General features: G+C 66.4%; 54 protein-coding genes, 1 tRNA gene and 1 pseudogene (1 of these 56 cut by a window edge). 23 read left to right on the top strand and 33 right to left on the bottom strand.

The window, feature by feature from the left end; genetic code table 11:
* Positions 1–45 precede the first annotated feature (45 nt).
* A complete protein-coding gene (locus P8X75_01205) occupies positions 46–1,044 on the bottom strand; it encodes a DctP family TRAP transporter solute-binding subunit (protein ID MEJ1993816.1) in 999 nt (332 codons plus the stop codon).
* A gap of 382 nt (positions 1,045–1,426) precedes the next feature.
* On the opposite strand from P8X75_01205, the gene P8X75_01210 reads away from it, so the two are divergent.
* Together P8X75_01210 and P8X75_01215 are read left to right on the top strand one after the other, a co-directional pair.
* The gene (locus P8X75_01210; protein MEJ1993817.1) at positions 1,427–2,215 is read left to right on the top strand and encodes an SPOR domain-containing protein; all 789 of its coding nucleotides are present in this window, start codon (positions 1,427–1,429) and stop codon (positions 2,213–2,215) included.
* Between the two features lie 104 nt (positions 2,216–2,319).
* On the top strand, positions 2,320–3,165 hold the full coding sequence (locus P8X75_01215; GenBank protein ID MEJ1993818.1) for a fumarylacetoacetate hydrolase family protein: 846 nt from the start codon (positions 2,320–2,322) through the stop codon (positions 3,163–3,165).
* On the opposite strand, the gene P8X75_01220 is transcribed toward P8X75_01215, so the two are convergent.
* From P8X75_01220 to P8X75_01275, 12 genes are all read right to left on the bottom strand, one after another.
* The gene (locus P8X75_01220; GenBank protein MEJ1993819.1) at positions 3,162–4,061 is read right to left on the bottom strand and encodes a DMT family transporter; all 900 of its coding nucleotides are present in this window, start codon (positions 4,059–4,061) and stop codon (positions 3,162–3,164) included. The genes P8X75_01215 and P8X75_01220 overlap by 4 nt on opposite strands.
* On the bottom strand, positions 4,058–4,834 hold the full coding sequence (locus P8X75_01225; protein ID MEJ1993820.1) for a TIM barrel protein: 777 nt from the start codon (positions 4,832–4,834) through the stop codon (positions 4,058–4,060). The genes P8X75_01220 and P8X75_01225 overlap by 4 nt, the downstream gene beginning before the upstream one ends.
* Before the next feature lie 103 nt (positions 4,835–4,937).
* On the bottom strand, positions 4,938–5,924 hold the full coding sequence (locus P8X75_01230; protein ID MEJ1993821.1) for a C45 family autoproteolytic acyltransferase/hydrolase: 987 nt from the start codon (positions 5,922–5,924) through the stop codon (positions 4,938–4,940).
* A gap of 16 nt (positions 5,925–5,940) precedes the next feature.
* Positions 5,941–7,470 (bottom strand): biotin carboxylase, encoded by a 1,530-nt coding sequence (locus tag P8X75_01235; protein MEJ1993822.1) that lies wholly within the window; start codon positions 7,468–7,470, stop codon positions 5,941–5,943.
* Positions 7,471–7,517: 47 nt separating this feature from the next.
* Positions 7,518–10,310, bottom strand: coding sequence for an aminotransferase class I/II-fold pyridoxal phosphate-dependent enzyme (locus P8X75_01240; protein ID MEJ1993823.1), 2,793 nt, complete (start codon positions 10,308–10,310; stop codon positions 7,518–7,520).
* A gap of 48 nt (positions 10,311–10,358) precedes the next feature.
* Positions 10,359–11,333 (bottom strand): carbon-nitrogen hydrolase family protein, encoded by a 975-nt coding sequence (locus P8X75_01245; protein MEJ1993824.1) that lies wholly within the window; start codon positions 11,331–11,333, stop codon positions 10,359–10,361.
* A gap of 113 nt (positions 11,334–11,446) precedes the next feature.
* Positions 11,447–11,914, bottom strand: a complete 468-nt coding sequence (locus P8X75_01250) for a flavodoxin family protein (GenBank protein ID MEJ1993825.1) — start codon at positions 11,912–11,914, stop codon at positions 11,447–11,449.
* Positions 11,915–12,097: 183 nt separating this feature from the next.
* Positions 12,098–13,402 (bottom strand): type III glutamate--ammonia ligase, encoded by a 1,305-nt coding sequence (gene glnT, locus P8X75_01255; GenBank protein MEJ1993826.1) that lies wholly within the window; start codon positions 13,400–13,402, stop codon positions 12,098–12,100.
* 80 nt (positions 13,403–13,482) lie between these two features.
* Positions 13,483–14,802 carry an FMN-binding glutamate synthase family protein gene (locus P8X75_01260; protein ID MEJ1993827.1) on the bottom strand — a complete coding sequence of 440 codons (1,320 nt, stop codon included), beginning with the start codon at positions 14,800–14,802 and terminating at the stop codon, positions 13,483–13,485.
* 14 nt (positions 14,803–14,816) lie between these two features.
* Positions 14,817–15,497 (bottom strand): protein glxC, encoded by a 681-nt coding sequence (locus tag P8X75_01265; protein MEJ1993828.1) that lies wholly within the window; start codon positions 15,495–15,497, stop codon positions 14,817–14,819.
* A gap of 5 nt (positions 15,498–15,502) precedes the next feature.
* The gene (locus tag P8X75_01270) at positions 15,503–16,402 is read right to left on the bottom strand and encodes a glutamine amidotransferase family protein (GenBank protein ID MEJ1993829.1); all 900 of its coding nucleotides are present in this window, start codon (positions 16,400–16,402) and stop codon (positions 15,503–15,505) included.
* Between the two features lie 79 nt (positions 16,403–16,481).
* Positions 16,482–17,126 carry an XRE family transcriptional regulator gene (locus tag P8X75_01275; protein MEJ1993830.1) on the bottom strand — a complete coding sequence of 215 codons (645 nt, stop codon included), beginning with the start codon at positions 17,124–17,126 and terminating at the stop codon, positions 16,482–16,484.
* A 197-nt stretch (positions 17,127–17,323) separates the two neighbouring features.
* Between P8X75_01275 and P8X75_01280 the strand changes: the two genes are divergently transcribed.
* Positions 17,324–18,079: a hypothetical protein gene (locus P8X75_01280; GenBank protein ID MEJ1993831.1), complete on the top strand. Its 756-nt coding sequence runs from the start codon at positions 17,324–17,326 to the stop codon at positions 18,077–18,079.
* Here P8X75_01280 and P8X75_01285 read toward each other — a convergent pair.
* Both P8X75_01285 and P8X75_01290 read right to left on the bottom strand, forming a co-directional pair.
* Complete coding sequence (locus P8X75_01285) at positions 18,076–18,447, bottom strand: nuclear transport factor 2 family protein (protein ID MEJ1993832.1); 372 nt, start codon at positions 18,445–18,447, stop codon at positions 18,076–18,078. The two genes, P8X75_01280 and P8X75_01285, sit on opposite strands and share 4 nt — an antisense overlap.
* Before the next feature lie 78 nt (positions 18,448–18,525).
* Positions 18,526–19,020, bottom strand: coding sequence for a response regulator (locus P8X75_01290; GenBank protein ID MEJ1993833.1), 495 nt, complete (start codon positions 19,018–19,020; stop codon positions 18,526–18,528).
* Positions 19,021–19,238: 218 nt separating this feature from the next.
* Between P8X75_01290 and P8X75_01295 the strand changes: the two genes are divergently transcribed.
* Positions 19,239–19,976, top strand: coding sequence for a transporter substrate-binding domain-containing protein (locus P8X75_01295; protein ID MEJ1993834.1), 738 nt, complete (start codon positions 19,239–19,241; stop codon positions 19,974–19,976).
* Here P8X75_01295 and eda read toward each other — a convergent pair.
* The 4 genes and pseudogenes from eda to P8X75_01315 all read right to left on the bottom strand — a co-directional run bounded on the left by eda (position 19,973) and on the right by P8X75_01315 (position 24,868).
* Positions 19,973–20,596: a bifunctional 4-hydroxy-2-oxoglutarate aldolase/2-dehydro-3-deoxy-phosphogluconate aldolase gene (eda, locus tag P8X75_01300; protein ID MEJ1993835.1), complete on the bottom strand. Its 624-nt coding sequence runs from the start codon at positions 20,594–20,596 to the stop codon at positions 19,973–19,975. The two genes, P8X75_01295 and eda, sit on opposite strands and share 4 nt — an antisense overlap.
* Positions 20,596–22,224, bottom strand: coding sequence for a glucose-6-phosphate isomerase (pgi, locus tag P8X75_01305; protein MEJ1993836.1), 1,629 nt, complete (start codon positions 22,222–22,224; stop codon positions 20,596–20,598). The genes eda and pgi overlap by 1 nt, the downstream gene beginning before the upstream one ends.
* A 14-nt stretch (positions 22,225–22,238) precedes the next feature.
* A pseudogene (gene edd, locus P8X75_01310) lies at positions 22,239–24,073 on the bottom strand (phosphogluconate dehydratase).
* A gap of 42 nt (positions 24,074–24,115) precedes the next feature.
* Entirely contained in the window at positions 24,116–24,868 is a 753-nt protein-coding gene (locus P8X75_01315; protein ID MEJ1993837.1) for a glucose 1-dehydrogenase, read from the bottom strand.
* Positions 24,869–24,935: 67 nt separating this feature from the next.
* Between P8X75_01315 and P8X75_01320 the strand changes: the two genes are divergently transcribed.
* Positions 24,936–26,111, top strand: coding sequence for a CaiB/BaiF CoA-transferase family protein (locus P8X75_01320; GenBank protein ID MEJ1993838.1), 1,176 nt, complete (start codon positions 24,936–24,938; stop codon positions 26,109–26,111).
* The gene (locus P8X75_01325) at positions 26,108–26,527 is read left to right on the top strand and encodes a thioesterase family protein (protein MEJ1993839.1); all 420 of its coding nucleotides are present in this window, start codon (positions 26,108–26,110) and stop codon (positions 26,525–26,527) included. Before P8X75_01320 ends, P8X75_01325 begins: the two co-directional genes overlap by 4 nt.
* Here P8X75_01325 and P8X75_01330 read toward each other — a convergent pair.
* From P8X75_01330 to P8X75_01355, 6 genes are all read right to left on the bottom strand, one after another.
* Positions 26,524–27,093 carry a biotin transporter BioY gene (locus P8X75_01330; GenBank protein ID MEJ1993840.1) on the bottom strand — a complete coding sequence of 190 codons (570 nt, stop codon included), beginning with the start codon at positions 27,091–27,093 and terminating at the stop codon, positions 26,524–26,526. The two genes, P8X75_01325 and P8X75_01330, sit on opposite strands and share 4 nt — an antisense overlap.
* The gene (locus P8X75_01335) at positions 27,090–27,725 is read right to left on the bottom strand and encodes an energy-coupling factor transporter transmembrane component T (protein ID MEJ1993841.1); all 636 of its coding nucleotides are present in this window, start codon (positions 27,723–27,725) and stop codon (positions 27,090–27,092) included. The genes P8X75_01330 and P8X75_01335 overlap by 4 nt, the downstream gene beginning before the upstream one ends.
* A complete protein-coding gene (locus tag P8X75_01340) occupies positions 27,722–28,450 on the bottom strand; it encodes an ABC transporter ATP-binding protein (protein MEJ1993842.1) in 729 nt (242 codons plus the stop codon). Before P8X75_01340 ends, P8X75_01335 begins: the two co-directional genes overlap by 4 nt.
* Positions 28,451–28,581: 131 nt before the next feature.
* Positions 28,582–29,190, bottom strand: coding sequence for an isoprenylcysteine carboxylmethyltransferase family protein (locus P8X75_01345; GenBank protein ID MEJ1993843.1), 609 nt, complete (start codon positions 29,188–29,190; stop codon positions 28,582–28,584).
* Positions 29,191–29,387: 197 nt separating this feature from the next.
* On the bottom strand, positions 29,388–29,588 hold the full coding sequence (locus tag P8X75_01350; GenBank protein MEJ1993844.1) for a hypothetical protein: 201 nt from the start codon (positions 29,586–29,588) through the stop codon (positions 29,388–29,390).
* A 64-nt stretch (positions 29,589–29,652) separates the two neighbouring features.
* Complete coding sequence (locus P8X75_01355) at positions 29,653–29,886, bottom strand: hypothetical protein (protein ID MEJ1993845.1); 234 nt, start codon at positions 29,884–29,886, stop codon at positions 29,653–29,655.
* Positions 29,887–30,161: 275 nt separating this feature from the next.
* Here P8X75_01355 and P8X75_01360 point away from each other — a divergent pair, with 275 nt between their 5' ends.
* Positions 30,162–31,304, top strand: coding sequence for a DUF3095 domain-containing protein (locus tag P8X75_01360; protein MEJ1993846.1), 1,143 nt, complete (start codon positions 30,162–30,164; stop codon positions 31,302–31,304).
* On the opposite strand, the gene P8X75_01365 is transcribed toward P8X75_01360, so the two are convergent.
* The 3 genes from P8X75_01365 to P8X75_01375 all read right to left on the bottom strand — a co-directional run bounded on the left by P8X75_01365 (position 31,301) and on the right by P8X75_01375 (position 33,325).
* A complete protein-coding gene (locus P8X75_01365; GenBank protein MEJ1993847.1) occupies positions 31,301–32,557 on the bottom strand; it encodes a Xaa-Pro peptidase family protein in 1,257 nt (418 codons plus the stop codon). The genes P8X75_01360 and P8X75_01365 overlap by 4 nt on opposite strands.
* Before the next feature lie 205 nt (positions 32,558–32,762).
* On the bottom strand, positions 32,763–33,029 hold the full coding sequence (locus tag P8X75_01370) for a hypothetical protein (protein ID MEJ1993848.1): 267 nt from the start codon (positions 33,027–33,029) through the stop codon (positions 32,763–32,765).
* Positions 33,030–33,250: 221 nt separating this feature from the next.
* Positions 33,251–33,325 (bottom strand) — tRNA-Gly (locus P8X75_01375).
* A gap of 185 nt (positions 33,326–33,510) precedes the next feature.
* Between P8X75_01375 and P8X75_01380 the strand changes: the two genes are divergently transcribed.
* The 5 genes from P8X75_01380 (at position 33,511) to P8X75_01400 (ending at position 36,542) form a co-directional block, all read left to right on the top strand.
* On the top strand, positions 33,511–34,059 hold the full coding sequence (locus P8X75_01380) for a prolyl-tRNA synthetase associated domain-containing protein (protein MEJ1993849.1): 549 nt from the start codon (positions 33,511–33,513) through the stop codon (positions 34,057–34,059).
* 166 nt (positions 34,060–34,225) lie between these two features.
* Positions 34,226–35,161 carry a thioredoxin gene (gene trxA / locus P8X75_01385; GenBank protein ID MEJ1993850.1) on the top strand — a complete coding sequence of 312 codons (936 nt, stop codon included), beginning with the start codon at positions 34,226–34,228 and terminating at the stop codon, positions 35,159–35,161.
* An 80-nt stretch (positions 35,162–35,241) separates the two neighbouring features.
* Positions 35,242–35,925, top strand: a complete 684-nt coding sequence (locus P8X75_01390; GenBank protein ID MEJ1993851.1) for an LON peptidase substrate-binding domain-containing protein — start codon at positions 35,242–35,244, stop codon at positions 35,923–35,925.
* A gap of 48 nt (positions 35,926–35,973) precedes the next feature.
* Positions 35,974–36,165, top strand: coding sequence for a Trm112 family protein (locus tag P8X75_01395; protein ID MEJ1993852.1), 192 nt, complete (start codon positions 35,974–35,976; stop codon positions 36,163–36,165).
* Positions 36,162–36,542 carry a DUF971 domain-containing protein gene (locus P8X75_01400; GenBank protein ID MEJ1993853.1) on the top strand — a complete coding sequence of 127 codons (381 nt, stop codon included), beginning with the start codon at positions 36,162–36,164 and terminating at the stop codon, positions 36,540–36,542. Before P8X75_01395 ends, P8X75_01400 begins: the two co-directional genes overlap by 4 nt.
* Before the next feature lie 9 nt (positions 36,543–36,551).
* On the opposite strand, the gene P8X75_01405 is transcribed toward P8X75_01400, so the two are convergent.
* Positions 36,552–37,805, bottom strand: a complete 1,254-nt coding sequence (locus tag P8X75_01405) for an FAD-dependent oxidoreductase (protein MEJ1993854.1) — start codon at positions 37,803–37,805, stop codon at positions 36,552–36,554.
* A gap of 298 nt (positions 37,806–38,103) precedes the next feature.
* Here P8X75_01405 and P8X75_01410 point away from each other — a divergent pair, with 298 nt between their 5' ends.
* The 5 genes from P8X75_01410 to P8X75_01430 all read left to right on the top strand — a co-directional run bounded on the left by P8X75_01410 (position 38,104) and on the right by P8X75_01430 (position 45,197).
* Complete coding sequence (locus P8X75_01410; GenBank protein ID MEJ1993855.1) at positions 38,104–38,442, top strand: P-II family nitrogen regulator; 339 nt, start codon at positions 38,104–38,106, stop codon at positions 38,440–38,442.
* Between the two features lie 14 nt (positions 38,443–38,456).
* On the top strand, positions 38,457–39,797 hold the full coding sequence (locus tag P8X75_01415) for an ammonium transporter (GenBank protein MEJ1993856.1): 1,341 nt from the start codon (positions 38,457–38,459) through the stop codon (positions 39,795–39,797).
* A 534-nt stretch (positions 39,798–40,331) separates the two neighbouring features.
* Positions 40,332–41,597, top strand: a complete 1,266-nt coding sequence (locus P8X75_01420) for an aminotransferase class I/II-fold pyridoxal phosphate-dependent enzyme (GenBank protein ID MEJ1993857.1) — start codon at positions 40,332–40,334, stop codon at positions 41,595–41,597.
* Positions 41,598–41,669: 72 nt separating this feature from the next.
* Positions 41,670–44,204 carry a DNA translocase FtsK 4TM domain-containing protein gene (locus P8X75_01425; protein MEJ1993858.1) on the top strand — a complete coding sequence of 845 codons (2,535 nt, stop codon included), beginning with the start codon at positions 41,670–41,672 and terminating at the stop codon, positions 44,202–44,204.
* 138 nt (positions 44,205–44,342) lie between these two features.
* A complete protein-coding gene (locus P8X75_01430) occupies positions 44,343–45,197 on the top strand; it encodes an outer membrane lipoprotein carrier protein LolA (protein MEJ1993859.1) in 855 nt (284 codons plus the stop codon).
* Between the two features lie 13 nt (positions 45,198–45,210).
* Here P8X75_01430 and P8X75_01435 read toward each other — a convergent pair whose 3' ends face one another.
* The gene (locus P8X75_01435) at positions 45,211–46,017 is read right to left on the bottom strand and encodes a sterol desaturase family protein (GenBank protein MEJ1993860.1); all 807 of its coding nucleotides are present in this window, start codon (positions 46,015–46,017) and stop codon (positions 45,211–45,213) included.
* A 133-nt stretch (positions 46,018–46,150) separates the two neighbouring features.
* Between P8X75_01435 and P8X75_01440 the strand changes: the two genes are divergently transcribed.
* Positions 46,151–46,936 carry a gamma-glutamyl-gamma-aminobutyrate hydrolase family protein gene (locus P8X75_01440; GenBank protein MEJ1993861.1) on the top strand — a complete coding sequence of 262 codons (786 nt, stop codon included), beginning with the start codon at positions 46,151–46,153 and terminating at the stop codon, positions 46,934–46,936.
* Positions 46,937–47,257: 321 nt separating this feature from the next.
* The gene (xth, locus tag P8X75_01445) at positions 47,258–48,049 is read left to right on the top strand and encodes an exodeoxyribonuclease III (protein ID MEJ1993862.1); all 792 of its coding nucleotides are present in this window, start codon (positions 47,258–47,260) and stop codon (positions 48,047–48,049) included.
* Here the strand turns inward: xth and P8X75_01450 are convergent, their stop codons facing one another.
* Positions 48,050–48,667: an alpha-ketoglutarate-dependent dioxygenase AlkB gene (locus P8X75_01450; GenBank protein MEJ1993863.1), complete on the bottom strand. Its 618-nt coding sequence runs from the start codon at positions 48,665–48,667 to the stop codon at positions 48,050–48,052.
* 20 nt (positions 48,668–48,687) lie between these two features.
* Positions 48,688–48,891: a hypothetical protein gene (locus P8X75_01455; GenBank protein MEJ1993864.1), complete on the bottom strand. Its 204-nt coding sequence runs from the start codon at positions 48,889–48,891 to the stop codon at positions 48,688–48,690.
* A 254-nt stretch (positions 48,892–49,145) separates the two neighbouring features.
* Between P8X75_01455 and dnaK the strand changes: the two genes are divergently transcribed.
* From dnaK to P8X75_01470, 3 genes are all read left to right on the top strand, one after another.
* Positions 49,146–51,080 carry a molecular chaperone DnaK gene (gene dnaK, locus P8X75_01460; GenBank protein MEJ1993865.1) on the top strand — a complete coding sequence of 645 codons (1,935 nt, stop codon included), beginning with the start codon at positions 49,146–49,148 and terminating at the stop codon, positions 51,078–51,080.
* A 136-nt stretch (positions 51,081–51,216) separates the two neighbouring features.
* Positions 51,217–52,380, top strand: a complete 1,164-nt coding sequence (dnaJ, locus tag P8X75_01465; protein MEJ1993866.1) for a molecular chaperone DnaJ — start codon at positions 51,217–51,219, stop codon at positions 52,378–52,380.
* 94 nt (positions 52,381–52,474) lie between these two features.
* Positions 52,475–53,602, top strand: a complete 1,128-nt coding sequence (locus P8X75_01470; GenBank protein MEJ1993867.1) for a hypothetical protein — start codon at positions 52,475–52,477, stop codon at positions 53,600–53,602.
* 119 nt (positions 53,603–53,721) lie between these two features.
* Here the strand turns inward: P8X75_01470 and P8X75_01475 are convergent, their stop codons facing one another.
* Positions 53,722–53,922 (bottom strand): hypothetical protein, encoded by a 201-nt coding sequence (locus P8X75_01475; protein ID MEJ1993868.1) that lies wholly within the window; start codon positions 53,920–53,922, stop codon positions 53,722–53,724.
* 279 nt (positions 53,923–54,201) lie between these two features.
* On the opposite strand from P8X75_01475, the gene dapB reads away from it, so the two are divergent.
* Positions 54,202–54,557 carry the beginning of a 4-hydroxy-tetrahydrodipicolinate reductase gene (gene dapB / locus P8X75_01480; GenBank protein MEJ1993869.1) on the top strand. The gene runs 460 nt beyond the window's last position, so 356 of the gene's 816 nt are visible here — the first part of the coding sequence; it begins with the start codon at positions 54,202–54,204; its stop codon lies beyond the right edge, outside the window.

The following is a 54,557-nucleotide window of genomic DNA, read 5'->3' on the forward strand; positions in this document are numbered from 1 at the left end:
CGCCCCCATTCCATTGGATCCCAAAGGTCCGGGATCCCGGTCTTCTTAGTTGGTCATGGCGTTCGCGGCCTGTGCGGCTTCGATCAGATCGGCGCCGACATCGCCTTCGAACTGGGCCCAAACGGGCTTCATGGCCTCGACCCACATGGCGCGCTGCTCAGGCGTCAGCTCACGGATGGTGGAGCCGGCCTCGATGATCAGCTTGCGGTTGGCCTGGTTGACGGCATAGGACTCGCTGTTCCGCTCCTCGGTGACCTCCTCAAGGATGGTCGCGAGCTGGTCGCGGACGTCCGCGTCAAGACCCTCCCACCAGTCGGTGGAGGTGACCACGAGATAGTCGATGATGCCGTGGTTGGTCTCGGTGATGCCGTCCTGAACCTCGAAGAACTTCTGGCCGTAGATGTTGGACCAGGTGTTCTCCTGACCGTCGACGACGCCGGTCTGCAAGGCGCCGTAGACCTCGGAGAAAGCCATCTTCTGCGGATTGGCGCCCAGCGCCTCGAACTGCGCGACCAGCACGTCGGAGGCCTGCACGCGGAACTTGAGGCCCTCAGCGTCGGAAGGCTCAACCAGCGGCACGTTCGCCGACAGCTGCTTCATGCCGTTGTGCCAGAAGGCCAGGCCCAGCAGGCCCTTGCGCTTCATGGACTCCTTCAGCTTCTGACCGTCTTCGGAGTTCTGGAAGCGGTCGACCGCGTTGATGTCCTGGAACATGAAGGGCAGGTCGAAGAGACGGAATTTCTTGGTGTACTTCTCGAACTTCGACAGGGAAGGCGCCGCCATCTGGACGTCGCCCAGCAGCATGGCCTCCAGCACCTTGTCGTCGTTGTAGAGCATGGAGTTCGGGAAGACCTCCATGCAGGCCTTGCCGTTCATTTCCTCGTTCACGCGATCGGCGAGCAAGGAAGCGGCGATGCCCTTGGGGTGCTTGTCGGTGTTCGTGACGTGGCTGAACTTGATGACGATCTCGCCGTCGTCGCAAGCAGCGGCGGCGACACCAGTGGACATGACGACCGCAGCGGCCGCCATAAGAAAGCGCTTCATTCTGTACCTCCCAAATGAAACTTCAGTTTCGTTCTTTTGTGACCACGAAGGGATCACCCCTCGCGTCGTGCTGCGAATATAAGCACGGAACGCCCAAAGCAAGCAAATGTCTCGCTATTCCGAGGGGATAGCCCTTTCCGCAGGCGCGTAGAATCTCGCCCTAGACGCCGAATATCTTGGCAATTTTCGCGTTTTCTTATATCTATTCTTTTAATTAATAACCGCTTAACGGGCTTTCTGGGGGATTTCATCGTGCTGGAGTACTGCAACAGACCGCTTCGCGGCCAGCTACGAAGCGCAGTCGCTGGACCGGCTTTGCGCCCAGGAGCTGGAGGAGGGCTCTCCCCGCCTGGCCTTGATCCTCTGCGAGCGCCGGGCGCACATGGCCGACGCCGACGCCCTGGTGTTCCGCCGCCTGGGCGAAGCCTACGCCGCCAACGGCCTTCTGATGGAGGCCAAGGCGGCCTTCCGGCGCGCGATCCAGTTGGGCGGCGATCCCGAAGACCTGCGGCGCATGATCGCCACCACCGCTGAGATGGCGCGCGCCACAGCCGAGCCGCATCCGGCCTGGGCCAGTCCGCCGGTCGAAGCCGACGCCACCCCGCCGCCGCCCCTCGTGATCAGCGGGGCGGACGGCCTCCCGCAGGATGAGACGGAACCGGCGAGCGCGCCCGCCCCGATCCGAGCCGCGCCTGCGCCCCCTTCCGGCAGCGGGTCCGCTGAGGGGTCGGCGCTGCCCGCGGACGGCCCAGCCGAAGGCGAGGAGCGGATCGCCGTCGCGGCCCTGCCCGAACCGCAGGCGCCCGCCTACTTGCCCGAAGCCCCGGTTGTGCCCGAAGCCCCGGTTGTGATGGAGGAAGAAGCCCCGGCAAGCGCGCCGCAACCCGCAGAGGCGGCGGCTGAACCCGCCAGTTCCGGCGCCTACAAGGTTCAGCTCGCCTCGGTCGGCGACCCGGCGGTGGCCCGGCGGGAGGCGGAGTCCCTGAAGCGGCGCTTTCCCGGCCTGCTCAATGGCTTGCGCTTCACCAGCGAGACCATCGCCCTGGAGGGGCGGGGGCTGTTCCACCGTGTGCAGTTCGAAGGCCTCGGCAGCCTGGCGGGCGCCCGGGCCCTCTGCTCGCGCTTCAGGTCGCTGGGCCAGGACTGCTTCGTGCCGCTATCCCAAGGCTGATCACTCCGGCTTATCCTTGGGCTATTCCTCCCTGCCCTCTTGACCCCGGCCCGGCGGGGCGGAAGATAGTCGCGGCATTTCGCGTGACGCTGGAGGAGGACACCATGAAGCTGCTGCGCTGGGGACCACAGGGCGACGAGCGGCCCGGCCTTTTGGACAGCCAGGGACAGATCCGTGATCTGACGCACCTGCTGGGCGACCTGGAGCCGGCGGACATGGTCGATGAGGTTCTCGACTCCCTGCGCGCGCTCGATGCGGACCGTCTGCCGCTGGTCCAGGGTGAGCAGCGGCGCGGCGCCTGTCTGGCCCAGGTCACCAACTTCTTCTGCGTGGGCCTCAACTACGCCAAGCACGCCGCCGAGGCGGGCATCGAAGCGCCCAAGGAGCCGGTGCTCTTCTCCAAGGCGACCTCGGCGCTCTCCGGCCCGGACGATTCCATCCTGCTGCCGCGCGGCTCGGTCAAGTCGGACTGGGAGGCGGAACTGGGCGTGGTGATCGGGCGTGAAGCCTCCTATGTCTCCGAGGCCGAGGCGCTCGACTGCGTCGCGGGCTATTGCGTCATCAACGACGTCTCGGAGCGTGCCTTCCAACTTGAGTCCACCGGCCAGTGGATCAAGGGCAAGTCCGCGCCCACCTTCGGTCCGGCCGGCCCCTTGCTGGTCACGGCGGACGAGGTGCCCGACCCTCAGAACCTCAAGATCTGGCTGGAGTTGAACGGGGAGCGGGTGCAGGACGGCAACACCTCCGACATGATCTTCTCGGTCGCGGAGATCATCTCCTACATGAGCCGCTACATGACCCTGCAACCCGGCGACCTGATCGCCACCGGCACGCCCGAGGGCGTCGGCATGGGCATGAAGCCGCAGCGTTTCCTGAAGGCGGGCGACGAAATGCGCCTCGGCGTCGAGGGTCTGGGAGAGCAGCGCCAGAGCGTGGTCGCCAGCGCCTAGAGGATGCCCCGCGCGGCGAGCTGGCGCTCGCGGTACCAGACGTAGAGGCCGCTCGCCACCACGATCCCGGCGCCGACGAAGACCCAGATGTCCGGGCGGTCGTGGAAGATCAGATAGCCCGCCAGCGTCATGGGGATCAGCTCTAGATAGAAATAGGGCGCCAGCAGCGAGGCATCCGCGTAGCGGTGCGCGATGGTGATCACCTGATGCCCCAGCCAGCCCCAGAAACCGATCATCACGAAGGCGAACCAGTCGAGCGATGTCGCCGGCCAGTGCCAGTCCAGCAGGGCCAGCGGCGCGATCACCAGAGCGGCGATCCCGGCGGCGTAGAGCTGCTGCGTGGCGGTGGCGTCGACCCCGGCGAGCTGGCGCGTGGAGATCATGTAGAGGGCGGCGCAGAGCGCGGTGCCGAGGGCCAGCAGCGTCGCCCAGTGAAAGCCGGCCAGGCCCGGCTGCACCACAACCAGCACCCCCAGGAAGCCGACCCCGACGGCGGCCCAGCGGCGCAGGCCGACCTTCTCGCCGAGCAAGGGACCGGAAAGGGCGGCGATCCAGAGCGGCGCGGTAAAGGCGATGGTGGCCGTGGTGGCGAGCGGCAGATACTTGACGGCTGTGAAATTGAAGAGCGTTGCGCCCAGGAGCGTCAGGCCCCGCCAGATCTCCTGCCTGGGCGCGTTGGTGCGGAACAGCGACAAACCGTGGACCGGCAGGGTGATCAGCAAAACGATCGCCAGGTGCCCCAGGTAGCGCACGAAGACCACCTCCATGGGCGGCATGGACTGCACCAGCCACTTGGCGGCGCTGTCGACCAGGGTGAGGCAGACCACGCCCGCCAGGATCAGCAGGATGCCGAGCAGCTTGCGCTCCTCGCGGGGGGCTGCGGTCAGAACTCTCAAGTCAGCGTCTCGCGCCAGACGAGCCCGGCCTCGGTGCCCGCGCGCGGCCGGTACTCGCAGCCGACCCAGCCGCCGTATCCCGCCCGGTCCAGGGCCTCGAAGACGGCCCGGTAGGCGACCTCGCCCTCGTCCGGCTCGTGGCGCTCGGGCACGCCCGCGATCTGGACGTGGGCGACCCGGTCCGCCAGCGCCTCGAAGCGGCGGATCAAATCACCCTCCATGATCTGCACGTGATAGAAGTCGAACTGAAGCCCGAGGTTCTCCGCGCCCGCGGCCGCCATGGCCTTCAGCGCCTCCCCGGTCGTCGGGATCAGATAGCCCGGAACGTCCCGGCTGTTGAGCGGCTCCACCACCAGCGTGATGCCGAGCGGCGCGGCGGCGGCAGCCGCCTTCGCCAGGTTCTCGACGTAGCAATCGAAGTACTTCTGGCGCTCCTCCCCCTCCGGCGCCAGCCCGGACATGAGGTGCAGGGTCTTGCAGTTCAACGCCTCGGCGTAGCTGAGCGCGGTCTCGATGGAGCGCTCGAACGCCTCTCGGCGCGCCGGCAGGGCGGCGAGGCCGCGCTCGCCCGCGGCCCAGTCGCCGGGCGGGAAGTTGAAGAGAGCCTGGGTCAGCCCCGCCTCGCCCAGCGCCGCTGCGACCTCGGTGGCCGGATGATCATAGGGGAACAGGAACTCCACCGCGTCGAACCCGCTGGCGCGGGCGCGCGCGAAGCGCTCCAGAAAGGGCGCCTCGGTGAAAAGCATCGAGAGGTTGGCGGCGAACCGTGGCATGGCGGCCATTGTTCCGCCCGCGGGCCACGAGGTCCAGAGTCTTGCTCGTCAAAGCTGCTGCGCGTCAGCCGAATGCCTCGGCGGCCCCCTTGCGCCCCTAGTCTCAGCTGGCGGAGGAGAGGGGTTGGAAGATCACCGGGTGCTGCTGCTCGCGGAACTTGTTGATGCCGCAGACCAGCTTGCCGTCCGGCCAGATGTATTCCGCCGTCTCGCGTCTTGGAAAATACGCCGCCGTATAGATTGTCCCGAAGCCGTGTTCGTAGGCCCGTGTGTAGAGCGGCGGCTGAAGGAAGGCGGCGGCCAGACGTTCAGCCGTCATCTCTGAATCGGAGAGTCGGAAGGAGAGGAAGTTCTCCCGCTCCAGCGTCGCGGTGGCGCGGGCGTGGTTGTGCCACTCGATGTTGCCCTGGTGGTTGGTGGCGATGGGCACCTGGCGGATCACCGCGCGGCGGTCGGGCGACATGAAGGCGGTCAGGAAGTTGCCCTTGCGGTCGACCAGCGTCACGTTGTGCGCCATGAAGGACGGCGTGCGGCGCAGGACTTCGCCTGCTTCGCGCGCAGTCTCGCAGAACTCCAGCAGGTAGCGCACGATGATCGGCATGCCGAAGCCCTCGCCCACCACCCGGCGGCCGCCGAAGGTGAGGCTGACGGCCAGCCCCGCCTCGTTGATGCCGTCCAGGGCGCCCGACATGGAGTCGATCATCGCGACCACCTTCATGCCGTTCCAGGCCGACCGCAGGATCACCCCGTCGGTCGCGCCGGGCGCGTAGTCGTAGTTGCGGATCAGCACCGGCTCCTCGCCCGGCCAGACGACCTGGGAGCATCCGGCGATATAGGCCGGCGGCTTCCAGAGGGAGAGGAAGCGGGCGGCGAGATCGCTGCCGCCGCCCAACTCCACAAGCTCGTCGTAAGTGCGCAGGAAACGCGGCAGGTACTGCTGGATCGCCTCGCGGCATTCCAGATAGGTCGCGCGGTCCTCCAGCCCCTGGGACAGGAACCAGCTCTTGTAGGCCGGCCAGGAACGCTCGAAGAGCGCCTGCCACTTCGGGCCCGGAGTGGCCTCGTCGATGGTCTGGAAGTCGAAGCGCATGAGACCCCTTCGGGTGTTAGAGAATCTTGAAGGAGCTTGATCCCACGTGCGGCGAGAGCGACCGGCCGATGAACTTGCTGCGGAAGCCGTCGATCCACTTCTTGGCGCGCGCGTTCAGCTGGAAGTTCTTGGTCATGAGCCGCCCGCGCGTGATCAGAATGCCCAGGTCCGCGCCCTCGTAGCGGTAGTCGCCCTTGTCTGAGATGCGCAGGAAGAAGGCCTCGTTCTCGCTCGCCACCGCCCGGCGGTGATAGTCGAAGCGGGAGTACTCCAGGGAGCCGTCCTCGTTCATGTGATAGATGCCCGATTCCGGCGCATCGACCAGGATGTCCACCGAGTCGTCGGTGTGCTTGATCACCGCCTGGCTCCAGCTGTCGATGTTCTCGCTATCGGCCCAGCGGTTGTTGATCTCCGAGACGTCCAGGTCGAAGTCGACGCCCGAGAATTCCAGCAGGTGGAACAGGAAGAGCGGCGCGTCCGCGTGGGCGAAGGCGGCGTGGTTGGTCATGGAACTGGCGCCGGTGACGCGCGGATTGCACTCGCCCAGCCAGATGTCGCCGGACTGGGTGTCGATCAGGAAGTCGAGCTCGAAGTAGCCGCGGTAGCCGGTCTTGCGCAGCTCCTCACCGAACTTGAAGGTCAGGTCGCGAGCCTTCTCGCGGATCTCCGGGGTGAAGGAGTCGTCGAAGATCTCGTTGCCGCACCAGCCGCCCTTGTAGGGGGTCAGCTCCTTGAAGCCGACCAGCTCGGTCATCAGCGGGCCGACGATGGTGCCCTGCTTGGTGGTGCAGGCCTCGATCGCCGAACCGCGGCAGTTGATCCGCTTCATGATCTTGACCTCGCCGCCCTCGATGATCTCGTCGGCGTGCTGCTTCCAGTCCTTCTCGTTCGAGATGAAGAAGGTGGTGTGGCCGGAATCGCCAAAGGCGGTCTGGATCACCAGGTCCTGGCCCAGCGCCTTGGTCTTGGCGCGCATATCCTCGTAGGAGGAGACCTTGGTCAGGACGTTGGGGACAGACGGCACGCCCGCGCGGTCGCCGATGCGCACGGTTTCGATCTTGTGGTCGATCCTCTCGCGCAGCTTGGCCTTGGGGAACCAGACGTCCATGCCGGCCTTCTTGGCCAGCGCTTCGGTCTTCTCGTCGAACATCAGGAAACAGGCCTTGGGCTTGCCGCCGTGGGACTTGATGTAGTCCAGCACTTCCTTGTGCTGAAGCAGGTAGTTGTTGATGTCCTCGATCGACTCGAACTCGGGGTGCGGAATCTCGGTCGGCACGAAGGTGTTGGGGTGGCGCCCGTCGTAGCAGTCCAGATAGTTGATGAACTTGAAGCCTCGGCACCACTCGTCCATGCCCAGAAGGTTGAAGTTGGTGGCGCTGATGAAAAAGATCGGCTGTTCGTTGCGGTGGAAGTAACGGCGGATATCCGAGATGCCGTTCAGCTTCTTGCCCTTGCCGCGGGCCGACGTCTTCTTGGCCGTCTTGGCCGGGGCTTTTTTCGCCGGGGCCTTTTTCGCCGTTTTCTTGCTCACCTTCTTCTGCGCCACTTTTGCCTCCTTGTTCGCTTATCTGAACCGTTCTACGGGTTGTTGGGTCACTCGGCGGCCTGAGCGTCCTCTTCCAAGGCGCCCAGGGACTCCTTGGTGAAGACGCGCAAGCCCAATTCGGGCCTGTAGCCATGGATTTCCTTGACGTCGAGCTTGCGCATGAAGCTCAGGATCTCCTGGCTCACCACCTGCCCGGGCACCAGAATGGGAAAGCCCGGCGGATAGGGGATCACGAACATGGCCGAGACCACGTCCTCCCCCGCCTCGATCAGCTTGTCGATGGCATCGTCCTCGATCGGCAGGTAATCGCACTTGGTGTCGTCGTAGGCCATGAAGTAGGCCGTGCGTATGTCGCCCTCGGCGGTCCCGGCGTCCCGACCTGACCTGAAGGCGTCATGGAAACGGCTGAAGTCCGGCAGCGGCGGCAGGTCCTCGGTCAGGGAGTGGACCTTGCGCTCCTGCACCCGCCGCTCGGCGGTATTGGCATCCCCCAGCTGCTCTTCGATATCATGGGCGATGGAGACCAGCACCTCGATCAGATAGGCGACCGAGGAACGCGTGGTTCCGATGTTGGTCATGAACAGGACCGTGTTGCGCGAGGTCTTGTTGATCTGGATGCCGTACTTTTCCATTAAGTAGCGGTTCTTGAAGGTGTCGCCATCCACGCCCACGTCGCCGACGAACAGCGTCAGACGGGTCGCGTCCAGCACGAACTCATCCCCGGACCAGGCTTCCCAGACCCGCGTCCAGCCGTCCTCCGGATCGTAGTACTTCTGGATGCCGGACTCGCGGTACTCCTCCGGGATCATGTCCTTGACGGTCAGAAAGCGGAAATACTTGCGCAGCAGCGGATGGCTGGCGACCTGCTGGCGCAGGACCATGGCCATCTCGACCTGCTTTTGCACCAGTTCGAAGCCCTCCAGCTCGACCTGCCGCCGCCCCACGTCCAGGGACGCCAGGATCTGGTAGTTCGGCGAAGTCGAGGTGTGGGTCATGTAGGCCTCGTGGAAGGCGTCTTCCACCTTGGCCCTGAAGAGCTGGTCGTAGACATGGATCATGGAGCCCTGACGCAGCGAGGTCAGGGTCTTGTGGGTCGATTGGCAGGCGTAGGCCCGCAAGACCGCCTGATCCGGGTCGGGCATGAGCCGCCGGTCGAGCCAGGTCGCCTCGTCGTCCGGGTCCAGCTTGTCGAACTCGGCCTTCCACTCGGCATAAGCGGCCCGGTAACGCTCGCTGGCGAAGCGCTCACGCAGCTGCGCTGCGGTGTACATGGCGGTGCGCTGGCGGTAGGTCGGCCCGAAGCGCGCGAAGGCGAACCAGGCCTCGTCCCACAGGAAAACGAGGTCCGGCTTGATCGCCAGGCACTCCTGCATCACCCGCTCGACGTTGTAGACGATGCCGTCGAAGGTGCAGTTGGTGAGCAGCAGCATCTTCACGCGATCCAGCTTGCCAGCCTTTTTCAGCTTCAAGAGCTGATGCTTGATCTCGCGCAGGGGAACCGCGCCGTACATGGAGAACTTATCCAGCGGATAGGAGTCCAGATAGACCACCTGCGCGCCCGACAGCACCATGCCGTAGTGGTGCGACTTGTGGCAGTCGCGGTCGACCAGCACGATGTCGCCCGGCTGAATCAGCGACTGCACCACGATCTTGTTGGCTGTCGAGGTGCCGTTGGTGACGAAGTAGGTGTGCTTGGAGCCGAAGGCCCGCGCCGCTAGCTCCTGGGCCGCCTTGATCGGCCCGTGCGGGTCCAGCAGGGAGTCCAGGCCGCCCGAGGTGGCGGAGGTCTCGGCCAGGAAGATGTTGAGGCCGTAGAAGTCGCCCATGTCGCGGATCCAGTGCGACTTGGTGATCGACTTTCCGCGTGAGATCGGCATGGCGTGGAACACGCCGGTCGGCTGGCGGCTGTATTCGCGAAGCGCCGAGAAGAAGGGCGACTGATAGCGCTTGTTGACGCCGCGCAGGATGTTCAGGTGCAGCTCGAAATAGTCTTCCTGATTGTAGAAGACCCGGCGGCAGTTCTCCGGCACGCGGCCCGCCACGTCCTCGACCGACTGGTCGGTCACCAGATAGTAGTCCAGCTCCGGACGGACCTTGCCGATGCAGGACGCGAGAGCGACGCCGTAGTCCTCCTGACGCAGATCGTCCAGGTCCAGATCTTCGACGCGGGTCAGGTAGCGGTGGAGCAGCGCCATCTGCTGGTTGGAGCGGAAGCGGAAACCATAGCGGGCCACCACCGCCTGGATGTTGTGATTGTGCAGCACGGCGATGATGGCGTCCTCGAAAGACGGCACGATCACCGCTTCGTAGATGAACTTATCCTCCTCGCGGCGCATGCGGCGCAGGCTGCTGCGCAGCGCGGTCTCCTGGCTGGGGGAGATGTCATCGACGACAAGCACTTCGAAATAGGGGCGCTGGTGGGCCACCTCCTCGGCGTGCTCAATTGCGTCCTCCGCCTCTTCCCGGTCCTCGTTGTCGGCGTTCAGCCCGAGCGGGATCACTTTGTGGCGGTAGGCGTTGCTCATCAGGCCGCGCACGATCCGCGCCGAGGAGCGCGACAGCGTCACGTAGTCGCCGTCTTCGAAGTGTTTGCGCAGGCGTTGGAAGTTGTGCCGCCCGGGAAAGGCCCAAAAGCCTTCGATGGGCTCCAGCAAGGCCAGCGCCTCGGCGACGGAGCGTTGCAGCTTCGCGGCGTCGGGGCGGTCTGGTCTTTCGGCAAGGCGTGCGGCGTCCGACTTCAGGCGGCTCCAGGAATCCGCGCGCAGTTGGGAGGCATTGTAGTAGTCACTGAGGGCGGGTCCTTTCGGCCCCTCGACGGGCGTCTCGCTATCACCGCTCATGTGAGGCCTCCCCTTGCCGGGAAGCCCCTCAATCGGCCTCTTTCGTGATTACGGCTCGTAGTACCCCTTTGCTCCGCCAACAACCGCAAACGCGGACCCTGCGGGCGCTTCCGAAGAAGACGCTTGGTCTTGCGCACCGTGATTCTCTCCCTGCCTGTTCAATCCAGCGCGTGAACCGCGCTTTGGAACTTCTAAGGGGCCAAGCGTATCAAGATAGCCATAGCCCGTCGAATCCCTCCTGTAGACGTCGAAATCCACAACCCGGTCCCGGAAGGATTTCATCGGCTGGCCCAGGCCCTTGAGGCCGAATTCGCGCTGACGGCGCACCTGATCCAGATCGATCTCGAGCGGTATGTACTCTTCCTGCCCGGCCGCCTGATAGAGCATCTGGCCGGAGGGGTCGAAAACGGCGGAACGCCCGACGCCACCGGCGCCCACGCCGTTGATGTCGAAGACGTAGCACTGGAACATCGCCGAGGTCGCGCGGGCGATGGAGACTTCCACGTCGCGGTCCAGCGTGCCGGTCAGGACCGGGTGCAACAGCACCTCCACGCCCTGAGATACCAGCGTGCGCGTGGTCTCCGGGAACCAGATGTCGTAACAGATGGTCACCCCGAAACGCCCGATCTCAGGCACATCGAAGACCAGGAAGTCGGCCCCCGACTTCACATCGTGCTCGTAGGGGGCAAAGGGGAAGAGCTTGCGGTGGCGCCCCACCAGTTCGCCATTGGGATTGAACACGCTGGCGGTGTTGTAGACGCCCTCGTCACGCCCCTCAAACATCGAGCCGGAAACCAGCCAGATGCCGTGATGGCGCGCCCAGCCCGCCATCACCTCCTCGGTGCGTTCGAAAGAGCCGGCGTTCTCCTGAACCGGACCGAAAGCAGCCAGCTCGCTGAAGACCACCATCTGCACCCAGGGAAAGCGCCCCATCAGGAGGTCGAGCTGGTGCTTCATGTGGCTGACGTTTTCATGCGCAGCGGCCACGTGCAGCTGCATGCCGGCGATAGCGAAGGGAGTCACGGGAGTATTCTCCACAAGTTGTGTCTGACCGTCATCCTAGGCCCTATATCGGGGCGAGCCAAGGCGATTCGGCAGTGCAGCATAGGTGATCTGTCATGCTTGGATTACAAGGGTCAAAAAACCCCGGCGTCCAGACCGGCGGCCAGCAGCATGCCGCGCTCGCGCACCTGACCGAGAAAGGCGTCGGCCCATTCTCCACGGCAGATCAGGGGTTCCTCCACCGCGCGCCAACGCAGGCCTGTGGTGATGCCCTCGACGGCCCGCGTGGTGCCGGTGCCGTCATGGCCCGCCCGGATATAGAGGGCAAAAGGCAACCCTTGGGTCTCCTCCAGGCAGGGATAGTAGATCCGGTCGAAGAAGTCCTTCAGCGCGCCGGACATGTAGCCGAGGTTCTCGGTCGTGCCGAGCAGGATCGCCGAGGCCGCCTTGACCTCCTCCGGCCCAGCCTCGAAGGGCGTGAGCGCGCGCACCTCCACCCCGTCGCCGCCGCCTTCGCGCGCGCCTTCAAGGGCGGCATCGCGCAAACGCTGCGTGTTCGGCGACGGCACATGGCCGACGATCAGGAGCTGCTTTCTAGCCATCTCAACGGGCGTTCTAGCAGATCGTTGCGCCCGCTTCAGCCCCTGGATGGCTCCACCCGCCTTTCAGTTGCCGAATCCGCCGCCTTCGACGTCGCTGGTGATGGCGGCGATGGAGGTGGCGCCATGGACCTCGGCGGACGAAGGACGAAGCGCCGTATTGTATTGTTTTGTCGCTTAAAACCCTCAGCAATCCAGGGTGTGCTGGCGCTCCCACTGGGTCAGGTGGCGCGAGTAGTCGTTCCATTCCTGGCCGCGAATCTTCAGGTAGGCGGCGTGGAACTCGGCGCCCAGGGCCTCCTTCAGGAACTTGCTCTTCTCGAAGGCGCGCAGCGCGTCGATCAGGTAGAGCGGCAGCTTCTTGGCCTTCACCTTGTGACCCTCGGCGTACATGTCGATGTCGAGGCGCTTGCCCGGGGAGCGCTTCTCGGCCATGCCCTCCAGCCCCGCGGCGATGAACCCGGCCTGCGCCAGATAGGAGTTGGTGGCGCCGTCGGCCAGGCGGAACTCGAACCGGCCGCCTTCGGGCACGCGAACCAGATGCGTGCGGTTGTTGCCCGACCAGGTGATGGTGTTGGGCGACCAGGTGGCGCCCGAGGCCGTGACGGCCGCGTTCAGGCGCTTGTAGCTGTTGACCGTCGGGTTGGTCAGCGCGCAGAGCGCCTCGGCGTGGTGCAGAACGCCCCCCAGGAAGGCGTAGGCGGGCTTGGAGAGGCCCAGCTCGTCCTTGGCGTCATCGAAGAGGTTCTTCTTGCCCGTCTTGTCCCAGAGCGAGAGGTGCACGTGGCAGCCGTTACCCGTCAGGTGCGCAAAGGGCTTGGGCATGAAGGTCGCGCGGAAGCCGTGCTTCTCGGCGATGGAGCGGACCATGTACTTGAAGAAGACATGCCGGTCGGCCGTAGTCAGCGCCTCCGAATAGTGCCAGTTCATCTCGAACTGGCCGTTGGCGTCCTCGTGGTCGTTCTGGTAGGGGCCCCAGCCCAGCGCCTGCATGCCGTCGCAGATTTCAGAGATGACATCGTAGCGGCGCATCAGGATGGCCTGGTCGTAGCAGGGCTTGGGGTCGCTGTCCTTGGGGTCGGAAAGACCCTCGCCCTCGGGATCGATCAGGTGGAACTCGGGCTCGACGCCCGTCTTGACCACGTAGCCCTTCTTGGCGGCGGCCTCGATCTGGCGCTTCAGCACCCAGCGCGGCGCCTGCTCGACCGGCTTGCCGTCCATGTAGAGGTCGCTGGCGACCCAGGCGACGTCCGGGTTCCAGGGCAGCACGATGGCGCTTGACGGGTCGGGCAGGGCGAACATGTCCGGGTGCGCCGGGGTCATGTCCAGGTGGGTTGCGAAACCGGCGAAACCGGCGCCGTCCTTCTCCATATCCGCGATCGCCGCGGCCGGCACCAGCTTGGAGCGCTGCACGCCCTTGAGGTCGGTGAAGTTTATCAGGAAGTAGCGGATCTTCTTGGCCTTGGCCAAATCGTTCAGTTTGCTCGCCATGAGGCTCCCCTGTTCGTCGATGTTGTCTCGCGGTCTGGTTCTTTTCCCGGTTTTCCGCCCTTCGCATGGCGTTCGCTCACCTAACGCAATCCTGGAATCCAGTCGGTTCCGGCCAAGGGCACCTTGGCCATGGCCGCCGCCTCCAGGGTCAGCGCCTGCAGGTCCTCGGGCTCCAGGTTATGGAGGTGACTCTTACCACAAGCCCGCGCCAGGGTCTGCGCCTCGAGCGTCAGGACCCGAAGGTAGTTGGCCAGGCGGTGCCCCGCCTTCACGGGGTCCAGACGCCGGGCCAGCTCCGGGTTCTGGGTGGTGATCCCGGCGGGATCGTTGCCCGCCTGCCAGTCCTCGTAGAAGCCCGGTGCGGTCCCCAGCTTGGCGTATTCCTCGGCAAGATCGGGCCGGTTGTCGCCCAGCGCGATCAGCGCCGCCGTGCCGATCGAAACCGCGTCGGCGCCGAGCGCAATGGCCTTGGCCACGTCCGCGCCGGATCGAATCCCGCCGGAGACGATGAGCTGCACGCCCTTCCTGTGCAGTCCCAGTTCCTGGAGCGCCTCGGTCGCCAGACGCACGGCGGCCAGGGTCGGGATGCCGACATGCTCGATGAAGCACTCCTGCGTGGCGCCGGTGCCGCCCTGCATGCCGTCCACCACGATCACGTCCGCCCCGGCCTTCACGGCCAGCATGGTGTCGTAGTAGGTGCGGGTCGCGCCGACCTTCACGTAGATCGGCTTCTCCCAATCGGTGATCTCGCGCAGCTCGCGGATCTTGATCTCCAGGTCGTCGGGCCCGGTCCAGTCGGGATGGCGGCAGGCGCTGCGCTGGTCGATGTTCTTGGGCAAGGTGCGCATTTCGGCCACGCGGTCCGATATCTTCTGGCCCAGCAGCATGCCGCCGCCGCCGGGCTTGGCGCCCTGACCGATCACCACCTCGATGGCGTCGGCGCGGCGCAGGTCGTCCGGGTTCATGCCGTAGCGAGAGGGCAGGTATTGGTAGACCAGCGTCTTGGAATGCCCGCGCTCCTCGTCGGTCATGCCGCCGTCGCCGGTGGTGGTGGAGCTGCCCACTTCGCTGGCGCCGCGCCCCAGCGCCTCCTTGGCGTTGGCCGAGAGCGAACCGAAACTCATGCCCGCGATGGTCACCGGGATGTCCAGCTTGAGCGGCTTGGAGGCATGGCGCGTGCCCAGCAGCACGTCGGTGCCGCAGCGCTCGCGGTAACCCTCCAGCGGATAGCGCGAGACCGAAGCGCCCAGGAAGATCAGGTCGTCGAAGTGCGGCAGTGCGCGCTTGGCCCCGAAGCCGCGAATCTTGTAGATGCCCTCAGAGGCGGCGCGCTGGATCTCGTGGATTGTGGCGCGGTCGAAGAGGCTGGATTCGCGCAAGGTCGGATGGTCGTGGCTCATCGAGGGGTCCTCGCTCAATAGGCGTCGACGTTGTCGACCTTGAAGTTGTAGAGCTGGCGGGCGGAGCCGTAGCGGCGGAAGTCCTTCGGGTCGGCGTCGCTGCCCGCCGCCGCCAGCAGCCCGGCCAGTTCCTCCAGGTGCTCAGCCCGCATTTCCTTTTCCACGCAGTCCGCGCCCAGGCCGCGCGCCTCACCCTTCAGATAGATGCGCGCCTCGTAGATGGAATCGCCGAGGCCGTCGTCGGCGTCGCCGCAGATCACCAGCCGCCCGGCTTGCGCCATGAAGGCCGAGTTATGGCCGACCGAGCCCTTCACCACGATGTCCACGCCCTTCATGGAGATGCCGCAGCGCGCCGAGGCGTTGCCGTCGATCACCAAGAGGCCGCCGTGGGCGGTGGCGCCCGCGGATTGGCTGGCGTCGCCCTTCACCCGGACCGTTCCGGACATCATGTTCTCCGCAAGACCGACGCCGGCGTTGCCCTCGATGACGATCTCGGCCTGCTTGTTCATGCCGGCGCAGTAGTAGCCGACATGCCCCTTCAGCGTGACGGAGATCGGCGACATCAGGCCGGCGGCGACGGCGTGCTCACCCTTGAGGCCCGTGACCTCGAAGGCGGTTTCCTCCGCGCCCTCGCGGCCCTGAAGGCGGCGGTTCACGGCGCGCAAGCCCAATTCGGCAAGGTCAAGCTTCTCCATGACCCTCACGCGGCCCCCCAGCTGTAGACCGTGGCCGGCTTGGGTTCCCAGACCTTGGCCTTCTCCACGCCCGGCAGACCGGCGAGAGAGCGGTATTCGGAGGCCATGGCCACCCAATCGTCGGTTTCGGCCAGGACCGCGGGCTTGCAGGCGATGGGGTCGCGCAGCACGGCGAAGCCGTCCTTGGTTCCGACCGCGAAGGTGTAGAAGCCGTCCAGGTCGCTGAGCGCGGCCTCCAGCGCCTCGGCGATCGACGCGCCTTCCCGCAGCCGCCAGGTGAGATAGCCGGCCGCCACTTCCGAATCGTTCTCCGTCTGGAAGACGATCCCGGCCTGACGGGTCAGCCAGTCGCCAACCTTGTGATGGTTGGAGAGCGAGCCGTTGTGAACGAGGCAGAGGTCGTCGCCCGTGTTGAAGGGGTGCGCGCCCTGGGTCGTCACCGCGCTTTCCGTCGCCATGCGCGTGTGGCCGATGGCGTGGCTGCCGCTCATCTGGGCCGCGCCGAAACGTTCCAGCACGTCGCGCGGCAGCCCGATTTCCTTGAAGATTTCCAGCGAACGGCCCGCCGACATGATGCGCAAGGGTGGATCGCGCCGCTCCAGCCAGGCGCGCATCTCCGCCGGATCGGCCTTGGCGTGCAGCACGGCGTGCGTGGACAGCCGCTCGACGGAGACGGGCACGCCCATATCGGCGCTCATGGCCTCGGCCAGCGCCTGCCAGTCGAAAGCCGGATCGGGATCGTATAGCGTGATCTTGGCCGCGGCCTCTTCAGCGCCCCGGTAGACGGCGAAACCGGCGGAATCCGGCCCCCGGTCCGACATTTCCTCCAGCATGGGGCAGAAGAGACGCCCCAGCTCTCCATAACGCTCGGGATTCTTGAGATAGAGACCGGCGATGCCGCACACTTGGCACTCTCCCCACGGCTGAGAACTCGGTTGAGGAGAGATTACATATAAGAAACGATGTTTATTTCAAGGAATATGTTCAGGCGTTCTCGCCGCGCGGGTAGGAGATGACGGACAGGTAGATCGCGGGCAGCGAAACCAGCTCCATGGGCCCATGCATCACAATGGCGTCGAAGAACAGAGAATCGCCGGGTTTCAGGTGAAAGGACCTGTCGCCGTGCCGGTAGATCACCTCGCCGGAGAGCATGTAGATGAACTCCACGCCCTCGTGCCGGAACTGATCGTAAGGCTCGGACTCCTCCGTCAGCGTGATGAGGTAGGGCTCGACCCCCACTTCGCCCCGGACGCCGTGGCCCAGAAGTTTGTAGAGGTGCCCGGCGCGCGTGCCGCGCCGGTCGATGTCGAGCCCCTGGTCCTTCGGTACGTAGGTCACGTCCCGGCTCTGCTCGAAGGGCGCGAAGAAAGCGGAAATCGGCACGTTCATGGCCTCGGCCAGCGCGGCGAGGGTCGAAAGCGAAGGGGCCACCTGCCCATTTTCGATCTTGGAGAGCATGCCCTGGGAGACCCCGGCCTGCTGAGCCATCTCGGCCACCGTCAGCCCGTGGCGCTTACGGTGGCGGCGGATCTCAATGCCGATGTAGTGCTCCAGGCGCCGCCCTTCGGACGCCCCAGGCTCTTCCTGCACCGCCGGCGAAACCGTCACGCGTTGCTTGTCTTCGGCCATGGAGCTTCCTTCTAGACGGTCCCGGCTATCGGCCCTTTGTCTTTGGGCCCAAAAAAGCGGGCGATATTTACCTCGAATTTATACTTCTGCGGCCACACTCCAGGGAAAGGCGCCGCCACCAAACCCGATAGAAGCAGAAATCGGGGCGAGAGCAAGAGCGCCTGGGGCAAGAGGTGAGACGGAAGCGGGCAGACCAGATGATTAGAATCGCCAGAGAGTTCAACCTGAACGCCATCTTCATGGCGGCCGCTTGCATCGGCATGTTTCTTCTGGGTATCGAGACAAGCGAAGGCATGCCGCAAGGCAGCCTTTTCCTGCTGCCTCTCTGCCTCGCCTGGATGGGCCGCGATCCGCGCGCCATGAAGCTCGCCATCGTCGGCGCGCTGTTGCTGCTTTTCCTTGTCTGGGCCCAAGCGGGCTTCAGCCTCGACCATGCCTCCCTTCTGCAATGGTGCAGTTCCGCCTTCCTGATCGTCTTCCTTGGTGGCTATCTTCTAGAAGCTCAACTCGCTGTGCGAAGCGCCGAAAAGGTCTCGGCGAACAGCGCCGCCGCCGCCAACGGCGGCGCACCCGCTGGCCCAAAGAAGGACCGCCCGAAGCGCAGGCTTCCGAAGGACCGCTCACTTTCCGCCGCCACGCTCCAAGGTATTCTCGACTCGATCCAGGGGGCTGCCTTCTTGTTCGACAGGGATATGCGTCTCATTCTCGCCAATGACCGGGCCGAGGAAATCATCGCCTTCGCGCGTCCGGGAGCGGAGGTGGCGCACGCCGCCGAGTTCCTGCCGGAGAGCGCGCTCGACCTGCTCTACAGGGACATCGACAAACCCGGAAAAGCCCGCGAAGAGACCGTCCGCATCGTCGGCAAGGCCTACCGCCTGCGCCTTCAGCGCGCCGGAAAGCACCCCTTGTTGATCGTGAGGGAGCCTGAGGCGGAAGCAGACGCGGCGTCCTAGAACGCCGCCTTCCACTGCTCGGTGTCGACGAACCAACGCTCTTCCACGACCTTGTCCCCCTCGAAGCGGAACAAGACGGCGCATTGACTGCCGCCCGGCAGCTTGTCGCTCTTCCAGCGGAGAATGTTGACCACCTCACCGTCACCTTCGCAGTAGCGGATTTCCGCAATGTCGAAGCCCGGCGGCAGCGCCTGCCCGATGCCGTCCAGGGCATCGCGGAAGGCCGCGCGTCCCTCGAGTACATCTTCCTGACCCGGCAGCACGAAGATCATGTTCTCGGCGTACATAGCCGCCAAGCGGTCAAACTCTCCGGCGGCCAGGGCTTCCCAGCCCTGGCGCACCAGATCGGATAAATGTCCCGTTGCCATCTCTTGAAAGTCTCCCTCTCGCTTAGAAGTTCCCTCCATTAAGAGGGACCTTATCAGAAAAGAGGGACGGAAGGGATATCAGGTCTGCAGTTCGCCTTCGACCGCGGACAGGAAGCTCGCGAGCCGGAAGGGCTTTTGCAGGAAGGTCGCCCCGAGATTGGCAACCTTTGCTTCTTCGATGCCGTCGGGGAAGCCCGACATGACGACCATGCCGATGGATCGCCGGGCCGCGCGCAGCCCGCCCAGCAGGTCGAGACCGCTGATGCCCGGCAGCATGATATCGGTCACGACCAGTTCGACCTCGCGGTGGCGGTGCAAGAACTGACTCGCTTCCTGCGCCTCCGCGAAACCGCGGGCCTCGTAACCGTTCTTGGTCAGAAACTGCACGAGACGCTCCACGAAATCCCGATCGTCATCGACCACCACGACCCGTATGGCTTCTCCACCATCCCCCGCCTGAGCACAGCTCAAGGGCGCCACCTCTTCTCCGGCGCTCCGGTCGAGACGGCGCAGGATTTGCCCAGCGCGCGACGCATCCTCGCGGTAGCCTTGCTTCTTGTCGCGAAAGATCATCTTTTCGCTTCCCTTCCCCTTGGTCGTCCCCTTGGTCGTGGTCGCTTGTTCTCTCTGGCGATTGCGGAACTCGATAAAAAATTACCACTTAAATGCTTAAAATTTAGCAAACCTGATCCTCGAAACCGGGGCGTCGCTCATCCCGACGGCTTGCCGCAAGGCAGCGGAACGGCAAAGATACCGGCCCGCTCCACCCCCCAACGGAAAGCAGGCCGTCCATGAGCCCCGACAAGAACAACGACGCCCGACAGGAGCTGGCGCCTTCGGGCGTTCTTCGCGCCGGCATCAATCTCGGTAACGCCCTGCTGGTGACCGGCCGCACACAAGCGGGCGACCCCGCGGGCGTCGCGCCGGACATGGCAAGGGCCATCGCCGATGCCCTGGGCGTGGAGCTGGCCTTCGCGCCCTTCCCCTCGCCCGGCGAGGTGGCCGATGCCCTGGCGCAAGACGCCTGGGACATAGCCCTGATCGCCGACGAGCCACAGCGCGCGGAGACCATCGCCTTCACCCCCGCCTACGTGGAGATAGAGGCCACCTATCTGGTTCGCGAAGGATCGGACTTTCAGAAGGTGGAGGAACTGGACCGCGAGGGCGTTCAGATCGCCACCTCGGCGCGCAGCGCCTACGAGCTCTATCTGACCCGCACGCTGGAGCGGGCGACCCTGCACAGGGGCCACCGCATGACCGGCGCCTATGAGATCTTCGAGGACCAGAAGATGGATGCGCTGGCGGGCCTGCGCTCGGCCCTGACCGAAATCGCGGAGAAGCAAGAGGGCCTGAGGGTCCTGCCCGGCCGCTACTCGACCGTCCAGCAGGCGATCGGCACCAAACCGGCCAGCAAGGCCGGGCTCGCCTTTTTGAAGGACTTCGTGGCCGAGGCGAAGGCCTCCGGACTGGTCGCGAGCCTCATTGATAAGCACGGGGTGGGCGGCAAGCTGCAGGTCGCCGACGACTAACCCCGAAGGTCGCGGCAGGCCGCCGCCAAGCTTTCGATCCGCGCCCAGTCCCCCGAGGCCAGGGCCTCCTTGGGCAGCACCCAGGAACCGCCGACGCAGGGAACCGAAGGCAGCGCCAGGTAATCGCGCGCCTTTTCCGGCGTGATCCCGCCGGTCGGGCAGAAGCGCGCCTGCGGCAAAGGCCCGGCGAGCGCCTTCAGATAGGCCGCGCCGCCGGCCTGTTCGGCGGGAAAGAACTTCATGGTCTCAAAGCCCGCTTCCAGGAGCCGCATCACCTCCGAGGGCGTGGCCGCGCCGGGCAGAAGCGGCATGGCTTCGTCGCGCGCCGCGTCCAACAGCGCGGGCGTGGCGCCCGGCGAAACGCAGAAGGTGGCGCCCGCCGCCTTTGCTTTCTTCAAAAGCTCCGGCGTGTTGACGCTGCCCGCCCCGACCTGCGCGCCCTCGACCTCGGCGGCGAGGGCGCGGATGCAGTCCAGGGCAACCGGCGTGCGCAGAGTCACCTCCAGCACCGGCAGACCGCCCGCAACCAGGGCGCGGCCCGCGGGCACGGCCTGGGCCAGCGCATCCAGCACGATCACCGGGATGACCGGGGCCAGTTCGCAGAGCGCGCGGGTCTCCATCAAGCCCCCTCCTCTCTGAGCGCGTGATAGCGCGACAGGAGCCCTTCGGTGGAGCCGTCCTGGGCCTCGCCCTCGGCTCCCTCGACTCGCGGCGTGAGGCTCGACGCCTGAGCCTTGCCCAGCTCGACGCCCCATTGGTCGAAAGGATTGATGTTCCAGAGCGCCGCTTCGACAAAGGTCTTCTGTTCGTAGAGCGCGATCAGCAGACCGAGCTGTTTCGGGTCGAGCTTGGGATAGAGCAGGGTCGTGGAGGGGCGGTCGCCCGGAAAGGTCCGGTGCGGGGCCAGCCGGTCGATCTCGCGCGGCTCGGCGCCCTGTTCCGTCATCTGGGCGCGCACCTCCTGCTCGTTGAGACCGAAGGCGAGCGCCTTGGCCTGGGCGAAACAGTTCGCGGCCAGGATCGCGTGGTGGGACTCCGCCGCCGCGGTCGGGTTCGCGGCGAGCAAGAAATCGACCGGGATCACGTCGCTGCCCTGGTGCAGCAACTGGAAGAAGGAATGCTGGGCGTTGGTGCCCGGCTCGCCCCAGACCAAGGGGCCGCTGGCGCGCGGCAGTTCTTCGCCGGAAAGCCCGACGCGCTTGCCGTTCGATTCCATGACGAGCTGCTGGAGATAGGCGGGAAAGCGGCCCAACCGCTCGTCATAGGGGATCACCGCAACCGAGCGGCAGTCCATCACGTTGCGCCGCCAGACCCCGATCAGCCCCAGGATCATGGGGATGTTCTCCTGTAGCGGGGCCTCCCGGAAATGCCGGTCCAATGCGCGCGCGCCCGCCAGAAGCTCCCGGAAGTTGGCGGCGCCGATAGCGATGGCGAGCGGCAGGCCGATGGCGCTCCAAAGCGAATAGCGCCCGCCGACCCAGTCCCAGAACCCGAAGACCCGCTCCTCCGACACGCCGAAGGCGGCGGTCGCCTCCAGGTTGGTGGAGACGGCGGCCAGATGGCGCTTCGCCGCCGCCTCGCCCAGCGCCTCGGACAGCCAGGCGACGGCGGAGCGGGCGTTGGTCATGGTCTCGATCGTGGTGAAGGTCTTCGACTGCACGATGACCAGCGTGCGCGCGGGCTCCAGGCCCGCCAGCGTGTCGGCCAGATGCGCCCCGTCCACGTTGGAGACATAGTGGACGCGCGGCCCGTCGTGATAGGGCGAGAGCGCCCTGGTCGCCATGACCGGCCCCAGGTCGGAACCACCGATGCCGATGGATATGACGTCGCTGAAGGCGCCGCCGTCCGAGGCCGCCGCTTCGCCGGAACGCAGCGCCTCGGCGAAGGCCAGGAACCGCTCCAGCGTCTCGCGCACCTCAGCACTGACCGGCTCGCCCTTGGCGCGCCAGTCGCCCTCGGGATCGCGCAGCGCCATGTGCAGGGCGGCCCGCCCCTCGGTTTCGTTCACAGGCTCTCCGGCGAAGAGCGCATCGCGGCGCGCCTCCAGACCCCGCGCCCGCGCCAGGTCGAAGAGCAGCGCCAGGCCCTTCAGGGAAAGCTTTTCCTTGGAGAAGTCCACCAGCAGGCCGTCCAGGGAGCGCGAGAAGCTCTCGAAACGTCCCGGGTCCTGATCGAAGAGGTCGCGCAGGTGCGTGCCGCCGAGCGCCCGCCACTCTTCGCTCAACTGCCGCCAGATGCTGTCGCTCAAGGGCTCTCTCCCGGTCACGGACGTTGCGGATCGAAGAAGTCGAAAACCGTGGCGCCCTCGGCCGCGCCGGAAACCCGCGCCCGGAAGACCGAGAAGAGGTCGCGGCCCATGCCCACGTGCTGATCGCCCAGCGCATGGGTGAGCAGCTCGCGCCGCTCCCATTCCTCCGCCGGGACCTTGGCTTCCAGGGTTCCCGCCTCGGCGTCCAGACGCACGATGTCGCCGTCACGCAGCTTGGCGAGCGGGCCGCCGGCCTCGGCCTCCGGCGTCACGTGGATCGCCGCCGGGATCTTGCCCGAGGCGCCCGACATGCGCCCGTCGGTCACCAGCGCCACCTTGTAGCCCCGGTCCTGCAAGACCCCGAGGTTGGGGGTCAGCTTGTGGAGTTCGGGCATGCCGTTGGCCTTGGGTCCCTGGAACAGCACCACGGCGACATGGTCGCGGTGCAGCTCGCCCGCCTTGAAGGCGGCGGCCATGTCGTTCTGGTCGAAGAAGATGCGCGCGGGCGCTTCGATCACCCGGTGCTCGGGCTTGACGGCGGAGGTCTTGATGACCGCACGGCCCAGGTTGCCGTTCAGCATCTTCAGTCCGCCGTCCGGCGAGAAGGGCCGGGCATAGGGGCGGAGGATATCCTCATCCAGGCTCTTTTCCGGGCCGTCGCGCCAGATAAGCCGGCCTTCGTCCAAGCCCGGCTCGCGGGTGTAGGCCTCCAGGCCCTCACCGTTGACCGTGCTGACGTCGCCGTGCAGCAGCCCGGCGCCCAGAAGCTCGCGGATCAGATAGGCCATGCCGCCCGCCACATGGAAGTGGTTCACGTCGGCCAGGCCGTTGGGATAGATGCGCGCCAGGAGCGGCACCACCTCCGACAGCTCGGCGAAGTCGTCCCAGGTCAGCTTGTGGCCCGCCGCCCCGGCCATGGCCACCAGATGCAGCGTGTGGTTGGTGGAGCCGCCGGTCGCCAGCAGCCCGACCAGGCCGTTGACCACCGCGCGTTCGTCCATCAGACGCCCGATGGGGCGGAAGTCGTTGCCCTGGGCGGTGATCTCGGCGGCGCGCTTGGTCGCCGCCGCCGTCAGCGCGTGACGCAGCGGCGTGCCGGGATTGACGAAGGTGGCGCCCGGCAGGTGCAGCCCCATGATCTCCATCAGCATCTGGTTGGAGTTGGCGGTGCCGTAGAAGGTGCAGGTGCCGGGCCCGTGGTAGGACTGGCTCTCGGCCTCCAGCAGTTCATCGCGCCCGACCTTGCCTTCGGCGTAAAGCTGGCGGATCCGGGCTTTCTCGCCGTTGGGCAGGCCGCTGGTTTGGGGCCCGCCGGCACGAAGACCGCGGGCAGGTGGCCGAAGGAAAGCGCGCCGATCATCAAGCCCGGCACGATCTTGTCGCAGACCCCCAGATAGAGCGCCGCGTCGAACATGTTGTGGGAAAGCGCCACGCCGGTCGCCAGGGCGATCACTTCGCGGCTGAAGAGGGAGAGCTGCATGCCGTCCTGGCCCTGGGTGACGCCGTCGCACATGGCGGGCACGCCGCCCGCGACCTGGGCCACCGCCCCGGCCTCGCGCGCCGCCGCCTTGATCTGCTGGGGATAGTCCTCGAAGGGCTGATGGGCGGAGAGCATGTCGTTGTAGGCGGTCACGATGGCGATGTTCGCCTCGGACCCTGTCTTCAGCGCCTCCTTGTCGTCCGGCCCGCAGGCGGCGAAGCCGTGGGCAAGGTTGCTGCAGGACAGGCTGGAGCGGTGCGGACCCTCGCCCGCCGCGCGCTCCAGGCGTTCCAGGTAGTCGCCACGGCTGGCCTCCGATCGCTCACGAATCCGCTCGGTCACGGCCTGCAGCGTTTCGTTGATCGGCATGAAGAGGTCTCCTTTTTCGTCTCGTATAGAACTTGCGCGGCGTCAGACGCAGCGCGCGCCGTCGACCTCCAGCACCACGCCCGAGACCAGGGAGGCCTCGTCGGAGGCGAGGTAGAGCGCCGCGTTCGCGATGTCCTCGGGCTCGCTCATGCGGCCCAGCGGGATCGTGCTTATGAACCTAGCGCGGTTTTCCGGCGTGTCAGGGACCCCCATGAAGGTCTCCAGCAAGGCGGTGTTGCCAATGACCGGCGCGATGGCGCAGACCCGCACCTTGTCGGGCGCCAGCTCCACCGCCATGGACTTGCTCAACAGGTTCACCGCCGCCTTGGAGGCGTTGTACCAGGTGAGCCCCGGCCTCGGTCGGATGCCGGCGGTGGAGCCGATGTTGATGATGACGCCGCCTCGGCCCTGCTCGCGCAGCAGCGGCAGGGTCGCCTGGGTCATGTGATAGATCGACTTGACGTTGACGTCGTAGACCTTGTCGAAGGTCGCCTCATCGACCTCCAGCAGAGGCTGGTTCCTGTGGCTGTAGCCCGCGTTGTTGACGATCACGTCGATACCGCCGAAGGCCTCCTTCGTGGCCGCCACCGCAGCGTCGATCTCCGCGCGAGAGGTGACGTCGCAGCGGCAAGCGATGGCCGCATCGCCTATCTCTGCCGCCAGGGCCTTGGCCCCGTCCTCGTTGATGTCCAGAAGCGCGACCTTCGCGCCCTCGCGCGCGAAGCTCCGCCCGATCTCCCGCCCGAAGCCGGAAGCCGCCCCGGTCACGATCGCCACCTTGTCCTTAAGCCGCATTTTCTAAAGCGCCCCGTTCTCTTGAATCCGCCGCCCGCCCCTTTAGGCTGGCGCCCTACAGGAGCGCATGATAACCGATGCGGAACAACCGGCCAGCCGTTTGGAGATTAAAGTGAAGGACCTGGAAGGCCTTTTCGTGGTCGCCCTGGAGCAGGCCGTGGCCGCGCCCTACGCTTCGGGCCGCTTGGCCGACGCCGGGGCCCGCGTGGTGAAGATCGAGCGCGCCGAGGGCGATTTCGCGCGCGGCTACGACCGGCTGGTGAACGGCAACAGCGCCTATTTCGTCTGGCTCAACCGGGGCAAGGAGTCGCTCCGCCTCGACCTGAAGCAGCCGGAGGACAAGGCGCTGTTCGAGCGCATGCTGGCCAAGGCCGACGTCTTCATCCAGAACCTGGCGCCGGGCGCGCTCGCCCGCCTCGGCTTCCCCGTGGAGGACTTGAGGAAGCAGCACCCGCGTCTGATCGTCTGCTCGATCTCGGGCTACGGGGAGGAGGGTCCCTACCGCGACCAGAAGGCCTACGACCTGCTGGTTCAGGCGGAATCGGGCCTCGCCAGCGTCAACGGCACGCCCGAGGGACCGGCGCGGGTCGGCGTCTCCGTCTGCGACATCGCCGCCGGCATGTCCGCCCATCAGGCGATCCTGCAAGCCCTCTACGCCCGCGAGCGGACCGGCGAAGGCCGCGCCATCATGGTCTCCCTCTATCACGCCATGGCCGACTGGATGAACGTGCCCTACCTCCAGTACGCCTATGGCGGGCACAAACCCAAGCGGGTCGGCCTGAAGCATCCGACCATCGCGCCCTACGGCGCCTATCCCTGCAACGACGGCAAGGAGATCTTGATCTCGATCCAGAACGAGCGGGAGTTCGTGAAGCTCTGCGAACAGGTGCTGGAGCGCCCGGACCTGCCCAAGGACCCGCGCTTTTGCGACAACTCGGCGCGCGTAGCGAACCGCGAGGAGACCGATGCCCTCGTCGCCGCCTGCTTCCAGGAGCGCGACCGGGAAGCCAACATCGAACGGCTGGAGGCGGCGGGCATCGCCTATGGCCGCCTCTCCACGCTGGACGATCTGGTGGCGCACCCGCAGAACCGCTATGTGGAGGTGGAGACGCCCGAAGGACCCGTGCGCCTGCTGGCGCCCGCCGCAAAGGTCGTGGGAGAAAAAGAGGCTTTCGGGCCCGTGCCTGCGCTCGGCCAACAGGACGCGGCCCTGCGCAAGGAATTTGGAGACGAAGACGCATGAGCGAACGCCCCTCTCCCGACGCCTTCCCGTCCCGGACCCACGACAAGCTGCGCTACAACGACACGGACCGGCAGGGTCACGTCAACAACGCGGTCTTCTCGACCTTCCTGGAGACGGGCCGTGTCGAGATCTTCTACCGCGACCCCGATGTCATTCGGGAGGGCTGCGAGTTCGTCATCGCCCGCTGCACGCTGGACTTCCTGAGTGAGATACGCTGGCCGGGCGAGGTCGAAATCTGCTCAGGCGTGAAGCGCCTCGGCACCAGCTCGGTCAACCTGGAACAGGCGATCTTCCAGGACGGCGAAGTCGTCGCTCACGCCGAGACAATCATCGTCCAGATCGACCAGCAAACCCGCAAGTCCGCCCCCTTGAGCGACAAGGCCCGGACGAAGCTGGAAACGCTGATGATGGCTTAAGCCCCCCGCCTTCTCTCGAAGCTTGGGACGCTCGCGGGGCGGGCGCGCCAGAGGGTTTGGGCGATGAGGCCGGCGATGACCGACTTGGCGATGTCGCCCGGGATGAAAACCCAGGCGCTGGCGAAGGCGGTCCCAAGCGGGATGTCGGCGACGATCGCCACGCCCGGAATGCCGATGGCGTAGAGCAGCAGCACGTTGCCGACCAGACAGCCGAGCAGCGCCGACCAGAAGACCGCCGTCTTGGTGAAGCGCTCCATGATCAGGCCGGTGACAGCGGCGGCGGGGATCCAGCCCAGCAGGAAGCCGACCGTGGGCCCGGCGAAGACGCCGAGGCCGCCCTTGCCGCCGGAAAGCAGCGGCAGGCCGATGGCCACCAGGAACAGGAAGAGCATCACGGCCAGCGCGCCGCGCTTCCAGCCCAGCAGAACGCCGGCCAGCATGATGCCCAGGTTCTGAAGGATGATGGGCGTGCCCCCCAGCCCCGGCACGGCGACGCCGGGGACCAGCCCCAAGGCGGCGATCAGGGCGGCGAAGAGGGCGATCTGGACGAGAGCGCGGTCGGTCATGCCTCGGTTCCTTTTGTATCTCGGGCTTGGGCGAAGCCCTCGGAGCCGCCGCGCGCGGCAAGCGCTTCGGCGACGCGGTCTGCGGTGCCCAGGGTGCGCGCGGCGAAGGGCGCCATGATGCGCCAGAGCGGGCGCTTGGGTGAGCGGGCGCGCCAAGCCTCGGTCAACTCGGCGAGCTGCTCGAATAGCAAGGGCACGAAGCGGATGGCAAGCGCGATCACCAGCGCCATGCGCCGGGGCGAGACGCCGAAGACCGCCAGCGGGCGGAAAAGCGGGATCAGGGTCCGGGTCATGGCGTCGACCGGCGTGGTGAGCGTCACCAGGTTGGCCAGCATCACCACGCAGAGGATGTGGAGCATGACGGCCGCGCCCTCCTCCGCCTGTCCGCTCCAGAGATAGATGCCGAAGATGATCGCCAGCATGAGGCCAAGCGAGCGCAGCAGCCGCCAGGCGGAAAGCCAGGCGGCGGGCAGGCTGGCGTAGGTCAGCCCCACCAGGGCCGCCGCCAGCGCGAGAGCCGCCAGATCCTCCAGCGCGGTCACCAGCAGCGTGACCGCGACCAGCAGCAGCAGCTTGGCGCCCGCCGGGATGCGGTGCAGCCAGGTCCGCTCGGAGATGTAGAGGCTGATCACAGCGCCACCTTCCGCTCCGCCATGGCCGCGCGGTAGGCGGGCAGCAGCTCGCCTGGCGGCCCGTCGCCGGCGACCCGCCCCTCTTCCAGCCAGAGGATCCGCTCGAAGCCCTCGAAGCCTTCGAGGTCGTGGCTGATCATGATCTGCATTTCCGGACGGCCCTCCAGGAACTCCATGATGCGCCGGCGCGTCGGCAGATCGAGGCTGGTGAAGGGCTCGTCCAGGACCAGCAGGGCCGGCTCCATGATCAGCACCGCCAGGATGCAGACCAGCTGCTTCTGGCCTTCGGAGAGTTCGTGGACGGCGCGGCCCGCCAGGGGCTCCAACCCCTGCCCGGCGAGCAGGGCCAGCGCGCGCTCCGACGCCTCCTTCTTGGGGACGCCCAGTTGATCGAGCCCGAAGGCCAGTTCCTCCTCCACCGTGGGGAAGAGAAGCTGGTGATCGGGGTTCTGGAAGATGAAGCCGACGTGGCGCGCCGGGCGGAAGCCCCGCTCGCCGATGGCGCGTCCGAAGAGTTCGAGGCTGCCTTGCCTGGGCTCCAGCAGGCCGTTCAGAAGACGCACCAGGCTCGACTTGCCCGACCCGTTGACGCCGATCAGGCCGATGCGGCGTTCCTTAAGGTGAAGGGAGATATCCCGCAGCACCGCGCGCCCGCCGCGCTCGGCTGTGACGCCGGAAAAACGGATCCCGGCGGACCAGTCGATGTCGCTCTTGTTGTCAGCCACTTGTCTCAGCCACTGCGCCCTCGCCCTCGCCCCTGAAGCCCGGTCTTCACCGGGCGCGCCGGGGCGCTAGAGAGGTACCCGATCCGTCTTGCGGCTCCAAGGGTTTTCAAGAGAACGCTGAAAAGGCCGGATCAGTACAGAGAGAAGAGCACAGGCAGCAATCCATCGCCCTGCAGCCACTCGACCAGTTCGAACAGCGGCCAGGCGAGCAGCAGCAGGGAAGCCTCCAGCACCGTGCGCACGACGAGCGCGGGGCGCACCTCCAGTTTCGCCTCGTCCTGCCATTCGGAGAAGCGCGGCAGGAAACGGGGCACCTCCTCCAGGTAGCGCCGGTAACTCGCGCCGTAACTCTCCAGAAGGAAGCGCTCCTCCTGCTGGACGACGAGCCAGAAAACCAGCCAGGAAAGGACGAGTCCGAAGACGGCCAGGGTCATACCGCCGAACTCCAGGCCCGCACCGAAGACCCCGATGAAGGTGAAGGAGTAAAGCGGGTTGCGCATGATCGAATAGGGGCCGCTGCGCACCAGGGTGGTCTTCTTCCGTCCGCCGATGTAAAGCGCGCTCCAGCCCCGGCCCAGCACGGCCACGGCCATGCAGAAGAGGCCGAAGCCCTCAAGCACCTCATGCAAATCGGCGGGCAGCAGCGCCGAGGAATGGGAGACGGCGGCGAGACCGAAATAGATCAGCAGACCGCCCGCGAGGACGCGCTTCCTGATTCGCTGAACGCTTTGAAGCTCCATGGGCGGGCTGCTCTGTCTTGGAGATTTCTACGAATCAGGTATGTAGTAAACGCCCTGCGCCGGTTTCAAGCGAAAGCTGGCGGCGGGCGCGGGGGGCCCGGATCCAAAAGAAAACGGCGTCCCACTCTTGCGGGACGCCGCTTCTCGAAGGATCGTGCTGGCAGCGCTCGCGGGGGGTTCCTCCGCGCGTACGAGGGTCAGTTGGTGTTCTCGTCCACCTTCTCCTCGATCTTGTCGGCGGCCTCTTCCATGTCGTCGGCGGCCTTCTCCATGGCCTCGTCCGCGGACTCGCCCATCTGCTCGAAGGTGCCCTTCTCCTCCTCGCAGCCCGCCATCATCGGGGCGAGCGCAAGCACGAGGGCCAGCGGAAGGGCTGAGGTTAGAATGGATTTTCGCATGATTCTTCTCCTTGCGCGGTCAGGATGGGTCCTCGGGATCAAGAGACCTTGGTTCAAGGGCCGGTCAGTTGTCCAGGTCGATATCGTCCTCGTCGGTCAGGCCGCCGATAGCCGCACCGGCTGCGCCGCCCAGGACCGCGCCGCCCAGGACGCTGCCGCCGGTCGCAGCCGCGCCGATGGCTCCAGCGCCCGCGCCGATGCCGCCGCCGCTCAGCGCGCGATCCTCCCAGGAGGAGCCGCAGGCGGCGAGGGGAATACAGAAAATCAGGGCGAGAAGGGGTTTCTTCAGGGTCGTCATGATCCAGTTCCTCCTGCTCTTCAATCGCTTGGACGCTCGAAGGTGCAGGCCTCTTGGCGCTGCGCCCGCCGTCCGCGTTCAAGGAGGTATGGATCGCCGGGCGGCGGTTAAAGCCCCGCCGCCGGGTCACAGGAATATCCCGCCCTGTTTCAACGGTTTACGAAATTCTTGTCATAGCGATATCACAATAAGTTCAGGATGGGGCATCATCTCCCTGGCCGGCGGCTGCGTATCTATCGGACGACATCAGCCGGATTACTGAAAGGCGGACCGCCATGAGCGCCGAGGGCGCTTCCTTCAAATATTCCGACCTGCCCCGCATCGGCGACTTCTCCGCCGTGTTGACGCCGGAGAGCTTCACCGACCTGCCCGACGACTGGGTGCTGGGGCTGAGCGACGTGGTGGCCTCGCGCGACGCCATCGCAGAGGGCCGCTACAAGGCCGTCAACATGGCCGGCGCCGCCGTGATCTCCGCCGTCATGAACGCGCTGGAGGGCTCGGACTATCCCTTCGTGTTCGGCGGCGACGGGGCGGCGGTGGCGCTGCCCGGTGAGCTTCGGGAAACCTTGGAGCGCGCGCTGATCGAGACGGCCTGCTGGGTCCGCGACGACCTGGGCCTCGGCCTGCGCGTGGCGGTGGTCACGGTGGCCGAGGCGCGGGCGGCCGGGCGCAACGTCCAGGTGGCGCGCTTCGCGGAGTCCGACGCCGTCGACTACGCCATGTTCGCGGGCGGCGGCCTCGACTGGGCGGAAAAGCGCATGAAGGCGGGGGAGTTCCTGCTGCCGGTCCCGACCGAGAAACTGCGACCCGACCTGACCGGACTGTCCTGCCGTTGGGAGCCCTCGGAAAGCCGGGCGGGCGTGATCCTGTCGCTGATCGTGGCGCCCAGCGAGGGCGCCGACATGGCCGCCTTCCGCGAGGAACTGAAAGCCGTCCTGTCCCTGGCGCAGGAGGCGCCGGAGGAGGGGCACCCGGTGCCGCGCGAGGGGGCCCGCTTCCACTGGCCGCCCAGCGGTCTGGGCTATGAGGCGGCGGCGGCCGCGGGCGGCTGGCTGGCGTCCAGGCTCAGCATTCTGGCGGAAAGCGCGCTCGGCTGGATTCTCTTCAAGACCGGCTGGCGCTTTGGCGGGTTCGACCCCAACACCTACCGCCGCTACGTGATGCTGAACTCGGATTACCGGAAGTTCGACGACGGCCTGAAGATGACCGTGGACTGCAGCCGGGAGACCAGCCGCGCGCTGAGCGAACGCTTGGAAAAGGCGCGGGCCGCCGGGCTGCTGCGCTATGGACTCTTCGAGCAGGACTCAGCCCTCATGACCTGCATCGTGCCCTCGGTCTCCTCCAACCGGCATTTCCACTTCATGGACGGCAGCGCGGGCGGCTATGCGGCGGCGGCCGACCGGATGGACCGGCTCTAGGCCAGCAAGGCCTCTTCGAAAGGAAAGCGCGAAAGCAGTTCCTGGCCGGTCTCGGTGATCAGGATCTGCTGTTCCAGCTTCACGCCTTCCCCGCCCTGCTCCTCGCCGATGAAGGCCTCCACGCAGAGCGTCATGCCCGGCTCCACCACGCCGTCATAACCGGCGTCGGCGTAGTCCGCGCGGTGGTAGAGATAGGGGTATTCACCGGTCATGCCGCAGCCGTGCGCCGAGAGGTAGTAGCGGTGCGCCAGATACTTCTCGGGCAGGTCCCAGGCCCTCTCGGAATACTCCTTGAAGGTCACGCCGGGCTGCAACAGGCCCATGTTGTGGTGCACCTGTTCGTAGGCGGCCCTGTAGAGCGCGCGCTGCCGCTCGCCCGGCTTGTCCGGTCCGCTGTGGAAGGTGCGCGAGAAGTCGGAGTAGTAGCCGTAGCAGCCCACCACGTCGGTATCGAGGCAGATCAGCTCGTTCGCCCCGATCACCCGCGGCCCGCATTCCTGGAACCAGGGATTGGTGCGCGGGCCGGAATTCAAAAGCCGGGTCTCGCAGTAGTCGCCGCCCTCGGCGATGACATGGCCGAAGAGGGTCGACCAGAGCTCGTTCTCCGTAATGCCGGGGCGGATCGCGGCGCGCAGCTTGGCGACGCCCCGCTCGGTCGCGCGCAGGGAGGCGACGACGCACTTCACCTCCTCGGGCGACTTGATGGCGCGGGCGCGCTCCAGCGGCGCGTGGGCGTCGACCAGCGTGAAGCCCTCTGCCGCCAACCCGGCGGTTGCGCCGGCGTTGAGGCGCTCGACGCCCACCACTCTCTCCTTGCCGATCAACTCACGCAGTTCGGAAGCGGTCTTCGCCGCCCAGCGCCTCTCGCGCTCGGCGATCTCCTCGCCCGCCGCCACGAAGGAGGCGGTCATGGAGGGGCGCACCTCGCTCACCGTCTCGTAGCCTTCGGCCAGATGCTCGCAGCCGGTGAACTCGTAGAGCACCGTGTCGCCGGCGGTGACGATCAGGTAACGGGCCGGCTGGTTGCGGCTGGAGAAGATCTGCATGTTCCGCGTATCGGTGGCGTAGCGGATGCTGACCGGATCGGAAAGGATGCAGGCGGCGATGCCGCGCTCGGCCATCTGGGTGCGCAGGCGCTGAAGTCGATAGGCGCGCACCGCCTTGATGTCGATCTCACCGGGAGCGGGATCGCGGTCGAAACTGCCGGGGGCGCTCGCGCCCTCGCGGTCGGCGTGCCAGTCGATCAGAGTCATGAGAGTGGGCCTCACAGATCAGCGCAGGAGGCCGAACGCTATCTTATAAAGCAGCGCAGGCCGCGCGCCGGAGCGACGCCGGAAGTCGCTGGCGCGAAACTCTGCGCCAGGGACCAGGAAACGATCCGGCCACGACCCGACCTAGGTCTGTCCAGGCGCGGATAGCGAAATCCGCGCGGCTATCGTAAGGCCAAACGGTCGCTGGTCAGTCGTTGGCGACCATGGAGTCGAAGGCGGCATTCCGCCAGGTCACGTTGCGCGCGACGTCGTAGAGCGTGAAGCCCGTCCGGCGTCCACTCGGCAGCGTGACCAGTTCGGAGGAAGCCTCCTTGGTCCAGCCCGTGTCCTCGGAAAGCTCGCCCTGAACGGCGGGCTCGACCGGGATTGCCTGAAGCTCGACCGGCGCTTGGCCAGCATCGCAGGCGCCAGCCTGCAAAAGCCCAGCCGTCAGTAGAAGCTCGCAATAGGTCATGTTTGGTTTCCCTGCGCATTTTTATGCCGAAGACCCTCGACCAGATAGTTCTTTAAAGTCTTCAGACAATCTGAGGATGGCATAAAAATACCCTGCAAACCACTGAAAAGGCGTGATAAGGCCGTGACAGGGGTTTGTGCTGCAACGCAACAAAGCGCCCACGCGCCGCGAAACCCAAGAAAAACTCCCGGATTCCTGCAAGAAACTGAATGTGGGAAAATTGGAGCGGGCGATGAGATTTGAACTCACGACCCCAACCTTGGCAAGGTTGTGCTCTACCCCTGAGCTACGCCCGCGCTCCTGATTGCGGAGACGGGAGATAGACGCTTTGGGAAGAGATTGCAAGGGGGATTTTGTGGAGATTCGCCTCGCGCTGGGCCTCTGCGCTCGACCCTTGCGGCGATCTTTGCCATAAAGCGGCTGCCCTGAAAGAATCAGGGTCCCGGTCCGGGACCCGAGACGCGACGCGAGGCGGCGGATCATGAGCGGAAAAGTCTTTGACGGAGAGAGCCTGGCCGACGGCAGCCAGCCCTGCGAGCCCGACGAGCTGCTGGCCAAGTTGGCCGGGATGGGGATCGAGGCGAAGACGGTTGAGCATGCCCCGGTCTTCACGGTGGAGGAGGCCAAGGCGCTGCGCGGCGAGCTGGCGGGCGCGCACATCAAGAACCTCTTCCTGCGCAACAAGAAGGGCGCCATGTGGCTGGTCACCTGCCTGGAGGACCGGGAGGTCGACCTGAAGCAGCTGGGCGAGGCCCTGGGCGCCGGGCGCTTTTCCTTCGGCAGCGCGGAGCGCCTGATGAGCTATCTGGGCGTGCGGCCCGGCGCGGTGACGCCCTTGGCCGTGGTCAACGACAAGGGCGGCAAGGTCACGATGGTGCTGGACAAGGGCGTGCTGGACCACCCCGTGGTGAACGCGCATCCTCTGGTAAACCACCAGACCACCGCGCTTTCGCCCGGCGACCTGCTGCGCTTTCTGGAGGCCCAGGACCACGCGCCGCAGCTTCTCGAGATGGAGAGCGCGGAAGGTTAGCGCGCGAAGCGAGGCGGGAAGCGGTCTTCCGGGCGCGGTGCCCAAGCCTTGCTTCACGCGCCCGCAACCGCCATGTAAGGGCGTGAAGACAAGACAATAGGGCCGCCGACGGAAATCACAGGAGACCGGCAAGGCGGCCGGACCCAAGGAACGAGGAACGAGAGCCATGGAAGAGATCATCGGCGCCCCGCAGGGGGCAGCGAACGGCGCGGCCGCGGGCGATGTCATCAAGGACATCTCAGAGGCGGATTTCATGGCCGAGGTCGTGCAGGCCTCCATGGAACGCCCGGTCATCGTGGATTTCTGGGCGCCCTGGTGCGGGCCCTGCAAGCAGCTGACCCCGGCGCTGGAGAAGGTCGTGACCGAGGCGGGCGGCAAGGTCGTGCTGGCGAAGGTCAACGTGGACGAGAACCAGGGCATCGCCCAGCAGTTGCGCGTCCAGTCGGTCCCGACGGTCTATGCCTTCTATCAGGGCCGCCCCCTGGACGGCTTCCAGGGCGCGCTGCCCGAAGGCCAACTGCGCGACTTCATCAAGAAGCTGCTGGAGGCCTCGGGCGGCGGTGAGCAAGGCGAGAGCAGCGACCAGCTTCTGGCCCAGGCCGACGAGGCGCTGAGCCAGGGCAAGCCCGAAGAGGCCGCCGAGCTCTACGCGCGCATCCTCGACAGCGAGCAGGAGAACACCAAGGCGTTGTCCGGCGTGATTCGTTCCTACATCGGCATGGGCGAGCTGGCCGCGGCCAAGGAGATCTTCAACTCCCTGCCCGAGGCCGTGCAGCTCCACGCCGACCTGCAGGGCGCCAAGGCGGCGCTCGATCTGGCCGAGCAGCCCGAACAGGACGAAGGCGAGCTGGCCGAACTGCTTGAGCAGGTCGCCCACAACCCCGACAACATGCAGGCCCGCATGGACCTGGCCCTGGCGCTGAACGCGCAGGGCAAGCGCGAGGCCGCCGCCGAAGAGCTTCTGGAGATCGTGCGCCGCAAGCGCGACTGGAACGAAGATGCCGGGCGCAAGCAGCTGGTGCAGTTCTTCGAGGCCTGGGGCCCCACCGACCCGGCGACCGTGCAGGCCCGAAAGCGCCTTTCCTCGCTGCTGTTCTCCTGACCGCGAACAGCTGGCGTACCGGGAGTCCGCGATGCACCAAGGCCCCTCAGACATGAGCGCCCCAGCATGAGCACGCCAGCATGAGCACGCCTGACCGGCATCCCATGAACCCGCGGTTCGAAGACCTGCCCGCGGCGCTGCCGATCTTCCCGCTGAGCGGCGTGTTGCTGCTGCCCAAGGCGCAGCTTCCGCTCAACATCTTCGAACCGCGCTATCTGGCCATGATCGACCACGCGCTGAAGCACGAGCGTTTGATCGGCATGATCATGCCGCGCGAGGACGCGGCCGGAATCCGCATGGGCGACAGCCCGGTCTATCCGCTGGGCTGCGCGGGCCGCATCGTCTCCTTCACCGAGACCGAGGACGGGCGCTACCTGATCACGCTTCAAGGGCTGATCCGCTTCGATCTCAAGGAAGAACTGCCGATCGAGGCCGGCTTCCGCCGCGTCGTCCCCGACTATTCGAACTACCGCGCCGATCTGGAGCAGCCGGAGGTGGAGGAGGACTTCTTCGACCGCAAGCGGCTGCTCAGCAACCTGCAGCGCTACTTCGACGCCAAGAGCATCTCCGCCGATTGGGAAGCCATCGAGGAGGCGCCGGGCGAGCGGCTCATCACCTCGCTTGCCATGGCCTGTCCCTTCGATAGTCTTGAAAAGCAGGCGCTCTTGCAGGCGCCGGACAACGTGGCGCGGGCCGAAACCCTGATCCGCATCCTGGAGATGGCCGGGGGCGAGGACGGGGGCTACTCCACCCGCACGCATTGATGGGCGCGGGCAGCGATGGGCACGCGCGCTGATTGAGAGGGCACGACGATGACGAAGGTCGATCCAAAGCTTCTGGAGATTCTGGTCTGCCCGGTCACCAAGGGCCCGCTGGAGTACGATTCCGCGCGCCAGGAACTGATCAGCCGTCAGGCCGGTCTCGCCTTTCCGATCCGCCACGGCATCCCGATCATGCTGCCCGACGAGGCCCGCGAGCTGAAGGCGGAGGACAGCGCGCCGTGACCGCGGAAAGCTGGGAAAGCGCGCACTGGCCGACCGAGCTGCGCTACAACAAGGCGGAGAAGACCCTCCATGTCACCTTCGACAACGGCGCGGCTTTCGCCTTGCCCGCCGAACTGCTTCGGGTCGAAAGCCCCTCGGCGGAGGTCCAGGGGCACGGCCCCGGCCAAAAGCAGATCATCGCCGGGCGCCGCCACGTCGGGATCATGGAGATCGAGCCGGTCGGCAACTACGCCGTCAAGATCAAGTTCGACGACCTGCACGACAGCGGCATCTTTTCCTGGAAGTACCTCTATGAACTGGGGGAGCGCCGCGAAGAGCTTTGGAACAGCTACCTCTCGGAGCTCGAGAAGCGCGGGCTGAAGCGCGATCCGCGCTAGCCGGGCGTTCTAGAGCGCCTCGCCCCTGATCAGGCGGGGCAGGTCGCCCGTCACGCCCATGGCGTCCTGCATGAAGAGCCGCTTCAGGGGCGGCAGGCGATCGACCGCGGCCAGCCCCAGATCCCGGGCGAGCCGCAGCGGCGCGATGTCGTTGGAGAAGAGGCGGTTGAGCGCATCGGTCACCGCGACCAGCGCCAGCGCATCGAAACGCCGCCATTGGGGATAGCGGGACAGCAGGTTGGCGTCCCCCAGGTCGAGACCCAGGCGCGCAGCGTCCACCAGGATCTCCGCCAGCGCCGCCACATCCCTCAGACCCAGGTTCAGACCCTGCCCCGCGATGGGGTGGATGCCGTGCGCCGCGTCGCCCACGATGACGAGGCGGTGGTCCAGGTAGCGCTCGGCCAAGAGTAGCGACAGCGGATAGGACCAGCGGGGCCCGACCGCCTTGAGCGCGCCGAGACTGTCGCCGAAACGCCGCTCGATCTCCGCCGAGAAGTCCGCCTCGTCCAGCTTCATCATGGCCCCGGCCAGCTCGCGCTTTTCGGTCCAGACGATGGAGGAGCGGTGGCGGCCCTTGGCGTCGTCGGTCAGCGGCAACATCGCGAAGGGACCGGCGGGCAGGAAGTTCTCGTGGGCCACGCCCTCGTGGTCCAGCTCATGCTCCACGGTGGCCACGATCCCGGCCTGGGGATAGTCCCATCGGGTGGTCTTGATCCCCGCCTCCTCGCGCAGCCGCGAGCCGCGGCCGTCCGCGGCGACGGCCAGCGAGGCCGAGAGCCGGCGCCCGTCGTCCAGCTCCGCCGTGACGCCGTACGCCCCGCGCTCCAAAGGACCGGCGAGGCTGTGCGGCGCCAGCAGCGTCAGCCCCTCGACCGGCAGCGCGGAGAAAAGGGCCTTCCTGAGCGTGCGGTTCTCGACGATGTAGCCCAGCGGCACGTCGCCCACCTCGCTATGGTCGTAGTGCAGGAAAAGCGGGGAGGCGGCCTCGCCGATGCGCGCGTCGGAGACCCGGATGTCCAGGATCGGGGCGGCGCCCGGCGCCATGGCCTTCCAAAGCCCCAGCGCGGAGAGCATCTGCTTGGTGCCGGCGGCGATCGCGCTGGCGCGCCCGTCGAAGGCCGCGCCCTGCGCCGTCGCCGGATCCTCGCGGTCCACCAGAAGACAGGTGACGCCTGCGCCCGCGAGCGCGTGGGCCAGGGTCAGGCCCACCAGCCCGCCACCCACGATCAGAACATCCGCCTTCAAGTCCCCGCGCTTCGCCATGCCCCAAAGATCGTTCAGGGGCCCGTTCCTGTCCAGGGGCAAGGCGGCGCAGGCGGCGACTTTGAGTGCGGTGCACAAAAAATGTGCATAAGAAATAGGCAGTTTACGGTTTGGTCATTTTTTATGCAGGCCTCTGAAGCGGCCGCGCCGCGCCAATCCGCTAAGTGTCTGACTAGACTCCTGATTCGGATGGATGAATCCTGGTGAAAGCGATTTTGGCACGACTCTTGCTTCCTCACTCTCTCGGGGGCCGGTGTGAGACCGGCGCTTGGAATAACCAACGAGGGAACAAGCAGCCATGAAACTGGTAATGGCCATCATAAAGCCCTTCAAGCTCGACGAGGTCCGCGAGGCGCTCACCGGCGTCGGCGTCGAAGGCCTGACCGTCAGCGAAGTGAAGGGCTACGGCCGGCAAAAGGGGCAAACCGAAATCTATCGTGGCGCAGAGTACGCCATCAATTTCCTGCCCAAGGTGAAAATCGAAATCGCTGTCGCCGACGACATGGCGGAGAAGGTCGTGGAAACCATCCAGACCGCCGCCAACACCGGGCGCATCGGCGACGGAAAGATCTTCGTACTGGATATCGGGCACGCCGTGCGCATCCGCACGGGCGAGACCGATACCTCGGCTCTTTGAGGAGGAATAAAGTCATGATTCGCGACTATCTTGGTAAATTTTTGACGGTGGGTGCGCTTGCGGGCGTGCTCGGCGTCGCTGCCGTCGCTCCGGCGTCGGCTCAGGACGCCGCCATGGGCGTCTCCGAGGAAACCACCTACGTCTTCAACACCCTTCTGTTCCTGATGGCCGGCTTCCTGGTCATGTGGATGGCCGCTGGCTTCTGCATGCTGGAGTCGGGTCTGGTGCGTTCCAAGAACGTCACCATGCAGAGCCTGAAGAACATGGCGCTCTACTCGATCGCCTGCCTTCTGTACCTGTTCATCGGGTATGGCTTCATGTATCCGGGCAGCTGGATCGCCGAGGGCTACCTGGGCATGACCTCGATCACGTCCCTGCCGGGGCATGAGGCCGAGGACATCACCTACGCCTCGGTCGGGTCCGACTTCTTCTTCCAGCTGGTGTTCTGCGCCGCGACCGCCTCGATCGTCTCGGGCACCGTGGCCGAGCGCATCAAGCTGTGGCCCTTCCTGATCTTCACCGTCGTTCTGACCGGCCTGATCTACCCGATCCAGGGTTCCTGGACCTGGGGCGGCGGCTGGCTGAGCGAGATGGGCTTCTCCGACTTCGCGGGCTCCACCATCGTCCACTCCGTGGGCGGCTGGGCCGCGCTGACGGGCGCCGTCATCCTCGGTGCGCGTAAGGGCAAGTACGGCCCCGACGGCAAGGTTCACCCGATGCCGGGCTCCAACCTGACGCTCGCCACGCTGGGCACCTTCATCCTGTGGCTCGGCTGGTTCGGCTTCAACGGCGGCTCGCAGCTGGCCATGGGCTCGCTGGGTGACGTTTCCGACGTGTCGCGCATCTTCGCGAACACCAACACGGCGGCTGCCGCCGGCGCTCTCGCCGCGCTGATCCTGACCGCCATCCTCTACAAGAAGCCGGATCTGACCATGGTGCTGAACGGCGCCCTCGCCGGCCTGGTGGCCATCACGGCCGAGCCGCTGGCTCCCAGCCTGATGTGGTCTGTCGTGGTCGGTGGCATCGGCGGCGTGATCGTGGTCTTCACGGTTCCGCTTCTCGACAAGCTCAAGATCGACGACGTGGTCGGCGCCATTCCGGTCCACCTCTTCGCCGGCATCTGGGGCACCATCGCCGTGGTCTTCTCCAACGGCGACGCCAACATCGCCACTCAGATCATCGGCATTGTCGCCATCGGCGCCTTCGTCGTGGTCACCTCGGGTGTGTTCTGGCTGATCCTCAAGGCGGTCATGGGCCTGCGCCCCACCGAAGAGGAAGAGGAATTGGGTCTCGACCAGGCAGAGCTTGGCATGGAGGCCTATCCCGAGTTCGGTCGTGGTTCCCAGTCCCTCTAAGGAGAACAAGAAAGGGATATGAACCACTAACCAACGAGCTTTCCCGGCGGACGTTCCTCCGCTAACTCGAGCCCGGCAGCACCCGCTGCCGGGCTTTTTCTTTTGTCCTTTCGAAGGCTCTGCGTTCGTATTCCGTTCGCGAATCGGCGACTCGAGTCGCTTTCGAGTCGCGCCCGAGTCGCAGGCCGAAGCCATCCCTCCGCGACCTGGCCGCCGGGGAAATAGGGCTTGCGGCGCGCGCGACCCCTGACACAAGATATTGCGGCCCTAGTCGAGCAGGGCGAAGGACTTACCCGCCGAACTTGCTTGTTCTCTTGAAGGGGCGGCGGTAAGCTTGTTCTCGTTTTATGCCAAGCCCGAGTCCCGGGCTGGGTGAAAACGCTGAAGGGGAGCGTTTTGAGCAAGACGACGAAGCTTGGAGCAGGTGGGGCTTCCGGCTCCGCCGCCGACTCCGCTGTCAGGGTGCCGCGCGCAAGCGGCGGACCTGAGAGGGCGGCTGACGGCGGCGGCGATATCCCTATGCAAGATCCCCTCATGCAAAAATCCAGCCCCGGCGTGACCCCCGGCGTTTCCCCTGGCGTATCGATGCCCCGGGTCGCCAAGCGCGACGTCATGGCGGCCTTCCATCCCTTCATCCGGCTGGAGCGGCTGCTGAAGGACCGCAAGCCCGGCGACCACGGCGTCCCCGGCGTCGAGGGCCCCTTGCTGCTTCAGGTCGGCGAACCGAAGAACCCGCCGCCCGCCTTCATGCTGGAGACCCTGAGCGCGAACGCCGACGGCTGGGCCAGCTACCCCGCCGCGCGCGGCACGCCGGAATTCCAGAAGGCGGCGGCGGCCTGGGCCACGCGCCGCTTCGGATTGCCCGGAGGCTTCCTGGATCCCGAGCGCTGCCTGCTGCCAGTGCCCGGGACCCGCGAAGGGCTTTTCTTCGCGATCTCGACGCTGATCCCCGGCCCCGGCGAGGGGGACAAGCGGAAGGTCTTGATCCCCAGCCCCTTCTTCCACGTCTACGCCGGTGCGACCGCAGCGGGCGGCGGCGAGCCGGTCTTCGTGGCCGCGGGGCCTGAGACGGGCTTTCTTCCGGACTACGCGAGCCTGCCGCCCGAGATCCTGGAGCAGACGGCGGCGGCCATCCTCTGTTCGCCCTCCAACCCGCAAGGGGCGGTGGCGAGCCGCGAACAGGTGGCCGGCTCGATCGCGCTGGCGCGGCGTCACGGGTTCCTCGCCATTTTCGACGAGTGCTATTCCGAGCTCTACTTCGACGACCCGCCGCCCGGCGCCCTGACGCTGGCGGCTGAAAGCGGGTCGCTCGATAGCGTGATGGTCTTCCATTCGCTCTCCAAGCGGTCCAGCGCGCCGGGACTGCGCTGTGGCTTCATGGCGGGCGACCCGGAGTGGATCGACCGCTTCGACGGCGCGCTCAGGTTCGGCGGCGCGGGCGTGCCGCGCCCGGTCCAGGCGGCGGGCGCCGCGCTCTGGGGCGACGAGAGCCATGTCGAGGCCAACCGCGCCTTCTACCGGCGCAACTTCGAGACCGCGGGCCGCGTTCTGGGCTCGCGCTTCGGCTACAGCCGCCCGGCCGGAGGGTTCTTCCTCTGGCTGGAGGTCGGCGACGGCGAAGCGGCGGCGGTGAAGCTTTGGGAGGAGGCGGGCATCCGCGTCCTGCCCGGCGCCTACATGTGCGCCCAAGACGATCACGGAAACAATCCCGGCGCGCCCTATATCCGGGTGGCGCTGGTGCATGATCAGAGCTATGTCGAGGCGGCCTTGGAACGCCTCGCGGCCTGTCTCGAATCATGAGGCGGCCAAGGCTGAAACGAGAGTGACGGTGGGGACCGTAAGGAGACCGGTATGTCGATGAGAGAGGGGACCATGGGCCGAGTAGGCGGCGGCGGAAAAAGCAGGGGACGCGGCAAACGCAGCAAGCGCGACAGCGGTCTGCTGCCCGAAAGCGCCGTTCTGTTCCTGAAGAAGCGCGCGCTGGAGCTCGTGGGGCTGGCGCTGCTGCTGGCCGGGCCCGCCTTGCTGGTCGCCTGCCTCAGCTACAATCCCGGCGATCCCTCGCTCAACAGCGCGAGCGCGGCGCCGGTGGCCAATCTCCTGGGCCTGCCGGGCGCCTATGCCGCCGACCTGCTGTTGCAGAGCCTGGGACTTGCCTCGGGCGGCCTGGCGCTGATCCTCTCGGCCTGGGGCTACCGCCTGCTGCGCGACAAGGCGATCGAGGCCCTGCTTCTGCGCCTCGCGCTCTCGCCGGTTTCCCTGCTGCTGCTGGCCATGGGCCTGGAAGCCCTGCCGACGCCTGACGGCTGGCCCTTCCCCGCCGGTCTGGGCGGCTTCTCCGGCGCGCTGCTGGTCAGCACGCTCGGCGGCCAGTTCGGCCTGTCTCTTTGGATTCTCAGCGGCCTCGGCCTCGTCGCGGGCGTGGCCTTGCTCGTCTACGGCTTTGCGCTCACCAAGCGGGACTGGCGCGGCCTGGGGCAGGGCATGGCTTGGTTCTTCCCGCGCCGCTCCACGGACAAGGCGGAGCCGCGCCGCCGCGAGGATCCCAAGGCCCGCCGCGCCGCCAAGGACGAGGCCGAGGACGAGACCTCCGGCCTGCGCGTTCCGGCCTTCCTGACGGACATGAAGGCGCCGCGCGTCCCCAGCATTCCCTTCGGCGGCCTCGTCGCGCGCCTGAGGGAGTCCTTCGCCAAGTCGCCGGACGAAGAGGACGAGGAACTGACCGGCCAGACCGGGGGCCCGCGGGTCGAGCCCACCCTGGGCGCCAGCCGGGTGGAGCGCAGGCAGAACGAGCCCGACCCCGATCCGGTGGAGATCCCCGCGGCGCCCAAGCGCGATCGGGCGCAGCGCGGCGCGGCGCGCAAGACGCCGCCCAAGCAGACCAGTCTCGCGCTCGGCAATCCCGACGACTATGCCGCCCCGCCGCTCGACTATCTGCGCGCGCCGCCGCCCGAGGTGGTCAGCAGCGAGCTCAGCGAGGACGCCCTGGAGAAGAACGCGCGCCTGCTGGAAGGCGTGCTTCAGGACTTCGGCGTCAAGGGCGAGATCGTGAAGGTGCGCCCCGGCCCGGTCGTGACCCGCTACGAGCTGGAGCCCGCGCCGGGCACCAAGACCAGCCGCGTGATCGGGCTCGCCGACGACATCGCCCGCTCCATGTCCGCGCTCTCCGTACGCGTCGCCGTGGTTCCGGGCTCCAGCGTCATCGGCATCGAACTGCCCAACAAGAAGCGGGACACCGTATGGCTGCGCGAGGTTCTGTCCTCCGACGTCTACCAGGACGGCCGCCAGAAACTGCCGCTGGTGCTGGGCAAGGACATCTCCGGCGCGCCCTCCGTCGCGGACCTGTCGCGCATGCCCCACCTGCTGGTGGCCGGCACCACGGGTTCGGGCAAGTCGGTTTCGATCAACGCCATGATCCTCAGCCTGCTCTACCGCCTCTCGCCCGAGCAGTGCCGCTTCATCATGGTCGATCCCAAGATGCTGGAACTCTCGGTCTACGACGGCATCCCGCATCTGCTCTCGCCCGTGGTCACCGATCCGCGCAAGGCCGTGGTCGCGCTGAAGTGGGCGGTGCGCGAGATGGAGCAGCGCTATCAGGCCATGTCGCGGCTGGGCGTGCGCTCGATCGAGGGCTACAACCAGCGCGTCGAGGAGGCCCGCAAGAAGGGCGAGGTGCTGACCCGCAAGGTGCAGACCGGCTTCGACCCCGACACCGGCCAGCCGATCTACGAGGAACAGCCCTTCGATCTGGCCTCGCTGCCCTTCATCGTGGTGATCGTCGACGAGATGGCGGACCTGATGCTGGTCGCCGGCAAGGACGTGGAAGGCGCGATCCAGCGTCTGGCGCAGATGGCCCGCGCGGCGGGCATCCACTTGATCATGGCGACCCAGCGCCCCTCGGTCGACGTCATCACCGGCACCATCAAGGCGAACTTCCCGACCCGCATCTCCTTCCACGTCACCTCCAAGATCGACAGCCGCACGATCCTGGGCGAGATGGGCGCCGAGCAGCTGCTCGGCATGGGCGACATGCTGCACATGGCCCACGGCGGGCGCATCAGCCGCGTCCACGGCCCCCTGGTCACCGACGAGGAGGTCGAGAAGGTGGTCAACCACCTGCGCAGCCTCGGCGAGCCGGAGTATCTGGAGGATGTGACCGAGGACGAGGAGTCCCTGGGCGACCCCTTGATCCCGGGCGGCGACGGCGGCAGCGGAGACGACCTCTACGATCAGGCGGTCGCCCTGGTCCTGCGCGAGCGCAAGGCCTCCACCTCCTTCGTGCAGCGCCACCTTCAGATCGGCTACAACCGGGCCGCCCGCCTGATCGAGCGCATGGAGCAAGAAGGGCTGGTGAGCCAGGCCAACCACGTCGGCAAGCGCGAGATCCTGGCAGGCGGCGGCGAGTAGGCGCCAAAAGGAAATCACGCCGGGATCACCTTTCCGCCGCATTCGGCGGGCATATCCTATGAAGCCTTCCCTCCCGGACGGGTGCAGGACCCAAGCGAAAAGCTTTCCTTGCCTCGTCCGGGTCAAGGCCACATCTTCATGCGGGCGAGCGCCTGGGCGCCCTCACGGAACGACATCAAGGATCACGGGATCTCCAAGGAAATGCCTTTGTCTTTTGCCCCGAAAGCCTCCGCCCTCTGCTGCGCGCTGCTGGCCGCGGTCCTGCTAGGTCCGGCGCCGCTCGCCGCGCAGAGCAGCGAGAGTGCCAGCGACGCCCCGCCGCCGATCCGGCTCAGCCCCGACTATCCCTCCGGCGATATAAACGGAAACGTCCAGCCCAGCCTCGGCGTCGACGAGGACTACGTGGTCGACGGCATCGAGGGGGCGGGCAAGGCCGTCCAGGCCGCCGACATCCTGGGCCGCATCGAAGGCTACATGAACTCCATCAAGACCCTGCACGCGCACTTCGAGCAGATCGCCTCGGACGGCTCCTACGCGACCGGGCTGATGGTGCTGGACCGGCCCGGCCGCATGCGCTTCGAATACGATCCGCCGCACCCGGTGCTGATGATCGCGACCAGCGGCACGCTGGTCTACTACGACCGCGAGCTGGAGGAGGCGACCTACATCCCGGTCAGCCAGACCCCGGTCTGGTTCCTGCTGCGCGACGACATCACCTTCGGCGACCCCTTGCAGGTCGTGGAGCTGAAGCGGCGCGGAAACAGTTATCTGCTGTCGCTGGTCGAAGAGGGCGAACTGGACCAGGGCACCGTGACCCTGCAGTTCCAGGTTGATCCGCTGAAGCTGGAACGCTGGCAGATCATCGACGGGCAGGGCACCATCACGCAGATCACCCTGCTGGACCCCAAGTTCAACCGTGACGTGGGCGACCACCCCTTCGACATCTCGGTCTTCAAGGACCGCTTCCCGCAGGACGACGGCCCGGGCCAGTAAGCCGGGGCGACAGTTAACGCCGGAAGGGGCTGACGAGGAGGGCCAGGAAGCCTTTCTCGGGCCGGCGCTCCACGCCGATCGCCATATCAAGACCGCGAGCATGGCTGCTGCGCGAGCCGAACAGCGGATCCCAGAAGCTGAAGAAGGTACCGTAGTTGCTGTCGGTGTCCCGCCGCACCGCGTGGTGGTGAACCCAGTGGATCGACGGCGTGATGACGAGGCGCGAGAGCGCCCTCTCCAACCCCCGGGGCAGCTTGACGTTCGAGTGATGGAAGATCGAAGCCATCAGGACCAGCGTCTCGAACACCACGATCGAGACGAAGGGGATGTCCAGAAGCACGATCACCACCGCGCGCGCCAGCGCGGAGAGCAGCACCTCGCCGAAGTGAAAGCGCACCGCCGTGGTGGTGTCGAGAAAGCCGTCCAGATGGTGCACCTCATGGAAGCGCCAGAGGAACGGCAGTTCGTGGTTCGCCCGGTGCCACCAGTAGATCAGGAAATCCAGCAGGATCAAATCGGCCAGCAGTTGCGGCCAGCCGCCCATCCAGGCGCCCCAGGCCTCGGGCCGCCAGCCCAGGCTGTGCTCCGCGGCGAAGAGCGACAGCGGGATCACGATCAGGGGGGAGAGGCCCACGTTCGCCAGCCAGAGACCGGCGTTGCGCGCGATCCGCTTCAGCGCGCCCGCCTCGCCCGGCCCCGCGCCGAGGGCGGCGGGCTGAGGGGCCGCGGGCCGCAAGCGCTCGGCCAGGAAGAAAAGCGCGAGCCACGCGAGGATCGCAGCGCCCTTGTAGGCGAGCAGGGTTTCGACGAGCGGGTTCATGACCCAGCGATATGCCCCGGCGGGGGCCGTCTGGCAAGTCACTCCGGCATCAAGAGAACGCGAGGGCGCGTGAGACGCGACTCCATCTAGCCCCTTGCGCTTTGCGCGGCGGAGGGCTAGCTCTTTTCACATCATGAGCAAAGCAACTCTTCCCCTGATCGGCCTTCCCGCCTGTGTCATTCAGGCCGAGGGCATGCCCTTCCACAAGGTGGGCGACAAGTACGTGCGCGCGGTTGCCGTGGGCGCGGGCGGCCTGCCCATCATGATCCCCTCGCTGGGCGACCTGATCGACCTGGAGGATCTGGTCGAACGGCTCGACGGCCTCTTGATGACCGGTTCGCCGTCGAACGTCTTCCCGACCCACTACCGGGAGGAGCCGCACCCCGACGCCGAGCCCCACGATCACTGGCGCGACGAAACGACGCTGCCGCTGATCAAGCTGGCGATCGAGCGCGGCGTTCCGCTGTTCGCGATCTGCCGGGGTTTCCAGGAGTTGAACGTGGCCATGGGCGGCACGCTCTATTCCAAGCTTCAGGAAGTGCCGGGCCGCTTCGACCACCGCCAACCCAAGAGCGACGACCCCGATGTGCGCTACGGCGAGGTCCATGACCTCGAGCTGGTGCCGGGCGGCGTCTTTGCGGGACTTCTGGGGGCGGAAAAGGTGCGCATCAACTCCCTTCATGGCCAGGGAATCAAGGACTTGGCCCCAAAACTGACGCTGGAGGGCACCGCCCCCGACGGCACGATCGAGGCCGTGCGCGTCACCGACGCCAAGGCCTTCGCCCTCGGCGTGCAGTGGCATCCGGAGTACAAGTGCTGGGAGAACGAAGTCTCCATGAAGCTGTTCCGGGCCTTTGGGGAGGCAGCGCGTGAACGCGCCGCCGCGCGCGCCGCCGGACGCCTTTCGCTCGCCAGCTGATCGGGCCTGCCGGGCCGCGCTGTCTGCAAACGGGCTATGTCCGATTCGCATGGCGATTTGGGAGTCACGGCGTTGCAACGAAGCCCTGTCATCCTAAATATGTGGGTATAGGGAACGACGCCTCCCCGAGGCGTCACAATCCCACTGGTGAAGGATTGCTCTCCCCTGCCAATCCTTCATCACTCCTAGGAGTAATTGAACGCCCGGCCGCCCCCCGACCGGGCGTTCTTTTTGTCCGGAACCCGCCTTGCGGCGCAGGGCCTCTGCGGCCAGACTGCGGCCTCTCGTCCAAAGACAAGAAGCCGAAGGGGGCTGCCCGTCATGACCGTTATCGCTACCTGGAACGTCAACTCGCTGCGCCAGCGGCTGGAGGGGCTCGCCCGCTTCGCCGAGGAGAAGCAGCCGGACGTGGTCTGCCTACAGGAAACCAAGGTCACCGACGATCTCTTCCCCGCCGAGGAGATCAAGGCGATGGGTTTCGAGCATCAGGTGGTGCGCGGCCAGAAGAGCTACAACGGCGTCGCCGTCCTATCGAAGAAGCCGCTGAAGGCCGTGCGGGACCGCCGTCCCTGGTGGGGCAAGGACGACTGTCGCCACATCGGCGTCGAGCTGGCCGACGGCACCGAGCTGCACTGCTTTTATGCCCCCTCCGGCGGGCCCAAGCCGGACCCGGAAGCCAACGAGAAATTCGCCCACAAGCTGGGCTTCTACGACGAGATGGCCGACTGGGCCGAGCGGGAACAGGACCGCAAGCGGCCCACCATCCTGATGGGCGATCTCAACATCGCGCCGCTGGAACAGGACGTCTGGAACCACAAGAAGCTGCTGCGCTCGGTCGGACACACGCCCGGCGAGTCCGAGCGCTTCGCCACGCTGCTGGAGCGCGGCGGGCTGGTCGACGTGGGCCGCCGTTTCGTGCCGCCCGACCAGCCGCTCTACAGCTGGTGGGGCTACCGCTTCGCGGCCTCCTTCGAGAAGAACTACGGCTGGCGCTTGGACCACGTGCTGGCCAACGAGGCCGCGAACGCCGGGATCAAGGGCTTCGAGGTCTACAAGGACACCCGCACCTGGGAAAAGCCCAGCGACCACGTGCCCGTCATCATCGAGCTTTGATCATCCGGGTTTCGTGACCCGCCGCAAGGTGAGGTTGATGCGCCCGCCCTCGGGGAAGAGCGGCGGGCCTAGAAGGCGTGAGGAGCCGCCCAGCACCCGGTCGATGCCGTGGAAGGAAAGCCGCGCGGCCCCGCCCATCACCAGAACGTCGCCCGAGGCGAGCTTCATGGAGCGCGAGGGCCCGCTGCGCTGCTCGGCGATCCGGAACACCGCCGTGTCGCCGAGGGAGACCGAGAGCACCGGCGCATCGAAGTCCTGCTCGTCCTTGTCCTGATGCAGGCCCATCTTCGCGCCGGGGCGGTAGTAGTTGATGAGGCAGGCCTCCGGCGGATGGGGATAGCCCGTCGTCTCAGCCCAGAGCTCCAGCAGGATCGGGGATATCTCCGGCCAGGGCCGCCCGGTCTCCGGGTGGCGCGGCTCGTAGCGGTAGCCGCCCTCCTTGTCCGCCATCCAGCCCAGCGGCCCGGCGTTGGTCATGGCGACCGAAAAGGGCTTGCCCGTCCGCGGCATGCGCGGCGTGAAGAAGGGCGCGGCCTCCAGCGTATCCGCCACCCAGGCCAGCAGCGAGCGCTGCGCGGGCTCCTCAAGCGCCTGCGGCCGGTAGCCGAGCCCCTCCATGGAAAGCTTGGGCAGCTGGGTCACCCGCCGGGCCCCTTGCGCCGCCGCTCCCAGATGCGAAAGGCGAAGTAGACCGCAGCGGCGGCCACCGCGAGGTAGGACCCGGCTTCCTCCAGCCAGAGAAATGATCCGCCCAGTTGCCCGGCAGCCAGCATCGCAAGAACGCCCAGGACCATCAGTCCGGCGGCGCTCCATTTCACGAGAGTGACTGTTCGATCGCCCATGTTCTGAATCCTGGCGCGCGGGCCGCGCTGCCGCAAGGGCCGATGGTTCGGCGCGAAGGCAGCGAAACTTCTTGAAAAAACACCGTCACATAACGGCTTGTAGCCGTCTTGATCCTCCCTATATAGCCCCATTGGAAGACGGGGCTTTCGCCCCCATCTGTTTGGAAGAGCAACGAAGCCTTATTGGGGACCGACCGAGCGGTGCTTGTTTCGCCAAGGCCGCCCCTCCGGTCTGCTGAGAAAAGAGGATGAACATGAGCAAAGTTATCGGTATCGACCTCGGCACCACGAACTCCTGTATCGCCGTCATGGACGGCAGCCAGGCGAAGGTGGTCGAGAACGCCGAGGGCGCGCGCACCACGCCCTCCATGGTGGCCTTCTCCAACGATGGCGAGCGCCTCGTGGGACAGCCGGCCAAGCGCCAGGCGGTCACCAACCCCAACAACACCCTTTTCGCCATCAAGCGCCTGATCGGGCGCCGCTTCGACGATCCCACGGCCAAGAAGGACCAGGAGCTGGTCCCCTACGAGATCGTCAAGGCCGACAACGGCGATGCCTGGGTCAAGGCGCATGACGAGACCTACAGCCCCAGCCAGATCTCGGCCTTCATCCTTCAGAAGATGAAGGAGACGGCGGAGTCCTACCTGGGTGAGAAGGTCGAGAAGGCGGTCATCACCGTCCCCGCCTACTTCAACGATTCCCAGCGTCAGGCCACCAAGGACGCCGGCAAGATCGCCGGGCTTGAGGTTCTGCGCATCATCAACGAGCCGACGGCGGCCGCGCTCGCCTACGGGCTTGAGAAGAAGAAGGCCGGCACCATCGCGGTCTACGACCTTGGCGGCGGCACCTTCGACGTCTCGATCCTGGAGATCGGCGACGGCGTCTTCGAGGTGAAGTCGACCAACGGCGACACCTTCCTGGGCGGCGAGGACTTCGACAACCGCATCATCGAATACCTGGCCGACGAGTTCAAAAAGGAGCAGGGCGTCGACCTGCGCCAGGACAAGCTCGCCCTCCAGCGCCTCAAGGAGGCGGCGGAGAAGGCCAAGATCGAGCTGTCTTCGGCGACCCAGACGGAAGTGAACCTGCCCTTCATCACCGCCGACCAGTCCGGCCCGAAGCACCTGAACATCAAGCTGTCCCGCGCCAAGCTGGAAAGCCTGGTGGACGATCTGGTGCAGCGCACGGTCGGCCCCTGCAAGGCGGCCCTGAAGGACGCGGGCATCTCCGCGGGTGAGATCGACGAGGTGATCCTGGTCGGCGGCATGACCCGCATGCCCAAGATCCAGGAAGTCGTGAAGACCTTCTTCGGCAAGGAGCCGCACAAGGGCGTCAACCCCGACGAGGTGGTCGCCATCGGCGCCGCGATTCAGGGCGGCGTGCTGCAGGGCGACGTCAAGGACGTGCTGCTGCTGGACGTGACCCCGCTGTCGCTGGGCATCGAGACCCTGGGCGGCGTCTTCACCCGCCTGATCGACCGCAACACCACGATCCCGACCAAGAAGTCGCAGACCTTCTCCACCGCCGAGGACAACCAGACGGCGGTCACCATCCGGGTCTTCCAGGGTGAGCGCGAGATGGCCGCGGACAACAAGCTGCTGGGTCAGTTCGACCTGGTTGGCCTGCCCTCCGCCCCGCGCGGCGTGCCGCAGATCGAGGTCACCTTCGACATCGACGCCAACGGCATCGTCAACGTGTCGGCCAAGGACAAGGCCACCGGCAAGGAGCAGCAGATCCGCATCCAGGCCTCCGGCGGCCTCTCCGACGAAGACATCGAGCAGATGGTCAAGGACGCCGAGGCCCATGCTTCCGACGACAAGAAGAAGCGTGAACTGGCCGAGGCCCGCAACCAGGCCGACTCGCTGGTCCATCAGACCGAGAAGTCGCTCGGCGAGGTGGGCGAGAAGCTCGGCGAGGAGGAGAAGACCACGATCCAGACCGCCGTCGACGAGCTGAAGGCCGTCAAGGACGGCGACGACCTGGAGGCGATCAAGGCCAAGACCGAGGCCTTGGCCCAGGCCGCCATGAAGCTCGGCGAGGCGCTTTACCAGCAGGAGGGCGGCGACGCCCAGGCCGGTGAGGCGGACGCCGGAGCGGAGGGCTCGGCCCAGGGTCAGGCCGACGACAGCGTGGTCGACGCCGAGTTCGAGGAGGTCGACGAGGACGACAAGGGCGAGAAGAAGTCCTAAGTCCCGTCAGCCGGGGCTCCCGGAACCAAAAGGGGCCGGAAAGGACACGCGCCTTTCCGGCCCTTATTCCGGTTCAGGGGGCGGGGAAACCCGGACCAGACCCAAACCGCGATGAAGGGGGCGACGAAAAAAGAAAATGGCCAAGGGCGACTACTACGACATCCTCGGCGTCTCCAAAGATGCCTCCGCCGACGAGCTTAAGAAGGCCTACCGCAAGCTCGCGATGAAGTACCATCCGGACCGCAACCCGGATGACAAGGAGGCCGAGACCAAGTTCAAGGAAGCAGGCGAAGCCTATGACGTCCTGAAGGACGAGCAGAAGCGCGCCGCCTACGACCGCTTCGGCCACGCCGCCTTCGAGGGCGGCATGGGCGGCGGCGGCGGCGCGGGCGGCCAGGGCTTCGGCGGCGGCGGTTTCGCCGACATCTTCGACGAGATGTTCGGCGATTTCATGGGCGGCGGCGGACGCCGGCCCGGTGGCGGCGCTGCTGGCCCCGGCGGCGGCGCTGCGCGCGGCGCGGACCTGCGGCTCAACCTGGAAATCACCCTGGAAGAGGCCTTCGAGGGTAAGAAGGCGCAGATCCACGTGCCGACGGCCGTGGGCTGCGAGACCTGCAACGGCTCCGGCGCGGAGCCCGGATCCAGCCCGACCAGCTGTCCTTCCTGTAACGGACGGGGCCGCGTGCGCTCCCAGTCCGGTTTCTTCACCATTGAGCGGACCTGCCCGCGCTGCGGCGGCCGGGGTCAGGTGATCGAGAATCCCTGCCACGACTGCAACGGCCAGGGCCGCGTGCAGCGCGACCAGACGCTGGCCGTCCAGATTCCCGCGGGCGTCGAGGACGGCACGCCGATCCGCCTGTCCGGCAAGGGCGAGGCGGGCATGCGCGGCGGGCCGACCGGCGATCTCTACGTCTTCATCTCGGTGAAGCCGCACGCCTTCTTCAAGCGCGACGGCGCGCACCTTTTCTGCGAGGCGCCGATCCCCATGACCACGGCGACCCTCGGCGGGTCCATCGAGGTCCCGGTGATCGACGGCAAGCGCGCGCGGGTCACGATCCCCGCCGGCACCCAGAACGAGCATTCCTTCCGCCTGCGCGGCAAGGGCATGTCGGTCCTGCGCTCCCAGGCGCGCGGCGACCTCTACGTGCAGGTGCGCGTGGAAACCCCGGTCAACCTCTCCAAGCGCCAGAAGGAACTGCTGGAGGAGTTCGCCAAGGAAGCCGAAGGCAAGTCCAACTCCCCGGAATCCGAGGGCTTCTTCACCAAGGTGAAGGAACTCTGGAAAGGCCTGGCGGACTAGCGCCTGAAGGGACGCCGGCCAAGCATCAAGACTTCATAAGGGAGCGGTCCGTCATGCTATACCTGACGGCCCGTTCACTTAGCGTGTTTTGATCATGCGTTTCGCGATCATAGAAGACGGAAAACTGAGAAGACTTGGGGCCATTCCGCTTCTGGTCCTGGCCTTGCTGTTCCCGGGAGTCGCCCCCGCCGCCGCGCAGGAGAAGAGCCTGCTCTTGCCCATGCAGGGGCATGTGGAGCTGGAGCCCGTCGATCTGCCGATCTATCTGAAGCTGCCCTTCGAAGCCTACGGAGAGGAGGGCGTGGCGCTGGACGACTTCCTGGAGCGTCCCGCCGCCTCCGACCCCGCGCTGGCCGCCTTCCAGCGGCTGATGCGCGGGCTGAAGGAAGAGGACATGGCGCTGGCCGGGCCTTTCATCTCGACGGAGGAAGGCGAGGCCGCCGAGGCCTTTAGGCGCGACCGGATCACGCTCTGGCACAGGGGCTTCGGCGGGTTCGAGAGGGTCCGGGTGCTGGGGCGCAGCGACCTGGGCGACGAGGACCTCTTCTATTGGGACATGCCCTACCGCGGCGCGCGTTTCATCCGGAGCTTCACGCTGCGCCGGGCCGGGGCTGCCGGCGGCTACACTGCGACCCTGACCTCCAGCAACTGGCCGCTCACGGCCTGGATCGTGAAATCCCTCTCGGCACGGAACCGCGCCCCGGAAAGGCTGCCTGACGGGCTTCAGGTCTCCCTGCCCATGACCTTCCGGCTGGGTGGCGACCGCGTGCCGCTGTTGTTCGAGGGCTACGCGCCCCAGTTCGATGTCTTCCAGGCACGGCTGCCGGAGGGGTACCCGCCGCTGAGGTTCTACGCCGAGACCTGGCGGCTGCTGCCGAAGGGCCAGCTCGAGGCCTTCGCCAACCGCTGGACGGCCAAGAGCGCCGCGAAGGTGCGCAAGCAACTATCCAACCAGCCGCAAGCCTTTCTGGACATCGCAACGCAGCCCCGCTGGGTCTGGCTGGTGATGCACGCAGAGCCGCTCTACTTCGTTTTCTACACGAGCGGGCCCAACCCGCTGCACCCGAAGACGCCGGTTCGCGTCGACACCCTGCTGCGCGAGCCGGACGGCGGCTTCAAGATGACGAACCTCTACTTCGAAAGCGATATCGATCAGGCCTTGAAGGACGCGACCGGCGTTCCCCTGGAGGCGTTCACCGCGTCGATCCGGTCGCTGCGCTAATGGCCCCTACAGCGTCAAACAGCGCTTCGTGACGGACTCTCGGATTTCGGCTTTATCGTCTGGATCCCGGCCATGAGGGCCGGGGCGCAGCGATGGGCGGCCGCCTTTCGTTGAGGCCGTCAACCGCCACGCTTGCTGGCGCCATGGCGCCCGCGGTGGTCGGTCTTGCCGCGCTCCAGGATGCTGTCGCCGCTCTCAAGACCGGAGGCCTGTGAGGCGATGGGCGTTTCGCCCAACTGTGCCGCCGCCTGGACTCCCTTCGCGGAGGCGAGCGAGAAGACAAGGAGGCTCATGGCGAATAGCCCTAGAAGGAACTTCATGATTGGTCACTCCGCTTCCGGTTTACATAAGTGCGCCGTGCGCTTGCCGCCCAGCCTCATTGATCAAGGGGAACAAGATGAATCAAACCATGTCGCCGTTGCGTAAGATTTAGTTCAAATTTGTTACATTGTTTGGTCGTTCGCAGCAGAACGCCTTGCCGCCCTCACAAGATCGGTGCAGATCGTCCAGCGCCCTTGCAGGCGCCCTTGCCAGCGGCTCCCTGCGGGGCTAAGCCTGTGCGCGAAGGGGATCGAGGACCTGCGGAAAGGACCGGAGCGATGTCGGAGTTGGGCATAGGAATCGTCGGCGCCGGCGGACGCATGGGGCGGATGCTGGCCAAGGCGGTCAGCGAGGCCGAGGGCGCGCGCCTTGTCGGCGGCGTGGAGCGCGCGGGCAGCGAGCTGCTGGGGCAGGACTTCGGCCAGCTCTCCGGTCTCGGCGACCTGGGCCTGCCGCTGGGCGACGACCCGCGGGCCTTGATCGAAAAGGCCGACGTCCTGATCGACTTCACCGCGCCCGAGGCGACGCTCGCCACCCTGAAGCTGGCGGCCGAGGCCGGGCGCGGCTATGTCGTCGGCACCACGGGCTTCACCGCCGAACAGGAAGCCGAACTGGCGGAGACCGCCCGCGCCTG

Source organism: Limibacillus sp. (assembly GCA_037379885.1).
Taxonomy (GTDB): Bacteria; Pseudomonadota; Alphaproteobacteria; order Kiloniellales; family CECT-8803; genus JARRJC01.

What these genes read in the sequence shown, in the direction of transcription:
- P8X75_01205 (MEJ1993816.1), bottom strand. Translation starts at nt 1,044, where the DNA reads ATGAAGCGCTTTCTTATGGCGGCCGCTGCGGTCGTCATGTCCACTGGT.
- P8X75_01240 (MEJ1993823.1), bottom strand. Translation starts at nt 10,310, where the DNA reads ATGAGCGGTGATAGCGAGACGCCCGTCGAGGGGCCGAAAGGACCCGCC.
- P8X75_01285 (MEJ1993832.1), bottom strand. Translation starts at nt 18,447, where the DNA reads ATGGCAACGGGACATTTATCCGATCTGGTGCGCCAGGGCTGGGAAGCC.
- glnT (MEJ1993826.1), bottom strand. Translation starts at nt 13,402, where the DNA reads ATGGCGAGCAAACTGAACGATTTGGCCAAGGCCAAGAAGATCCGCTAC.
- xth (MEJ1993862.1), top strand. Translation starts at nt 47,258, where the DNA reads ATGACCGTTATCGCTACCTGGAACGTCAACTCGCTGCGCCAGCGGCTG.
- eda (MEJ1993835.1), bottom strand. Translation starts at nt 20,596, where the DNA reads ATGGAGACCCGCGCGCTCTGCGAACTGGCCCCGGTCATCCCGGTGATC.
- P8X75_01410 (MEJ1993855.1), top strand. Translation starts at nt 38,104, where the DNA reads ATGAAACTGGTAATGGCCATCATAAAGCCCTTCAAGCTCGACGAGGTC.
- P8X75_01380 (MEJ1993849.1), top strand. Translation starts at nt 33,511, where the DNA reads ATGAGCGGAAAAGTCTTTGACGGAGAGAGCCTGGCCGACGGCAGCCAG.
- P8X75_01225 (MEJ1993820.1), bottom strand. Translation starts at nt 4,834, where the DNA reads ATGCCACGGTTCGCCGCCAACCTCTCGATGCTTTTCACCGAGGCGCCC.
- P8X75_01295 (MEJ1993834.1), top strand. Translation starts at nt 19,239, where the DNA reads ATGAGCCCCGACAAGAACAACGACGCCCGACAGGAGCTGGCGCCTTCG.
- P8X75_01370 (MEJ1993848.1), bottom strand. Translation starts at nt 33,029, where the DNA reads ATGACCTATTGCGAGCTTCTACTGACGGCTGGGCTTTTGCAGGCTGGC.
- P8X75_01210 (MEJ1993817.1), top strand. Translation starts at nt 1,427, where the DNA reads ATGGCCGACGCCGACGCCCTGGTGTTCCGCCGCCTGGGCGAAGCCTAC.
- P8X75_01390 (MEJ1993851.1), top strand. Translation starts at nt 35,242, where the DNA reads ATGAGCACGCCTGACCGGCATCCCATGAACCCGCGGTTCGAAGACCTG.
- P8X75_01315 (MEJ1993837.1), bottom strand. Translation starts at nt 24,868, where the DNA reads ATGCGGCTTAAGGACAAGGTGGCGATCGTGACCGGGGCGGCTTCCGGC.
- P8X75_01250 (MEJ1993825.1), bottom strand. Translation starts at nt 11,914, where the DNA reads ATGGCTAGAAAGCAGCTCCTGATCGTCGGCCATGTGCCGTCGCCGAAC.
- P8X75_01275 (MEJ1993830.1), bottom strand. Translation starts at nt 17,126, where the DNA reads ATGGCCGAAGACAAGCAACGCGTGACGGTTTCGCCGGCGGTGCAGGAA.
- dnaK (MEJ1993865.1), top strand. Translation starts at nt 49,146, where the DNA reads ATGAGCAAAGTTATCGGTATCGACCTCGGCACCACGAACTCCTGTATC.
- P8X75_01415 (MEJ1993856.1), top strand. Translation starts at nt 38,457, where the DNA reads ATGATTCGCGACTATCTTGGTAAATTTTTGACGGTGGGTGCGCTTGCG.
- P8X75_01360 (MEJ1993846.1), top strand. Translation starts at nt 30,162, where the DNA reads ATGAGCGCCGAGGGCGCTTCCTTCAAATATTCCGACCTGCCCCGCATC.
- P8X75_01320 (MEJ1993838.1), top strand. Translation starts at nt 24,936, where the DNA reads ATGATAACCGATGCGGAACAACCGGCCAGCCGTTTGGAGATTAAAGTG.
- P8X75_01365 (MEJ1993847.1), bottom strand. Translation starts at nt 32,557, where the DNA reads ATGACTCTGATCGACTGGCACGCCGACCGCGAGGGCGCGAGCGCCCCC.
- P8X75_01325 (MEJ1993839.1), top strand. Translation starts at nt 26,108, where the DNA reads ATGAGCGAACGCCCCTCTCCCGACGCCTTCCCGTCCCGGACCCACGAC.
- P8X75_01290 (MEJ1993833.1), bottom strand. Translation starts at nt 19,020, where the DNA reads ATGATCTTTCGCGACAAGAAGCAAGGCTACCGCGAGGATGCGTCGCGC.
- P8X75_01395 (MEJ1993852.1), top strand. Translation starts at nt 35,974, where the DNA reads ATGACGAAGGTCGATCCAAAGCTTCTGGAGATTCTGGTCTGCCCGGTC.
- P8X75_01355 (MEJ1993845.1), bottom strand. Translation starts at nt 29,886, where the DNA reads ATGACGACCCTGAAGAAACCCCTTCTCGCCCTGATTTTCTGTATTCCC.
- P8X75_01475 (MEJ1993868.1), bottom strand. Translation starts at nt 53,922, where the DNA reads ATGAAGTTCCTTCTAGGGCTATTCGCCATGAGCCTCCTTGTCTTCTCG.
- P8X75_01215 (MEJ1993818.1), top strand. Translation starts at nt 2,320, where the DNA reads ATGAAGCTGCTGCGCTGGGGACCACAGGGCGACGAGCGGCCCGGCCTT.
- P8X75_01420 (MEJ1993857.1), top strand. Translation starts at nt 40,332, where the DNA reads ATGCAAAAATCCAGCCCCGGCGTGACCCCCGGCGTTTCCCCTGGCGTA.
- P8X75_01230 (MEJ1993821.1), bottom strand. Translation starts at nt 5,924, where the DNA reads ATGCGCTTCGACTTCCAGACCATCGACGAGGCCACTCCGGGCCCGAAG.
- P8X75_01450 (MEJ1993863.1), bottom strand. Translation starts at nt 48,667, where the DNA reads ATGGAGGGGCTCGGCTACCGGCCGCAGGCGCTTGAGGAGCCCGCGCAG.
- trxA (MEJ1993850.1), top strand. Translation starts at nt 34,226, where the DNA reads ATGGAAGAGATCATCGGCGCCCCGCAGGGGGCAGCGAACGGCGCGGCC.
- P8X75_01430 (MEJ1993859.1), top strand. Translation starts at nt 44,343, where the DNA reads ATGCGGGCGAGCGCCTGGGCGCCCTCACGGAACGACATCAAGGATCAC.
- P8X75_01265 (MEJ1993828.1), bottom strand. Translation starts at nt 15,497, where the DNA reads ATGGAGAAGCTTGACCTTGCCGAATTGGGCTTGCGCGCCGTGAACCGC.
- P8X75_01350 (MEJ1993844.1), bottom strand. Translation starts at nt 29,588, where the DNA reads ATGCGAAAATCCATTCTAACCTCAGCCCTTCCGCTGGCCCTCGTGCTT.
- P8X75_01405 (MEJ1993854.1), bottom strand. Translation starts at nt 37,805, where the DNA reads ATGGCGAAGCGCGGGGACTTGAAGGCGGATGTTCTGATCGTGGGTGGC.
- P8X75_01455 (MEJ1993864.1), bottom strand. Translation starts at nt 48,891, where the DNA reads ATGGGCGATCGAACAGTCACTCTCGTGAAATGGAGCGCCGCCGGACTG.
- P8X75_01440 (MEJ1993861.1), top strand. Translation starts at nt 46,151, where the DNA reads ATGAGCAAAGCAACTCTTCCCCTGATCGGCCTTCCCGCCTGTGTCATT.
- P8X75_01435 (MEJ1993860.1), bottom strand. Translation starts at nt 46,017, where the DNA reads ATGAACCCGCTCGTCGAAACCCTGCTCGCCTACAAGGGCGCTGCGATC.
- dnaJ (MEJ1993866.1), top strand. Translation starts at nt 51,217, where the DNA reads ATGGCCAAGGGCGACTACTACGACATCCTCGGCGTCTCCAAAGATGCC.
- P8X75_01260 (MEJ1993827.1), bottom strand. Translation starts at nt 14,802, where the DNA reads ATGAGCCACGACCATCCGACCTTGCGCGAATCCAGCCTCTTCGACCGC.
- P8X75_01425 (MEJ1993858.1), top strand. Translation starts at nt 41,670, where the DNA reads ATGGGCCGAGTAGGCGGCGGCGGAAAAAGCAGGGGACGCGGCAAACGC.
- P8X75_01345 (MEJ1993843.1), bottom strand. Translation starts at nt 29,190, where the DNA reads ATGGAGCTTCAAAGCGTTCAGCGAATCAGGAAGCGCGTCCTCGCGGGC.
- P8X75_01330 (MEJ1993840.1), bottom strand. Translation starts at nt 27,093, where the DNA reads ATGACCGACCGCGCTCTCGTCCAGATCGCCCTCTTCGCCGCCCTGATC.
- P8X75_01470 (MEJ1993867.1), top strand. Translation starts at nt 52,475, where the DNA reads ATGCGTTTCGCGATCATAGAAGACGGAAAACTGAGAAGACTTGGGGCC.
- P8X75_01280 (MEJ1993831.1), top strand. Translation starts at nt 17,324, where the DNA reads ATGATTAGAATCGCCAGAGAGTTCAACCTGAACGCCATCTTCATGGCG.